The organism is Bacillus sp. NPDC060175 (genome assembly GCF_042728695.1).
Classification (GTDB): domain Bacteria; phylum Bacillota; class Bacilli; order Bacillales; family Bacillaceae_G; genus Bacillus_A.
In genome coordinates, this window is the sequence record NZ_JBHWYR010000015.1 from 1 (window position 1) to 57,671 (window position 57,671).

The 57,671-nt window shown below is 37.3% G+C and carries 56 protein-coding genes (1 of these 56 running past the window's edge); 54 read left to right on the forward strand and 2 right to left on the reverse strand.

Translation table 11 applies throughout. The features are described 5' to 3' along the window. Nucleotides 1–104 precede the first annotated feature (104 nt). On the forward strand, nucleotides 105–1,286 hold the full coding sequence (locus ACFWDE_RS10245) for a lysozyme inhibitor LprI family protein (RefSeq protein ID WP_377892024.1): 1,182 nt from the start codon (nucleotides 105–107) through the stop codon (nucleotides 1,284–1,286). Nucleotides 1,287–1,333: 47 nt separating this feature from the next. Here the strand turns inward: ACFWDE_RS10245 and ACFWDE_RS10250 are convergent, their stop codons facing one another. Continuing rightward, entirely contained in the window at nucleotides 1,334–3,043 is a 1,710-nt protein-coding gene (locus ACFWDE_RS10250; RefSeq protein ID WP_002146064.1) for an Rqc2 family fibronectin-binding protein, read from the reverse strand. A 105-nt stretch (nucleotides 3,044–3,148) separates the two neighbouring features. On the opposite strand from ACFWDE_RS10250, the gene ACFWDE_RS10255 reads away from it, so the two are divergent. The 17 genes from ACFWDE_RS10255 to spoVM all read left to right on the forward strand — a co-directional run bounded on the left by ACFWDE_RS10255 (nucleotide 3,149) and on the right by spoVM (nucleotide 21,167). Further along, nucleotides 3,149–5,872 (forward strand): calcium-translocating P-type ATPase, SERCA-type, encoded by a 2,724-nt coding sequence (locus ACFWDE_RS10255; RefSeq protein ID WP_377892027.1) that lies wholly within the window; start codon nucleotides 3,149–3,151, stop codon nucleotides 5,870–5,872. 99 nt (nucleotides 5,873–5,971) lie between these two features. Beyond that, nucleotides 5,972–6,847, forward strand: a complete 876-nt coding sequence (locus ACFWDE_RS10260) for a YicC/YloC family endoribonuclease (RefSeq protein WP_002146067.1) — start codon at nucleotides 5,972–5,974, stop codon at nucleotides 6,845–6,847. 67 nt (nucleotides 6,848–6,914) lie between these two features. Further along, on the forward strand, nucleotides 6,915–7,178 hold the full coding sequence (gene remA, locus ACFWDE_RS10265; RefSeq protein ID WP_001251456.1) for an extracellular matrix/biofilm regulator RemA: 264 nt from the start codon (nucleotides 6,915–6,917) through the stop codon (nucleotides 7,176–7,178). A gap of 13 nt (nucleotides 7,179–7,191) precedes the next feature. Further along, complete coding sequence (gmk, locus tag ACFWDE_RS10270; protein WP_001257739.1) at nucleotides 7,192–7,809, forward strand: guanylate kinase; 618 nt, start codon at nucleotides 7,192–7,194, stop codon at nucleotides 7,807–7,809. Between the two features lie 2 nt (nucleotides 7,810–7,811). Further along, a complete protein-coding gene (gene rpoZ / locus ACFWDE_RS10275; RefSeq protein ID WP_002146068.1) occupies nucleotides 7,812–8,024 on the forward strand; it encodes a DNA-directed RNA polymerase subunit omega in 213 nt (70 codons plus the stop codon). A gap of 200 nt (nucleotides 8,025–8,224) precedes the next feature. Further along, nucleotides 8,225–9,430 (forward strand): bifunctional phosphopantothenoylcysteine decarboxylase/phosphopantothenate--cysteine ligase CoaBC, encoded by a 1,206-nt coding sequence (coaBC, locus tag ACFWDE_RS10280; RefSeq protein WP_002146069.1) that lies wholly within the window; start codon nucleotides 8,225–8,227, stop codon nucleotides 9,428–9,430. After that, a complete protein-coding gene (gene priA / locus ACFWDE_RS10285) occupies nucleotides 9,427–11,832 on the forward strand; it encodes a primosomal protein N' (RefSeq protein ID WP_377892031.1) in 2,406 nt (801 codons plus the stop codon). Before coaBC ends, priA begins: the two co-directional genes overlap by 4 nt. 11 nt (nucleotides 11,833–11,843) lie before the next feature. Continuing rightward, complete coding sequence (gene def, locus ACFWDE_RS10290; protein WP_002014496.1) at nucleotides 11,844–12,314, forward strand: peptide deformylase; 471 nt, start codon at nucleotides 11,844–11,846, stop codon at nucleotides 12,312–12,314. 22 nt (nucleotides 12,315–12,336) lie between these two features. Further along, the gene (gene fmt, locus ACFWDE_RS10295; protein ID WP_002160723.1) at nucleotides 12,337–13,281 is read left to right on the forward strand and encodes a methionyl-tRNA formyltransferase; all 945 of its coding nucleotides are present in this window, start codon (nucleotides 12,337–12,339) and stop codon (nucleotides 13,279–13,281) included. Then, nucleotides 13,278–14,612, forward strand: a complete 1,335-nt coding sequence (gene rsmB / locus ACFWDE_RS10300; RefSeq protein WP_377892034.1) for a 16S rRNA (cytosine(967)-C(5))-methyltransferase RsmB — start codon at nucleotides 13,278–13,280, stop codon at nucleotides 14,610–14,612. The genes fmt and rsmB overlap by 4 nt, the downstream gene beginning before the upstream one ends. Nucleotides 14,613–14,616: 4 nt before the next feature. Further along, complete coding sequence (rlmN, locus tag ACFWDE_RS10305) at nucleotides 14,617–15,705, forward strand: dual-specificity RNA methyltransferase RlmN (RefSeq protein WP_002146075.1); 1,089 nt, start codon at nucleotides 14,617–14,619, stop codon at nucleotides 15,703–15,705. Nucleotides 15,706–15,709: 4 nt separating this feature from the next. Next, the gene (locus ACFWDE_RS10310) at nucleotides 15,710–16,462 is read left to right on the forward strand and encodes a Stp1/IreP family PP2C-type Ser/Thr phosphatase (RefSeq protein WP_002146076.1); all 753 of its coding nucleotides are present in this window, start codon (nucleotides 15,710–15,712) and stop codon (nucleotides 16,460–16,462) included. A gap of 8 nt (nucleotides 16,463–16,470) precedes the next feature. After that, on the forward strand, nucleotides 16,471–18,444 hold the full coding sequence (gene pknB / locus ACFWDE_RS10315) for a Stk1 family PASTA domain-containing Ser/Thr kinase (protein ID WP_377892038.1): 1,974 nt from the start codon (nucleotides 16,471–16,473) through the stop codon (nucleotides 18,442–18,444). 270 nt (nucleotides 18,445–18,714) lie between these two features. Further along, on the forward strand, nucleotides 18,715–19,596 hold the full coding sequence (gene rsgA, locus ACFWDE_RS10320) for a ribosome small subunit-dependent GTPase A (protein ID WP_002014503.1): 882 nt from the start codon (nucleotides 18,715–18,717) through the stop codon (nucleotides 19,594–19,596). A 2-nt stretch (nucleotides 19,597–19,598) separates the two neighbouring features. After that, nucleotides 19,599–20,243, forward strand: coding sequence for a ribulose-phosphate 3-epimerase (gene rpe, locus ACFWDE_RS10325; protein ID WP_377892041.1), 645 nt, complete (start codon nucleotides 19,599–19,601; stop codon nucleotides 20,241–20,243). Nucleotides 20,244–20,339: 96 nt separating this feature from the next. Beyond that, nucleotides 20,340–21,020, forward strand: coding sequence for a thiamine diphosphokinase (locus ACFWDE_RS10330; protein WP_377892044.1), 681 nt, complete (start codon nucleotides 20,340–20,342; stop codon nucleotides 21,018–21,020). A 66-nt stretch (nucleotides 21,021–21,086) separates the two neighbouring features. After that, the gene (gene spoVM, locus ACFWDE_RS10335) at nucleotides 21,087–21,167 is read left to right on the forward strand and encodes a stage V sporulation protein SpoVM (RefSeq protein WP_001213599.1); all 81 of its coding nucleotides are present in this window, start codon (nucleotides 21,087–21,089) and stop codon (nucleotides 21,165–21,167) included. Nucleotides 21,168–21,240: 73 nt separating this feature from the next. Here the strand turns inward: spoVM and rpmB are convergent, their stop codons facing one another. Continuing rightward, a complete protein-coding gene (gene rpmB / locus ACFWDE_RS10340; protein WP_000124776.1) occupies nucleotides 21,241–21,429 on the reverse strand; it encodes a 50S ribosomal protein L28 in 189 nt (62 codons plus the stop codon). A gap of 378 nt (nucleotides 21,430–21,807) precedes the next feature. On the opposite strand from rpmB, the gene ACFWDE_RS10345 reads away from it, so the two are divergent. The 36 genes from ACFWDE_RS10345 to cdsA form a co-directional block, all read left to right on the forward strand. Next, nucleotides 21,808–22,170: an Asp23/Gls24 family envelope stress response protein gene (locus ACFWDE_RS10345; RefSeq protein ID WP_000021109.1), complete on the forward strand. Its 363-nt coding sequence runs from the start codon at nucleotides 21,808–21,810 to the stop codon at nucleotides 22,168–22,170. A 22-nt stretch (nucleotides 22,171–22,192) separates the two neighbouring features. Further along, the gene (locus ACFWDE_RS10350) at nucleotides 22,193–23,869 is read left to right on the forward strand and encodes a DAK2 domain-containing protein (RefSeq protein ID WP_002160728.1); all 1,677 of its coding nucleotides are present in this window, start codon (nucleotides 22,193–22,195) and stop codon (nucleotides 23,867–23,869) included. Between the two features lie 313 nt (nucleotides 23,870–24,182). Then, nucleotides 24,183–26,231 carry an ATP-dependent DNA helicase RecG gene (gene recG / locus ACFWDE_RS10355; protein ID WP_002146083.1) on the forward strand — a complete coding sequence of 683 codons (2,049 nt, stop codon included), beginning with the start codon at nucleotides 24,183–24,185 and terminating at the stop codon, nucleotides 26,229–26,231. A gap of 89 nt (nucleotides 26,232–26,320) precedes the next feature. Further along, nucleotides 26,321–26,914, forward strand: coding sequence for a transcription factor FapR (fapR, locus tag ACFWDE_RS10360; RefSeq protein ID WP_000747352.1), 594 nt, complete (start codon nucleotides 26,321–26,323; stop codon nucleotides 26,912–26,914). Next, nucleotides 26,911–27,903: a phosphate acyltransferase PlsX gene (plsX, locus tag ACFWDE_RS10365; RefSeq protein ID WP_377892049.1), complete on the forward strand. Its 993-nt coding sequence runs from the start codon at nucleotides 26,911–26,913 to the stop codon at nucleotides 27,901–27,903. Before fapR ends, plsX begins: the two co-directional genes overlap by 4 nt. A 14-nt stretch (nucleotides 27,904–27,917) precedes the next feature. After that, nucleotides 27,918–28,862, forward strand: a complete 945-nt coding sequence (gene fabD / locus ACFWDE_RS10370) for an ACP S-malonyltransferase (RefSeq protein ID WP_002160730.1) — start codon at nucleotides 27,918–27,920, stop codon at nucleotides 28,860–28,862. After that, a complete protein-coding gene (gene fabG, locus ACFWDE_RS10375; protein ID WP_377892052.1) occupies nucleotides 28,862–29,602 on the forward strand; it encodes a 3-oxoacyl-[acyl-carrier-protein] reductase in 741 nt (246 codons plus the stop codon). The genes fabD and fabG overlap by 1 nt, the downstream gene beginning before the upstream one ends. A 69-nt stretch (nucleotides 29,603–29,671) precedes the next feature. Beyond that, complete coding sequence (gene acpP, locus ACFWDE_RS10380) at nucleotides 29,672–29,905, forward strand: acyl carrier protein (protein WP_002014515.1); 234 nt, start codon at nucleotides 29,672–29,674, stop codon at nucleotides 29,903–29,905. 58 nt (nucleotides 29,906–29,963) lie between these two features. Then, a complete protein-coding gene (rncS, locus tag ACFWDE_RS10385; RefSeq protein WP_002146086.1) occupies nucleotides 29,964–30,701 on the forward strand; it encodes a ribonuclease III in 738 nt (245 codons plus the stop codon). A gap of 148 nt (nucleotides 30,702–30,849) precedes the next feature. Next, nucleotides 30,850–34,419: a chromosome segregation protein SMC gene (smc, locus tag ACFWDE_RS10390; RefSeq protein WP_377892055.1), complete on the forward strand. Its 3,570-nt coding sequence runs from the start codon at nucleotides 30,850–30,852 to the stop codon at nucleotides 34,417–34,419. Between the two features lie 14 nt (nucleotides 34,420–34,433). Further along, complete coding sequence (ftsY, locus tag ACFWDE_RS10395) at nucleotides 34,434–35,423, forward strand: signal recognition particle-docking protein FtsY (protein ID WP_002160733.1); 990 nt, start codon at nucleotides 34,434–34,436, stop codon at nucleotides 35,421–35,423. A gap of 132 nt (nucleotides 35,424–35,555) precedes the next feature. Further along, a complete protein-coding gene (locus tag ACFWDE_RS10400) occupies nucleotides 35,556–35,888 on the forward strand; it encodes a putative DNA-binding protein (protein WP_002160734.1) in 333 nt (110 codons plus the stop codon). A 12-nt stretch (nucleotides 35,889–35,900) separates the two neighbouring features. Then, complete coding sequence (ffh, locus tag ACFWDE_RS10405; RefSeq protein WP_002111383.1) at nucleotides 35,901–37,250, forward strand: signal recognition particle protein; 1,350 nt, start codon at nucleotides 35,901–35,903, stop codon at nucleotides 37,248–37,250. Between the two features lie 100 nt (nucleotides 37,251–37,350). Beyond that, a complete protein-coding gene (gene rpsP / locus ACFWDE_RS10410; protein WP_000268750.1) occupies nucleotides 37,351–37,623 on the forward strand; it encodes a 30S ribosomal protein S16 in 273 nt (90 codons plus the stop codon). Between the two features lie 14 nt (nucleotides 37,624–37,637). After that, on the forward strand, nucleotides 37,638–37,865 hold the full coding sequence (locus ACFWDE_RS10415) for a KH domain-containing protein (protein WP_002088196.1): 228 nt from the start codon (nucleotides 37,638–37,640) through the stop codon (nucleotides 37,863–37,865). A gap of 121 nt (nucleotides 37,866–37,986) precedes the next feature. Next, nucleotides 37,987–38,502, forward strand: a complete 516-nt coding sequence (rimM, locus tag ACFWDE_RS10420) for a ribosome maturation factor RimM (RefSeq protein WP_215557379.1) — start codon at nucleotides 37,987–37,989, stop codon at nucleotides 38,500–38,502. Beyond that, complete coding sequence (gene trmD, locus ACFWDE_RS10425) at nucleotides 38,502–39,236, forward strand: tRNA (guanosine(37)-N1)-methyltransferase TrmD (RefSeq protein ID WP_002014522.1); 735 nt, start codon at nucleotides 38,502–38,504, stop codon at nucleotides 39,234–39,236. Before rimM ends, trmD begins: the two co-directional genes overlap by 1 nt. Nucleotides 39,237–39,382: 146 nt before the next feature. Beyond that, the gene (gene rplS, locus ACFWDE_RS10430; RefSeq protein ID WP_002014524.1) at nucleotides 39,383–39,727 is read left to right on the forward strand and encodes a 50S ribosomal protein L19; all 345 of its coding nucleotides are present in this window, start codon (nucleotides 39,383–39,385) and stop codon (nucleotides 39,725–39,727) included. Between the two features lie 100 nt (nucleotides 39,728–39,827). After that, nucleotides 39,828–40,379: a signal peptidase I gene (lepB, locus tag ACFWDE_RS10435; RefSeq protein ID WP_377892062.1), complete on the forward strand. Its 552-nt coding sequence runs from the start codon at nucleotides 39,828–39,830 to the stop codon at nucleotides 40,377–40,379. Between the two features lie 20 nt (nucleotides 40,380–40,399). Beyond that, complete coding sequence (gene ylqF / locus ACFWDE_RS10440) at nucleotides 40,400–41,290, forward strand: ribosome biogenesis GTPase YlqF (protein WP_002066792.1); 891 nt, start codon at nucleotides 40,400–40,402, stop codon at nucleotides 41,288–41,290. 55 nt (nucleotides 41,291–41,345) lie between these two features. Then, on the forward strand, nucleotides 41,346–42,119 hold the full coding sequence (locus tag ACFWDE_RS10445) for a ribonuclease HII (protein WP_377892066.1): 774 nt from the start codon (nucleotides 41,346–41,348) through the stop codon (nucleotides 42,117–42,119). Between the two features lie 193 nt (nucleotides 42,120–42,312). Next, nucleotides 42,313–43,473: an ADP-forming succinate--CoA ligase subunit beta gene (sucC, locus tag ACFWDE_RS10450; protein ID WP_002014529.1), complete on the forward strand. Its 1,161-nt coding sequence runs from the start codon at nucleotides 42,313–42,315 to the stop codon at nucleotides 43,471–43,473. Between the two features lie 19 nt (nucleotides 43,474–43,492). Beyond that, nucleotides 43,493–44,395 carry a succinate--CoA ligase subunit alpha gene (gene sucD / locus ACFWDE_RS10455; RefSeq protein ID WP_000115186.1) on the forward strand — a complete coding sequence of 301 codons (903 nt, stop codon included), beginning with the start codon at nucleotides 43,493–43,495 and terminating at the stop codon, nucleotides 44,393–44,395. Between the two features lie 88 nt (nucleotides 44,396–44,483). Further along, a complete protein-coding gene (gene dprA, locus ACFWDE_RS10460; protein WP_377892070.1) occupies nucleotides 44,484–45,353 on the forward strand; it encodes a DNA-processing protein DprA in 870 nt (289 codons plus the stop codon). Nucleotides 45,354–45,497: 144 nt separating this feature from the next. After that, nucleotides 45,498–47,576 (forward strand): type I DNA topoisomerase, encoded by a 2,079-nt coding sequence (gene topA / locus ACFWDE_RS10465; RefSeq protein WP_377892073.1) that lies wholly within the window; start codon nucleotides 45,498–45,500, stop codon nucleotides 47,574–47,576. A 48-nt stretch (nucleotides 47,577–47,624) separates the two neighbouring features. Further along, on the forward strand, nucleotides 47,625–48,929 hold the full coding sequence (gene trmFO, locus ACFWDE_RS10470) for an FADH(2)-oxidizing methylenetetrahydrofolate--tRNA-(uracil(54)-C(5))-methyltransferase TrmFO (RefSeq protein ID WP_002066796.1): 1,305 nt from the start codon (nucleotides 47,625–47,627) through the stop codon (nucleotides 48,927–48,929). A gap of 71 nt (nucleotides 48,930–49,000) precedes the next feature. After that, nucleotides 49,001–49,900, forward strand: coding sequence for a tyrosine recombinase XerC (gene xerC, locus ACFWDE_RS10475; RefSeq protein ID WP_078172994.1), 900 nt, complete (start codon nucleotides 49,001–49,003; stop codon nucleotides 49,898–49,900). A gap of 42 nt (nucleotides 49,901–49,942) precedes the next feature. Further along, on the forward strand, nucleotides 49,943–50,485 hold the full coding sequence (gene hslV, locus ACFWDE_RS10480; protein ID WP_002014538.1) for an ATP-dependent protease proteolytic subunit HslV: 543 nt from the start codon (nucleotides 49,943–49,945) through the stop codon (nucleotides 50,483–50,485). A gap of 22 nt (nucleotides 50,486–50,507) precedes the next feature. Further along, nucleotides 50,508–51,899, forward strand: a complete 1,392-nt coding sequence (gene hslU, locus ACFWDE_RS10485) for an ATP-dependent protease ATPase subunit HslU (RefSeq protein WP_002111373.1) — start codon at nucleotides 50,508–50,510, stop codon at nucleotides 51,897–51,899. A gap of 77 nt (nucleotides 51,900–51,976) precedes the next feature. Further along, complete coding sequence (gene codY, locus ACFWDE_RS10490; RefSeq protein WP_002014541.1) at nucleotides 51,977–52,756, forward strand: GTP-sensing pleiotropic transcriptional regulator CodY; 780 nt, start codon at nucleotides 51,977–51,979, stop codon at nucleotides 52,754–52,756. 352 nt (nucleotides 52,757–53,108) lie between these two features. Next, nucleotides 53,109–53,810, forward strand: a complete 702-nt coding sequence (rpsB, locus tag ACFWDE_RS10495; RefSeq protein WP_002088178.1) for a 30S ribosomal protein S2 — start codon at nucleotides 53,109–53,111, stop codon at nucleotides 53,808–53,810. 103 nt (nucleotides 53,811–53,913) lie between these two features. After that, the gene (gene tsf / locus ACFWDE_RS10500) at nucleotides 53,914–54,801 is read left to right on the forward strand and encodes a translation elongation factor Ts (RefSeq protein WP_002088177.1); all 888 of its coding nucleotides are present in this window, start codon (nucleotides 53,914–53,916) and stop codon (nucleotides 54,799–54,801) included. Between the two features lie 66 nt (nucleotides 54,802–54,867). After that, nucleotides 54,868–55,590, forward strand: a complete 723-nt coding sequence (gene pyrH, locus ACFWDE_RS10505) for a UMP kinase (RefSeq protein ID WP_002146098.1) — start codon at nucleotides 54,868–54,870, stop codon at nucleotides 55,588–55,590. A 3-nt stretch (nucleotides 55,591–55,593) separates the two neighbouring features. Next, the gene (frr, locus tag ACFWDE_RS10510) at nucleotides 55,594–56,151 is read left to right on the forward strand and encodes a ribosome recycling factor (RefSeq protein ID WP_000531506.1); all 558 of its coding nucleotides are present in this window, start codon (nucleotides 55,594–55,596) and stop codon (nucleotides 56,149–56,151) included. 85 nt (nucleotides 56,152–56,236) lie between these two features. Further along, the gene (locus tag ACFWDE_RS10515) at nucleotides 56,237–57,013 is read left to right on the forward strand and encodes an undecaprenyl pyrophosphate synthase (RefSeq protein WP_377892082.1); all 777 of its coding nucleotides are present in this window, start codon (nucleotides 56,237–56,239) and stop codon (nucleotides 57,011–57,013) included. A gap of 17 nt (nucleotides 57,014–57,030) precedes the next feature. Next, a protein-coding gene (gene cdsA, locus ACFWDE_RS10520) for a phosphatidate cytidylyltransferase (RefSeq protein WP_377892084.1) crosses the window boundary here: on the forward strand, nucleotides 57,031–57,671 show its 5' portion. Its footprint extends 151 nt past the window's final position; only the first 641 of its 792 coding nucleotides appear in the window; its start codon is at nucleotides 57,031–57,033; its stop codon lies off the right edge, out of view.

The window sequence follows — 57,671 nt, forward strand, 5'->3', positions numbered from 1 at the left end:
ATAAATTAACTATTATTATTATTATTGATATAATAGGGAATTGTTGGATTTCTCTCGAAGATAGGGATACGTAACAAATATGAAGGGATAAGGATTGTGAGTATATGAAAAAATTAAGTAAAGTAATGTCATTTTGCTTGGTAGCTAGTATGGTTGTTCTAGCAGGTTGTGAAAAAAGTGAAAACAAAGTTCAAGTAAATAAAACAATTGAACAGCTTGATGAAGCACCAGAAGTGACAGAAAAAGAAGCGAAAAAGATTGTAAGAAAGAGCGTAGATGGAATAGCAAACTCTTTTAGTGAAATGGAAAAAGAGAATGGATGGAGTCGAAATAATCCTGGAGATTTGGGTACAGCTAAAAAAGGCGTTAAGGGTATAGTTTCAGATAAGTTTCTGGAGAAACAGCTTCCAGGTTTGCTTGATACATTTAATAGGTCAAGGGAAACTGATATGTTGCCATTCCCAATTCATATTGAGCCCGACGTGAGGATAACTTATTCACAGAAAAATGATGTTTTAAAGATTGAGACACTTACCCTTGCAAATGACATGGGGAATGAAGTGGAGACGTGGGAATTTATTTTAGTTTATAAAGATGGAAAATGGTTAATGGATAGATGGTCATCAAATACGCTAGCAAATTTAAAGTTAACGAAAGAAGAAGCTAACGAACTTCTTAGAGTTCAAGGTTTCAAGAATGTCTCTTTTGTTAGAGAAGAGAATAGTGGAAATAAGAAATATATTTTTAAAGAAAGTAACGGAGTAGTTGCTGTGGACACCCAAACATCTGTTATTACTCACAATGTAGATGACAAAGAACAAGAAAAGGTAACGAAAGAAGATTTTATTCAAGAGCAAGAAACAGCTAAGGGAAATGATTCCAGTACGTATACTAGTTCGAAAGAAGAGAAGCAGCCTAAAAAAGAATCTTCTTCAGTATTAGGTAAAACTAAGGTTCTAAATGAGTTAGCCGCGCTAGAAAATCAAGAAAAACATACAAATGTTATGACAACAAACGATATAGTTAATGAAATAGAAGGAAATTATCAATTGTGGGATAGTAAATTAAATGAAATTTACAGCGCATTAAAAAATACGATGTCACCTGATGCATTTCAGTCGTTAAAAACGAAACAAATTGCGTGGGTTAAAGAAAAAGAAAGTAAAGTTACAGCAATTGGTACTGATCCAAACAATGGAACGATGAGACGTATAGAAGCTTCAGAAGAGAAATATAAGATGACAAAAGAAAGATGTTATGAATTAGTTAATGGATATATGAACTAAGCTGGAAAAATAAAAAATGCGTTGCTAGCAAGCAACGCATTTTTTATTTACGCTTTTAATTTCATTACGATGTCAGCATCTGGTGTTACATATACTGTTTGTTGGTTATCATACGTAACGAATCCAAGTTTTGCACCACTCGGTTTTTTAACGTGACGTATTTTAGTGAAATCAACAGGTACAGAGCTAGACTCTTTTGCTTTACTGTAATAAGCGGCGATTTTTGCAGCTTCCAGTAAAGTTTCTTCAGCAGGTTCTAAAGAACGAATGACAACATGAGAGCCAGGTATGTCTTTCGTATGTAACCAAATTTCATCACGACGGGCAAATTTCGTTGTTAAATAATCATTTTGCTTATTGTTTTTACCAACGAAAATCTCTGTACCGTCACTAGCTAAATATTTATCCAATACTGGTTTTGTAGGTTTTTTCTTTGCATTTTTCTTCTTACGATTGCGCACATATCCTTCTTCAGCTAGCTCCTCACGAATTTCTTCAATATCTTTTGAAGAAGCAGCTTCCATTTGTTGAAGTAAGCTATCGAAATAAAGAATTTCTTCATTGGTTTTTTCGATTTGTTCTTCTACAATAACAACTGAATTTTTTGCTTTTTGGTACTTTTGGAAATAGCGTTGTGCATTGTCAGATGGTGTTTTTAAAGGATCTAATGTGATTTTTACAGTTCCGCCATTTTCATCGTAATAATTAATGACCTCAATATCTTTATCACCTTTTTTCAAAGTGTACATATTGGCTGTAAGCAGCTCTCCAAATAGTTGATATTTATCTGCTTTTCCAGCATCTTGTAATGTTTTTTCAAGTTTAATAAGTTTTTTCTCATTTTTGTTTTTTTCGTTTTGCATAAAGCGTTCTAAATCGTGAGCTTGTTGTTTTACACGGTCTCGCTCTGCTTTTCCGAAAAAGAAACGGTCTAACAATTCACTAACAGATGAAAATGTTTTTTCGTTTCCTTGTAAGTGAGAAAGAGGGAATAGATAAAAGAACTCTTTTCCATTTGCTGTTATCATTGCTGGCACGTACTGATGTGTTAGCAATGGTTTTTGTAAGCTGAAGAAAGCTTCAGATAATGCTTTTTCATTTGCCATACCTGCTTTTTTTACAACTTCTTTTGCAAATAATGGGGAAATTCCCATGAATGCTCCGACAAGTTGTTTGTCCATGTTGCCAGATAAAAAGTCTAGCGGTTTAATAAAATCATCTTCTGTTTCGATAAGAAGCGGATTAACTTTATGTTGTGCCGGTGGGGCAACATATTCAGCTCCAGCATATACAGTACGATGTCGGTTTACCGCTAAAGAAACGTGTTTTAAGCTATCTAAAATAACATTTGTTTTCGTATCTACTAAGATAATATTACTGTGTCGTCCCATTATTTCGATTACTAATGTTTTTACTGATTCGTCACCGATTTCATTGCGACTGCGGACTGTAATTTGAATAATACGTTCTAAGTCAATTTGTTCAATTTTTTCAATAAATCCACCTTCTAAATGTTTGCGAAGAAGCATACAAAACATCGGCGGTTGCGCTGGTGAATCGTAGTTTTGATTTGTTAAGTGCATACGCGCATATGTAGGGTGAGATGAAAGAATCAGCTTTTGGTTTTTTCCGTTTGCTCGAATATGTAATAAAACTTCATATTTTGAGGGTTGATATATTTTTGAAATTCTTCCTGTTTGAAGAGAATTTGCAATTTCATGTGTAATTGCTCTTGTAAATAATCCATCGAATGCCATGAATGAACACTCCTTTCTAACTAAAAGTTAATTATAGCATTTTTTTGGACGAGGCTGAATAAGCTTTCATTAGAGTATGTCTGGAATCAGGAGGTCGATGGCAGGATGAATTGGTATGAAATGCGAGCACATGAAGTGGAGGAAAGAACGAATACGAATGTGGAGGTAGGTCTTACAGAGCAAGAAGCAGAGGGCCGATTAAAGAAATTTGGTACAAATGAATTGCAAGAAGCAAAGCGGCCTTCTGCGCTTATGGTGTTTTTAGCGCAATTTAAAGATTTTATGGTACTTGTTTTATTTGGTGCTACAATTATTTCAGCTTTTTTAGGAGAGTATATTGATTCGATTGCAATTGTTGCAATTGTTATTATCAATGGTGTCCTCGGTTTCTTTCAAGAGAGGAAAGCTGAAAAATCGTTGGAAGCTTTAAAAGAATTGGCAGCCCCTCAAGTTACTGTACTAAGAAATGGAAAGTGGATAAAAGCGCCGTCAAAAGCACTTGTACTAGGTGATATTATTAAGTTTTCTAGTGGTGACCGTATTGGCGCGGATGTTCGCCTTGTGGAATCTTCAAGTTTATATATTGAAGAATCGGCTCTTACAGGAGAGTCATTGCCTGTACAAAAGAAGGTAGAGGCGTTACAAGGCCAAGATGTTTCAATTGGTGATCAAAAAAACATGGCATTTATGGGGACGATGATAACGAGAGGTTCTGGAACAGGAGTAGTCGTAGCGACTGGAATGAATACAGCTATGGGGCAAATTGCAAATATGTTACAAAATGCTGTGCAAATGGAAACGCCATTACAAAGAAGATTAGAACAGCTTGGGAAAATTTTGATTATTGTTGCTCTTATTTTGACGGCTCTTGTTGTATTAGCTGGTGTATATCAAGGGAATGAAGTGTATCACATGTTTTTGGCTGGGGTTTCGCTTGCTGTTGCAGCTATTCCAGAAGGATTACCAGCTATCGTTACGGTTGCGCTATCACTTGGTGTACAGCGTATGATTAAAAAGAGGGCAATTGTGCGAAAGTTACCAGCTGTAGAAACGTTAGGCTGTGCTTCTGTTATTTGCTCAGATAAAACAGGAACAATGACACAAAATAAAATGATGGTAACGCATATGTGGTCAGGGGGAGAATTGTGGAAAGTAACAGGTCAAGGCTATGAGCCGGCAGGTTCGTTTATGAAAGGTGAAGAAGTAATTGACCCTACTAAGACGAAATCATTGTATCAACTACTTACATTTGGCTGTTTATGTAATAATGCGAATGTTATTCAAAAGAAAAAGACGTATGTGTTAGATGGAGATCCAACAGAGGGAGCTCTCGTTGCGGCTGCAATGAAGGCGGGAATATCACGTGAAGCTCTTAAAGGAAAGTTTGAAGTCATTCGTGAATTTCCTTTTGATTCAACTAGAAAAATGATGAGCGTTATCGTTCGTGATCGTGAAGGTAAAAAATTTGTTATTACAAAAGGAGCACCAGATGTTCTTTTGCAAATGAGTCAAACAATTTTGTGGGGAAATAAGCAGCAGCCTTTAAGTGAAATGTATCGAAAAGAAGTGCAGGCAGCGATTCATAGTTTAGGAAGTCAGGCGTTACGAACGATTGCGGTGGCATTTAAACCGTTAAAAGCTACAGATTCAATTGAACACGAAAGAGAAGTCGAGCAGGATTTTATGCTTGTTGGAATACAAGGAATGATAGATCCGCCAAGACCAGAAGTGGCACAAGCGGTGAAAGAGTGTAAGGAAGCTGGTATTAGAACGGTAATGATTACGGGAGATCATAAAGTGACAGCAATGGCAATTGCGGAACAGTTAGGGGTTTTACCAGCGGGTGGACGCGTTGTTGAAGGTGTAGAACTTGCGAATATGGATGTAGAGGCATTAGAAGATATTGTAGAAGATACGTATGTATTCGCTCGTGTGTCTCCTGAGCATAAATTGAAAATCGTTAAGGCGCTGCAAAATAAGGGGCATATAGTAGCTATGACAGGTGATGGAGTGAACGATGCTCCAGCTATTAAAACAGCTGATATAGGGATTGCGATGGGAATTACAGGGACAGATGTTGCAAAAGAAGCTTCTTCACTTGTGTTGTTAGATGATAACTTTGCTACGATTAAATCGGCGATTAAAGAAGGTAGAAACATATATGAAAATATTCGGAAGTTTATTCGGTATTTGTTAGCATCTAACGTTGGTGAAATTTTAGTTATGTTATTTGCGATGTTACTGGCACTGCCATTGCCGATGGTTCCAATTCAAATTTTATGGGTGAACTTAGTTACTGACGGTTTACCAGCGATGGCATTAGGTTTGGATAAGGCTGAAGGAGATGTGATGAAGAGAACACCACGCCATCCGAAAGAAGGGGTGTTCGCTAGAGGGCTTGCGTGGAAAATCATAAGTCGTGGTTTTTTAATCGGAGCAGTGACATTAGTAGCGTTTATTATTGCATTTAACCAGCATCCAAATGAATTGAAGTATGCACAAACGGTAGCCTTCGCAACATTAGTACTTGCTCAGCTTATTCATGTATTTGATTGTCGTAGTGAACATTCTATATTTCACCGCAACCCGTTTGGAAATATATATTTAGTAGGGGCGGTTATTATTTCTTTATTATTAATGCTTGTAGTTATATATTATCCACCATTACAGCCGATTTTTAGCACAATGCCGATACAAGCACGAGATTGGTTGTTAATTGGGGGATTATCATCTATTCCGACCTTCTTATTAGTAGGATCCTTATTAACAAGAAAAAAGGAGAAAAAGAAAAAGCCACTGTTATATAAGAAGGGATTAAACTTGAAATAGTCAATGATATGAAAATATGATATAATTTACAGAAGGTAGTAGAGCCTTGTCTCTATTACCTTTTTCATTGAGTTATTTCATGGCTTGGATGTGATAAAGATGATTTGTAGTATGACAGGATTTGGAAGGTCGAAAGTAGAAAACGATACTTTTCAAATAACAGTAGAAATGAAGTCGGTGAACCATCGCTTTTTAGAAATGAGTATTCGGCTTCCGAAGCAAATGATGGTGTTTGAAGATAAGATTCGCAAAATAATTGCAAAGCAAGTTCGCCGTGGACGTATTGAAGTGTCTATTAGTATAACAGGTGAAGGGCTTGTTGAAAGAAAATTAACTGTGAATTGGGAACTTCTCAAGCAGTACCAATCCATTATGGAAAATATAAAAGGGAAATTTCAATTACAAGATTCTATTACACTCGGGCAGCTAATGAGAATGCCAGAAGTAACGGCAATTGAAGAAATAGAAAATGTAAATGAACAATTTGAAACCAGTTTATATGAGGCTGTTCGCCAAGCTGCTCATATGTTGAAAACGATGAGAGATGGCGAAGGAGAACGATTACATAAAGATATAGCATATCGTTTGCAAGAGATTCATAATTGTGTAAATGCAATTATTCCACATGCACCAATTGTCACACAAAAATATCGTGAACGATTAGAAAATCGCTTAAAAGAATTACATAATCAAGATTTAGATGAACAGCGATTGTTGACAGAAATAGCAATATTTGCAGAGCGTTCAGATATTCACGAAGAATTAGTTCGATTACAGAGTCATTTAGATCAATTTCGTGAAGCACTGCAAATTACAGAGCCTGTTGGAAGGAAAATGGACTTCATTGTGCAAGAAATGCATAGGGAAGTAAATACGATAGGTTCTAAGGCAAATGACTTAACAATTTCAAAATATGTCGTAGAAATGAAAAATAACCTTGAAAAAATTCGTGAACAAGTACAAAATATTGAGTAGCTTTCAAAAAATATATAAAGTTATACGTGGTGGAGAAATCGGATAGACTTACTAGGAGGCGCAAACTATGGCCATGCGGTTTTTAAATATTGGATACGGAAATATTGTATCTGCTCATCGAATTATTGCTATTGTAAGTCCGGAGTCAGCTCCTATTAAACGAACAGTACAGGAAGCGCGTGAACATAATGCTTTGCTTGATGCTACGTATGGGAGAAAAACAAGGGCGGTTATTGTTATGGATGATGGGCATGTAGTATTAAGTCCAATTCAGCCAGAGACGATTGCACATCGTTTGAATAATAAAGAAGATTTAAGTGAGGAAGGGTAGGTTTTACATATTTATGAGAAGTAGAAGAGGATTGCTCATCGTTCTTTCGGGACCTTCTGGTGTCGGGAAAGGAACGGTTCGAAAAGAGCTGTTTAGCCATGAAGACACACGTTTTCAGTACTCTATTTCAGTAACGACACGTAAACCGCGTGAAGGTGAAGTAGATGGTGTGGATTATTTCTTTAAAGAGAGAGAAGAATTTGAAGAAATGATTCGTAATGAAAAGTTACTTGAATGGGCTGAGTTCGTTGGTAATTATTACGGAACACCGATTGATTATGTTGAAAAAACGTTACAAGAAGGAAAAGATGTGTTCTTAGAAATTGAAGTGCAAGGAGCAATTCAAGTTAAGAAAGCCTTCCCTGAAGGTGTATTTATTTTCTTAGCACCTCCAAGTTTATCTGAACTAAAGAACCGAATTGTCGGCCGTGGTACAGAAACTGAAGATGTTATTGAAAATCGTTTAACTGTAGCGAAAGAAGAAATCGAAATGATGGACGCTTATGACTATGTTGTAGAAAACGATCAAGTTGAATTAGCTTGCGACCGAATTAAAGCAATTGTGGTTGGTGAACATTGCCGCCGCGAAAGAGTGGCAAAATACTATAAAGAAATGACGGAGGGTCTATAATTATGTTAAATCCATCAATTGACTCATTATTAACAAAAATCGATTCTAAATATACACTTGTAACAGTAGCTGCAAAGCGTGCACGTGAAATGCAAATTGCTGACAATTGTGTTATTGAAAATCCTGTTTCTCATAAATGTGTAGGTAAATCATTAGAAGAAATCGATTTAGAAGTATTAAAATATGTACCAAGTGATGACAAAATAATTGATTAAGACATTCTTTTCGACAAATTAAAACATAGACTTTATAATTTTCTATGTAACGGTAACAACCTATTTACAAGTAGGTTGTTATTTTTTTACGACAGAGCTGAAAAGAACTTGGATAAAGATGAAACGAAATGCTAGCACTGACGAGCTGAAAAAATTCCATTTCAGCAGAATAAGTTTGAAAAAGAAAGAGGACGAGTCATATGCTAAAAGGGAAAAAAATACTTCTATGTGTAACAGGAGGCATTGCGGTTTTTAAAGCAGCGGCGTTAACGAGTAAATTGACACAAGCGGGGGCAATTGTAAAAGTAATGATGAGTGGGTCGGCAATGAAATTTGTTACGCCTCTTACATTTCAAGCACTTTCCCGTCATGATGTATATACAGATACGTTTGATGAGAAAGACTCGGCTGTTATCGCTCATATTGATTTAGCGGATTGGGCAGATATTGTACTTGTTGCACCGGCTACAGCTAATTGCATTGGAAAGTTAGCTGGCGGTATTGCTGATGATATGATCACAACTACTTTGTTAGCTACTACAGCTCCAGTGTGGATTGCACCGGCTATGAATGTGCATATGTACGAAAATAAAATTGTTCAAAAAAACATGATGACGTTAAAAACATTAGGATATACATTTATTGAGCCTGGGGAAGGTTTTTTAGCATGTGGTTATGTAGCAAAAGGAAGACTGGAAGAACCTGAAGTGATTATTGGACGATTAGAAGAGGCTTTCTCAGAACAAAAACCATTGCAAGGAAAGCGAATATTAATAACAGCTGGACCGACACGTGAAAAGATTGATCCGGTTCGTTTTATGACGAATTTTTCTTCTGGAAAGATGGGGTATGCAATCGCAGAAGTTGCAGCAAGCTTAGGTGCTGATGTCATACTTGTGTCAGGACCGACAGCATTAGAGTCACCATTACATGTAACAACAATACAAGTAGAATCTGCACAAGATATGTTAGAAGCGGTCCTTCAACATTATCAGAATGTGGATGTTGTCATCAAAACAGCAGCAGTTGCAGATTACCGTCCCAAATATGTTCATGATAATAAAATGAAAAAGAAAAATGGCGATGCTGTAATTGAATTAGAAAGAACAGTGGATATTTTAAAAACGTTAGGTGAGAAGAAGGACCGACAGTTACTTATCGGTTTTGCAGCTGAAACGACAAACATAGAGGAATATGCAACGAGAAAATTACGTGAGAAAAATGCAAATATGATTGTTGCGAATGACGTGAAAGCTCAAGGGGCTGGGTTTGGTACGGATACAAATATTGTGACAATGTATAGAAAAAATGGAGAAATTATTGAGCTGCCACTTTTAACGAAGAAAGAAGTAGCTCGTGAAATATTAAAGCAAATAGAAATGATGTTAGAAGATGATCGTGTATGAAGTTTGCAAGTGTAATTGTTGATGTACCTGCACGTCAAACAGATCGACCGTTTGATTATATTATTCCTGAAAAATGGGAAGATATCGTGCAAACAGGAATGCGTGTAGTAGTCCCATTCGGTCCGAGGAAATTGCAAGGTTTTATTATTGGCATAAAGGATTCGGTTGACCTAGAAAGTAAAAAGTTAAAAGCGTTGTATGAAATATTAGATGTCACTCCGGTTTTAAATGATGAATTATTAAAGCTTGGGTATTGGCTTACAAGTGAAACGTTATGTTATATGATTTCAGCTTTTCAGGTAATGCTTCCGACGGCGATAAAAGCAACATATAAAAAGCGTCTGCAACTTCGTAACCAAGAAGAAGTAGCGCCAGAAATTCTTTCTTTATTTCAAGGGAAGGAAACGATAGATTGGGAAGCTATCGAAGCGCAGCCGCACCTATATCGCACTATTCAACAAGAAATTAAAAATGGTACGACTGAAGTGGTTTATCAAGTAAAGGATAAAGTGCAGAAGAAGAAACAAAGAGTAGTTCAACCGGAGTTGCCGGCAAATAAATTGGAATTAGCAGCATTCGAACTGAAAAGTAAAAAACAACAAGACGTACTCTATTATTTTGTAGAAAACTACAAAAGTGTATCGTTAAAAAATTTAACAGAAGAATTACAAATAACAGATGCTCCAATAAAAGCACTTGTTAAAAAGGGTCTAATCTCAGAAAAGTATGTAGAAGTATACCGGAATCCGTATGACGATGATGATTTTGAACAAACAAAACCATTTCCGCTTACTGAGGAACAAAAACAAGTAATTACACCGATTTTGTCATCAATTACAAATGAAACTTACAATCCATTTTTACTATATGGTGTTACAGGAAGTGGTAAGACTGAAGTGTATCTACAATCTATAGCAGCGGTGCTCGAGAAAGGAAAAGAAGCAATTGTGCTTGTTCCTGAAATTGCGCTAACGCCCCAGATGGTAGATCGCTTTAAAGGTAGGTTCGGTTCGCAAGTTGCAGTTCTTCACAGTGCGCTTTCTGTTGGCGAGAAATATGATGAATGGCGAAAAATATTAAGAAAAGAAGTGAAAGTTGTAGTTGGTGCGCGTTCAGCTATTTTTGCTCCATTTGAAAATTTAGGAATCATTATTATTGATGAAGAGCATGAATCAAGTTATAAGCAAGAGGATAACCCAAAGTATCATGCAAGAGATGTAGCAGTGTGGAGAGGACAATACCATAAGTGTCCAATCGTTCTCGGAAGTGCAACGCCGACGCTTGAATCGTTTGCTAGAGCGAAAAAAGGTGTCTATGGGTTGCTTACAATGGAAAAACGTATGAACAAACAAGCTTTGCCGACTGTAGAAATTGTTGATATGCGTGAAGAGCTTCGTGATGGAAATCGTTCAATGTTTTCAAAGGCACTGCATGAAAAAATAGCAGATCGATTAGAAAAGAAAGAGCAAATGGTTCTCTTTTTAAATAGAAGGGGTCATTCTACGTTTGTGATGTGCCGTGATTGTGGGTATGTCGTACAATGTCCGCATTGTGATATTTCGTTGACATATCACAAAATGAACCATCGTTTAAAATGTCATTATTGTAGTCATGAGGAAAATATGCCAACGGAGTGTCCTGCTTGTAATAGTACGTATATTCGTTTCTTTGGTACAGGGACGCAAAAGGTTGAAGAAGAAATCACAAAACTATTTCCACAGGCGCGGGTCATTCGAATGGATGTGGATACAACAAGCCGTAAAGGAATGCATGAAAAATTATTAAAGGCGTTTGGTGAAGAGAAAGCAGATATATTACTTGGAACACAAATGATTGCAAAAGGGCTTGATTTTCCGAAGGTGACGCTTGTTGGGGTTTTAACGGCGGATACGATGCTTCATCTACCTGATTTTCGGGCGAGTGAAAAGACATATCAGCTATTGACACAAGTGAGTGGACGTGCAGGAAGACATGAATTACCAGGGGAAGTTGTAATTCAAACGTATACGCCGGAACATTACAGTGTAGAATTAGCAAAGAATCAACAATATGATGTATTTTATGAGCAAGAAATGCAAATGAGGCAAATGAGACAATATCCGCCATATTACTACGTTGTACTTGTAACTGTCTCTCATCCGGAATTATTAAAGGCAGTCCAAGTGACGGAAAAAATTGTCGGTCATTTACGAACGCATTGTTCAAGGCAAACAATGGTGTTAGGGCCGGTTGCTTCAGCAATTCCAAGGATAAAAGATAGATATCGTTACCAATGCATGATAAAATACAAACGGGAACCAAACTTAAAGAACGTGCTCAAAATGGTAAATGAACATTATCAAGCAGAAATGCAAAAAGAGCTACAAATCTCAATTGATTTTAATCCAACAATGTTAATGTAGCGGAGGGAAATATGGCAGTTTTAGAAATTGTAAAGCATCCAAATGAAGTGTTAGAAACACCATGCGAAAGAGTAATTAACTTTGATAAAAAGTTAGTGAAATTGTTAAAAGATATGCATGAAACAATGTTAATTGCAGACGGCGTTGGTCTAGCTGCGCCACAAGTAGGTGTAAGCTTACAAGTTGCTGTTGTTGATATAGGTGATGATACGGGGAAAATTGAATTAATTAATCCTGTTATTTTAGAAAAACGTGGTGAACAAGTAGGTCCCGAAGGCTGCTTAAGCTTTCCGGGACTTTATGGCGAAGTGGAGCGTGCAGATTACATTAAAGTACGTGCGCAAAATCGTCGCGGTAAAATATTTTTATTAGAAGCGGATGACTTCTTAGCTCGTGCAATTCAGCATGAAATCGATCATTTACACGGTGTTTTATTTACATCTAAAGTGAAAAGATATTATGAAGCAGGCGAATTAGAATAGGTTTAAAAGGAGCGGTTTTTGAATGATGAAAGTAGTATTTATGGGGACACCGGACTTTTCTGTGCCGGTGCTTCGTCGTCTTATCGAGGACGGATATGACGTAGTTGGTGTTGTAACGCAACCTGATCGTCCAGTTGGTAGAAAAAAAGTTTTAACACCTACTCCTGTTAAAGTAGAAGCGGAGAAACATGGTATTCCAGTATTACAGCCGTTAAAAATTCGTGAAAAAGACGAATATGAAAAAGTATTAGCACTAGAGCCAGACTTAATTGTAACAGCGGCATTTGGACAAATCGTACCGAATGAAATTTTAGAAGCGCCAAAGTATAGATGTATTAATGTCCACGCGTCATTACTTCCAGAACTTCGCGGTGGTGCACCAATTCATTATGCGATCATGGAAGGTAAAGAGAAAACAGGTATTACAATTATGTATATGGTAGAAAAATTAGATGCTGGCGATATATTAACACAGGTAGAAGTAGAAATTGAAGAGCGTGAAACAACAGGTTCATTATTTGATAAGTTAAGCGAAGCAGGAGCACACCTTTTATCTAAAACGGTTCCTTTACTAATTCAGGGTAAACTAGAACCAATTAAACAAAGTGAAGCTGAAGTGACGTTTGCATATAATATTAAACGTGAGCAAGAGATAATTGATTGGACAAAAACAGGTGAAGAAGTATACAATCACATTCGCGGATTGAATCCATGGCCAGTTGCTTATACGACTTTGGCAGGACAAGTTATTAAAGTATGGTGGGGAGAGAAGATCTCTATTACAGAGAAAGCTGAACCAGGTACAATAGTAGCTCTTGAAGAAGATGGATTTGTTGTTGCAACAGGGAATGAGACAGGTGTTAAAATCACTGAATTGCAACCGTCTGGTAAAAAGCGTATGAGTTGTTCACAATTTTTACGTGGAACAAAACCTGAAATTGGTACGAAGTTAGGAGAAAATGCATGAGACAAAATGTTCGTGAGTTAGCTCTGGATGGCTTAATTCAAGTAGAAAAAAGTGGTGCATATAGCAACTTACTTTTAAATAATCTGATTGAAAAAAATACAATTGACAAAAAAGATATTGGTTTATTAACTGAAATGGTATATGGAACAATTCAACGTCGTGACACACTAGATTATTATTTACAACCATTTTTAAGAAAAAAGGTTGAAGCGTGGGTAAGAGTGTTGCTTCGCCTATCTTTATATCAAATGTTATATTTAGACCGAGTTCCCGAAAGAGCGGCTATTCATGAAGCTGTTGAGATTGCAAAGCGTCGTGGGCATAAAGGGATTTCAGGTATGGTGAACGGAGTATTGCGTTCAATTCAGCGAGAAGGTGTACCTTCGTTAGAAGAAATCGAAAATCCAGTAGAACGTCTTGCAATTGCAACGAGTCATCCAATGTGGCTTGTACAAGAATGGGCATCCGAATATGGTTTAGAGACAGCAGAGAAAATGTGTGAAGTAAATATGTTGCCACCTGTACCAACAGCACGTGTAAATGTTGATAAAGTAACGGTAGAAGAAGCGATTGCGTTATTAGCTGATGAGGGTATAGAAGCAAAACGTGGCGAATTGTCAGAGGATGCAATTCAAATTGAAAGAGGAAATGTCGCACATACAGAAGCGTTCAAAAAAGGTTTCCTTTCTATTCAAGATGAAAGCTCAATGCTTGTAGCACGTGCTTTAGAACCGAATAAAGGAGATGCAGTTCTAGATAGTTGTGCTGCTCCTGGCGGGAAAACAACTCATATTGCAGAGCGTTTGGACGGAACTGGTAAGGTAATGTCGCTTGATTTACACGCACATAAAGTACGTTTAATTGAACAACAGGCGAAGAGACTTGGTTTAGAAAATGTAGAAACGATGGCTTTAGATGCTAGAAAAGTTCAAGAGCATTTTGCAAATGAATCTTTTGACAAAATATTAGTAGATGCACCATGTTCTGGATTTGGTGTTATTAGACGTAAACCTGATATTAAGTTAGGTAAAGATAAGGGCGATAGTGAAAGATTATCAACGATTCAACTTGAGATACTAGAAAAAATAGCACCATTGTTAAAACAAGGTGGTCGCCTTGTTTATAGTACGTGCACAATTGAAAAAATAGAAAATGAACAAGTAATAAAGCAATTTTTACAAGAGCATCCTGAATTTGAATGGGATACTACGATAAAAAATCGTATGCCAGAAAAGTTAAATCCGTATATTGATGAAGGTCAAGTACGAATTTTATCGCATTATTTTGCAACAGATGGCTTTTATATTGCTTGTTTAAGAAAGAAGGTGTAGCATCATGGAAACGACTGTAAAAAAACAAAAGAAAAATCTAGAGACAAAGAAACCATCAATTTATTCTTTACAACTTCATGAAATGCAAGATTGGTTAAAGGAACAAGGAGAACCTAAGTTCCGTGCAGGACAAATTTTTGATTGGCTATATAAAAAACGTGTAAAAAATTATGAGGATATGTCAAACCTTGCTAAAGGATTGCGCGATAAATTGTCGAATTCCTTTGATATTACTACTTTAAGCACTTTAGTAAAACAAACGTCTTCGGATGGAACGATTAAATTCCTATTCCAGTTATACGATGGGTACTCTATTGAAACTGTACTAATGCGACATGAGTATGGAAATTCTATTTGTGTAACAACACAGGTGGGTTGCCGCATTGGCTGTACGTTCTGTGCATCTACACTTGGTGGGTTAAAACGAAACTTAGAGGCTGGAGAAATTGTAGCGCAAGTAGTAGAAGTTCAGCGTGCGCTTGATGAAACAGAAGAACGTGTAAGTTCTCTTGTTGTTATGGGAATTGGAGAACCATTTGATAATTATGATAACTTAATGTCATTCTTACGCATTGTAAATCATGAAAAAGGAATTCATATTGGTGCAAGACATATGACAGTTTCAACAAGTGGAATTGTTCCAAAAATTTATAAGTTCGCTGAAGAAGATATGCAAATCAATTTTGCGATTTCATTGCATGCTGCAAATACAGAGATACGTTCAAAATTAATGCCGATTAACCGTGCTTATAAGCTACCTGATTTAATGGAAGCTGTTAAATACTATGTAAATAGAACAGGGCGTCGTATTACATTTGAATATGGCTTATTTGGAGGAGAAAATGACCAAGTTGAGCACGCTGAAGAACTTGCTGCGCTCTTAAAAGGTGTAAAATGTCATGTAAACTTAATTCCGGTAAACTACGTGCCAGAACGTGATTATGTACGTACGCCACGAGAGCAAATTTTCTTATTTGAAAAGACGCTAAAAGATCGTGGAGTGAATGTAACAATTCGCCGTGAACAAGGTCATGATATTGATGCAGCCTGCGGTCAGTTGCGTGCAAAGGAGCGCAAAGAAGAGACGAGGTGACGAGATGAAAGCCGTGTTTCTATCGGATAAAGGGAAAGTTCGTCAACATAATGAAGATAGTGCAGGAGTTTTTCGCAATTTAGATGGAAATATTTTAGCGGTAGTAGCAGATGGAATGGGAGGTCATCGAGCTGGCGATGTAGCTAGCTCGATGGCTATTCAATTATTCCATGATTATTGGAAGCAAACGCATAATATGAATGAACCTAAAAAGGTAGAAAAGTGGTTACATACTAACGTTGGAATTATTAATGAGCGCATATATGCTTACTCCCAGCAGCATGTAGAATGTAATGGCATGGGAACAACGGTTATCGTGGCGATTTGCACACCTAGTTTTGTAACAATAGGTCATATAGGAGATAGTCGTTGTTATATGGTATCAGAGGGAGAAATATCGCTTGTAACGGAAGATCACTCACTTGTAAATGAACTTGTTAGGCACGGTGAAATTTCAAAAGAAGATGCAGAATATCACCCGAAAAAGAATGTTCTGTTAAGAGCGTTAGGAACAGAAGAAAAAGTCGGACTAGATGTTAAAACATTGGTGCTCGAAGAAGACGATCAATTGCTTCTTTGCTCTGATGGATTGTCTAACAAAGTCCCTATGGCTGATATGCAACAAATTTTACAATTGAATGAACAGCTCGAGGCGAAGGGAGAGCATCTCATTCAATTAGCAAATGATCGTGGTGGAGAAGATAATATCACCCTCGTTATTATTGATTATGCGGATTCGACAAACGAAAGTAGGTGAAGTGCAACGTGCTGATTGGAAAACGCTTAAATGACCGTTATAAGCTGCTGAAAATGATTGGCGGTGGAGGAATGGCCAATGTATATTTAGCTCATGATGATATACTTGGCCGAGATGTAGCGGTAAAAATATTAAGACTCGACTATTCAAATAATGAAGAGTTTATTAAACGTTTCCATCGAGAAGCGCAATCTGTTACAACGTTGTCGCATCCAAATATTGTGAATATGTATGATGTTGGGGAAGAGGATGGTATATATTATCTTGTAATGGAATATGTACCTGGACGAACATTGAAGCAATACATAATTGATCGAGGGATGTTACCGATAGGAGAAGCTCTTGATATAATGGAGCAGTTAACGTCCGCTATGGCACACGCCCATCATTTTGAGATTGTACATCGTGATATTAAACCGCACAATATTTTGATTCGAGATGACGGAGTGATAAAAGTAACAGACTTTGGAATTGCGACAGCTACAAGTGCAGCAACGATTACACATACAAATTCGGTGCTTGGTTCGGTGCATTATTTATCACCAGAACAAGCGCGCGGCGGTATAGCGAATAAACAATCAGATATTTATTCACTTGGGATTGTTATGTTTGAATTGTTAACAGGAAGACAACCGTTTTCTGGTGAATCTGCTGTTGCAATTGCGTTAAAACATTTACAAAATGAAATGCCATCTCCAAAAAGATGGAATGAAAATATTCCACAAAGTGTTGAAAATATTATATTAAAGGCGACTGCGAAAGATCCATTCCATCGATATCAATCTGCTAACGCGATGAAACGAGATATTGAAACAGCACTATACCCAGAACGAATAAATGAACAACCATTTTACATACCAGAAGATATGGAAGCAACGAAAGCGATTCCAATTATTCAACAAGAACAACTATTTCAAAATGTAAGTGATGAAACGATTGTATTAAAAGGAAGTAAAGTGGATGAACAAGTAAGAAAAGAAGAGACCAAATCAGGTAAGAAGAAAAAACGAAGTAATAAATGGCTGAAAGTTTTAATTACAACATTTTTACTTTTAGCAATAGGGATAACCTTAGCACTTACTGTTATTCCAGGCTTCTTTATTCCGAAAGATGTGAAGGTTCCTGATGTGGCTGGTATGAAATATACGACAGCTGTAAATACATTAGTTGAAAAAGGGTTTGAAGTTACTGAACCTAATCTTGTATATACAGATGATGTTGAAGCTGGAAAAGTGATAAAAACAGATCCTATAGCAGGAAGAGTAGTGAAAGAAAACTCTAAAATTACTATCTATCAATCAGGTGGGAAAAAGAAAAGTAAGATGCGTGATTTGACAGGAAAAGATTTCGATAGTATAAGAGCTGAGTTAGAAGAAAAATATAAACAAGTTACAATAAATTATATTGAAAATGATAAGCCGAAAGGTGAAATTGTAGAGCAAATACCAACACCTGATCAAATGGTTATAGAAGCTGAACAAGAACTGAAAGTTTGGGTAAGTAAAGGACCTTATCAAATAAGACCAGGTGATTTTTCAGGGTGGACTGAAAATAGTGTAAAAGGTTATTTAAATGAAAGAAAGCTCGTCTCTGATATAAAAAGAGAGTATTCAGATACGGTTGATAAAGGCCTTGTTATTTCACAGTTACCAAAGCCTGGGACACCTTTAAAAGAAGGAGATAAAGTATCGATTGTTATCTCCGATGGTCCGAAGCCTAAAGTGACGAAAACGGTAAAAGTGGATAACATTTCTATCCCATATGAAGCTTCTGCAACAGGTGATAAAAAGCCGCAAACAATAGAAATTTATAAAGAAGATATGCAGCAAAAAATGGATAAACCAGTTGAAACGAGAACAATTACTGAGTCAGCGATTATTTCTTTAGAATTTGTAATTCAAGAAGGTGCAAAGGGACACTATAAGATTGTCCGAGATGGAGTAACGATTATGGACAAGGAAGTACCATATCCAGCTCAATAATAGTGAATTCCATCGTCCTTATATAGAAGATGGAATTCATTACTCTTGCCTGTTATGCTGTCTACATCGTGGACTGTATAACAGGCAAAAATATATGATTCAAAAAGCTGTAAAAGTGATACTGTTGTAAATAATATTTCAAATTTGATGGTAGATTAAATATATGAACCTGGATATATATTTGGTGGGCTTTGAAATAATTGTTTAAAGAACTCTAGTCTATTCATATTTAATTGCAGTGTCATTTTATACAAAATAAAGGAGAATTATATGCCAGAAGGAAAAATTGTAAAAGCTCTAAGTGGGTTTTATTATGTGCAGAATGAGGAAGGGATTACACAATGTCGAGGGCGTGGTGTATTTAGAAAGAATAAAATTACACCACTTGTAGGAGACCAAGTTGTTTTTCAAGCGGATAATCCGAATGAAGGTTATGTGTTAGAAGTATTTGATCGAAAAAATGAACTTGTTAGACCTCCTATTGCTAATGTTGATCAAGCTATTCTTGTTTTCTCTGCAGTAGAACCAGATTTTAATCCAGGACTGTTAGATCGATTTTTAGTATTGATTGAATATCATAACATTAAACCGATTATTTGTATTAGTAAGATGGATTTAGTAGATGAAAAAATGAGAGAAACTGTTGAATCTTATGCAAATGATTATCGTGAAATGGGTTATGATGTGTTGTTTACTTCTATAAATACATCGGAAAGTATTGATATTCTGAAACCATTCTTAGAAGGTTGTATTTCCGTCGTTGCAGGCCAATCTGGTGTTGGGAAATCTTCAATGCTAAACGTATTACGTCCAGATTTAGAATTGAAAACTAATGATATTTCTTCACATTTAGGACGTGGAAAGCATACGACAAGACACGTGGAATTAATTACAGTTGGAAGCGGACTTGTTGCGGATACACCTGGTTTTAGTTCGCTTGATTTCATAGATATAGAGGTAGAAGATCTTACATATTGTTTTCCAGAATTGAAAGAAGCGAGCCAATACTGTAAATTTAGAGGGTGTACACACCTTGCTGAACCGAAATGCGCGGTGAAAGCTGCGGTTGAAGAAGGAAAGATTACCGAATATCGTTATAAGAATTACAAACAATTCGTAGAAGAAATTAGAGAGAGAAAGCCGAGGTATTAGTCATGATTAAAATTGCACCATCGATTTTATCAGCAGATTTTTCAAGATTAGGGGAAGAGATTAAAGATGTAGAAAAAGGTGGAGCTGACTACATTCACGTCGATGTAATGGATGGACATTTCGTACCAAATATTACGATTGGACCATTAATTGTAGAAGCAATCCGTCCGATTACATCATTACCGTTAGATGTACATTTAATGATTGAAAATCCTGATAACTATATCCCAACTTTCGCAAAAGCGGGAGCTGATATTATTACTGTCCATGTAGAAGCTTGTCCACATCTACATCGTACAATTCAGTTAATTAAATCTCATGACATTAAAGCGGGAGTTGTATTAAATCCACATACTCCAGTTTCAACAATTGAGCATGTATTAGAAGATATAGACATGGTATTACTTATGACAGTAAATCCTGGATTTGGCGGACAGAAATTTATTCATTCTGTATTACCGAAAATCAAACAAGTTGCAGAAATGGTTAAAGAGCGAAATCTACAAGTGGAAATTGAAGTTGATGGTGGTGTCAACGTTGAAACGGCAAGACTTTGTATTGAAGCAGGAGCGAATGTTCTTGTAGCTGGATCAGCAGTATACAATCAAAAAGACCGCGGTGAAGCAATTCGTGTAATTCGCGGATAAAGAATGAACCTTTATCCTAGTGGAGCTTCTAGTTCATTAAGACTTCACTATTTATACATGTTAGAGTGGCAAATAAGGAGAAAGGCAATCTACCGAATGGCAGATTGCCTTTTTACAATAGAAGGGGAAAGAAAAATGATTATTCATATTTTAGCGGGAGGACCTGCAGAATACTGCGCAGATTTTTCTCGGTATGAAAATGAAGAAGTAGTTTGGGCGGCCGTTGATAGAGGAGTGTACCGTTTGTTGAAAAGAGGAATCACTCCGGCTGTTGCGTTTGGGGATTATGATTCAGTTACTAATGAGGAATTAGCATGGATGAGGCAGCAAACAAATGAATTACATATTGTCCCACGAGAAAAAGATCAAACAGATTTAGAAATTGCAATTAGCTGGGCTTTAGAACAGAAACCAAAGTTAATTCGTATTTTTGGTGCTACTGGTGGAAGACTTGATCATGGTTTAGCAAATATTCAGATGCTTTTAAAGGGATTAGAAGTAAACATAGAAATGTGTATTGTGGACAATAAAAATGAAATAATGGTGAAAAAGTTTGGTATGTATATAATTGAAGGAAACGAACATTTTCCATACGTATCATTTGTACCAGTTACTGAAAGGGTAGAAGGTATTACACTTCACGGTTTTAAGTACCCTCTTACTAATAAAACAATAGAGTGGGGATCGACACTTTGTATTAGTAATGAACTCATTGAGGAAAAAGGTAATTTTTCATTTACTTCTGGCATATTAATGATGATAAGAAGCACTGATTGAAGAAACAATTTTGCTCCTTGCATCATATAGTGAACAAGTGGAGTAATGGGGATTAGGAGGGAAACCATGAGATTTTATACAATTAAGTTACCTAAATTTCTTGGTGGAATTGTTCGTGCGATGTTAAATACCTTCAAAAAAGACTAAAAAAAGCACCTATTACCGGTGCTTTTTCCATTGGTATAATAAAAAAAGAGCCTAGCGGCTCTTTTTTTTATTATTAAACACGTTCGATTTTGCCAGATTTTAATGCTCTAGCAGAAACGTAAACACGTTGAACTTTTCCGTCGATGCGTACGCGAACTTTTTGAAGGTTAGCGCCCCATTTACGTTTTGTAGCGTTCATTGCGTGAGAACGAGAGTTACCAGAACGAGCTTTTCTTCCAGTGATAGCACAAACACGAGCCATTTATATTTCCCTCCCTTAACTACCGTAACATACGTAATTTTTCAATGTTAGCCTTTTATGCGATGCTAAAAACACTACTATAATTTAACACAACTAAAAAGAGAATGCAACACCGTAGGAAAAAGAAATCAAGAAAAAATACTTGACACTATATGTCAATGAAGAAAAGGTGAAATCAAGAAAAATTGCTTGACATATTATAGTGATACATGTTGTATAATAACAATGGACTATTTTGCTCATCATAAAAAAATGTAATTTAAAACATAAAATATGAGAGTGAAAAAGAAAGAACGATGGAATTTTCTTTAAAAAGATTATATGATAGTAACTAAAGTAGTCTAGCTCACTTTCACCATTTATGAAGGGGGAAACGAGATGTCAATTGAAATTAAAACGAAGTACGGTCAAATTGATATTAGTACAGATGTAATTGCAACAATTGCTGGAGGTGCCGCAGTAGATTGCTACGGTATCGTAGGTATGGCATCAAAAAATCAGTTAAAAGATGGATTAACAGACATTTTACGAAAAGAAAACTTCACTAGAGGCGTTATTGTTCGTAAAGATGAAGATGAAGTACATATTGATATGTATATTATTGTGAGCTATGGTACGAAAATTTCAGAAGTAGCACATAACGTGCAGACTAAAGTGAAATATACATTAGATCAAACTGTAGGACTAGCAGTAGATTCTGTAAACATCTACGTACAAGGAGTTAAAGTAATAAACTTGTAATGTGCATTAAGGAGGAAAATCTGTGTCAATTCAAAAAATTGATGGAAAACGTTTATCACAAATGATCATTCAAGGAGCCAATAATTTAACAAATAATGTTCAGCTTGTTGATGCATTAAACGTATTTCCAGTTCCAGATGGCGATACCGGTACAAACATGAACTTATCAATGACTTCAGGCGCACGTGAAGTGAAAGCAAATCTTTCACAGCATGCTGGTAAAGTCGGCGTAAGTTTAGCCAAAGGATTATTAATGGGGGCTCGTGGTAACTCTGGGGTTATTTTATCTCAGTTATTCCGTGGTTTCTCTAAATCCATTGAACAAAAAGAAGAATTAACGACAGTTGATTTTGCTGCAGCTTTAGAAGCTGGAGTAGAGGCAGCTTACAAAGCGGTTATGAAACCAATTGAAGGAACGATTTTAACGGTTGCAAGAGAAACGGGTAAATATGCAGTGACAGTTGCGAAAAAACAGCGCGACTTTGTTTTGTTTATGGAAGACGTTGTAAAAGAAGCAAACGCATCGTTAAATCGTACGCCAGATTTATTACCTGTATTAAAACAAGTTGGCGTTGTAGATAGCGGTGGTAAAGGTCTTGTTGTTGTGTATGAAGGATTTTTAGCTGACTTAAAAGGAGAAACGATTTCTTCTAATATGCCTGCCCAACCATCTATGAATGACATGGTACGCGCAGAACATCACCGTAGTGTACAAAGCCAATTGAGTACAGAAGATATTAAGTATGGATATTGTACGGAATTCATGGTGAAATTAGAGCCTGAAAAAATGAAGGAACATAATTTCTCTGAACAAAAATTCCGTGAAGATATTAGTGTGTACGGAGATTCACTACTTGTTGTATCGGATGATGAGGTTGTAAAGGTTCATATTCATGCGGAACATCCTGGAGAACCTATGAACTATGGACAACGTTATGGTAGTCTAATTAAGATCAAAGTAGAAAATATGCGTGAACAGCATACTGCTTTATTAGATGAACCTACCATGGTGCCTGAACAAACGAATCAGCCAATAGAGAAACAACCGTATGGTATTGTAACTGTAGCTATGGGATCGGGTATTAAAACTTTATTTGAGAGCATTGGCGCAACGAAAGTTATCGAAGGTGGCCAAACGATGAATCCGAGTACGGAGGATATTGTGAAGGCGATTGAAGAGGCGAATGCTGAAAAAATCATCATCTTACCAAATAACGGGAATATCGTGATGGCAGCAGAACAAGCAGCGTCAGTTGTAGAACAAGAAGTTATTGTTATTCGTTCAAAAACAGTTCCTCAAGGTATGGCTGCAATGTTAGCATTTAATCCAGTTGGAACGCTAGAAGAGAATGAAGAAAACATGAAAGAAGCTTTAGCTCATGTGAAAACAGGTCAGATTACGTATGCTGTTCGTGATACGGAAATTGACGGTGTAGCGATTCAAAAAGATGATTTCATGTGTCTTGCAGATGGGAAAATTGTATCTACAAATGCTGAAAAAGTAGGAGCTGCAAAGCAATTACTAGAAGCGCTAATTGATGAGGATTCTGAAATCGTAACGATCCTACAAGGTGAAGATGCAACAGATGAAGAAGTGGCTGAATTAGTTGCGTTTGTAGAAGAGAACTTTGAAGATGCAGAAGTAGAAGTACATGCAGGGAACCAACCGGTGTATTCTTTCATCTTCTCTGTAGAATAAGAAAAGATTCGATTTGAAAATAAATGGGTTACTTACTTGCTAATGGATAAGAAATAGTGATATGAAATTTATTACTAGTTTTTATTCAAAAGGCTAGCATATTGATGATAGAAAAGAGCCTTGCTGCTAATAGTGAGGCTCTTTTCTTACGTATTGTACAACTTTGTTTTATACAGAGGGATTAGAGTAGTTTCTCTTAGAATGCCTATGATAGAATATATAAGGTGAAAGAGAGCGATTACAGATGTCAATGATATTAATGGATAATCAATAGAATGAATCAAAGAAAATAATGTGACGGAGCGTGAGAATCTTGAATGAAGTTGTACAAGTTCCTGTTACGGATGTAAAGGGAATCGGAGGAGAAACATCTGAATTGTTACACGAGATGGGAATTTATACAGTTTCTCATCTATTAGAACATTTTCCGTACCGCTATGAAGACTATGCGATGAAAGATCTTGCTGAAGTAAAGCATGACGAGCGTGTAACAGTTGAGGGGAAAGTTCATAGTGCTCCTTTACTGCAATATTATGGGAAGAAGAAGTCACGTCTTACAGTTCGTGTTCTCGTCGGTCGTTATTTAATTACAGCTGTATGTTTTAATAGACCATACTATAAACAAAAGTTAAATTTAGATGAAACGGTAACGATTACTGGTAAATGGGATCAGCATCGCCAAACAATTGCTGTATCAGAACTGAATTTTGGACCGGTTGTACGACAACAAGAAGTAGAACCTGTATATTCAGTGAAAGGAAAACTGACAGTAAAACAGATGCGCCGTTTTGTTGCACAAGCATTTAAGGAGTATGGAGATTCTATAGTCGAAGTGTTACCAGATGGTTTGTTAAGTCGATATAAATTATTATCACGCTATGAAGCGCTCAGAGGGTTACATTTTCCAGTGGGACAGGAAGACTTAAAGCAAGCGCGTCGCCGTTTTGTATATGAGGAGTTTTTCTTGTTTCAGTTGAAAATGCAAACATTACGGAAAATGGAAAGGGAAAACTCGAAAGGGACGAAAAAAGAAATTTCATTAGTAGAATTGCAAGAGTTTACTGATGCACTTCCGTTTCCGTTAACTGGTGCACAACGCCGGGTTGTAGATGAAATAATGAAAGATATGACATCTCCGTACCGAATGAATCGATTATTGCAAGGGGATGTAGGTTCTGGGAAAACAGTTGTTGCTGCGATTGCTCTTTATGCGGCGAAATTGGCCCATTATCAAGGTGCTTTGATGGTTCCTACAGAAATTTTAGCCGAACAACATTATCAGTCGCTCGCGGAGACGTTTTCACATTTCGGTATGAAGGTTGAATTGCTAACAAGTTCTGTTAAAGGTGCGAGACGTCGAGAAATTTTGTCGAGATTAGAACAAGGAGAAGTAGACATCCTTGTTGGGACGCACGCTTTAATTCAAGACGAAGTTATATTTCATAGGTTAGGTCTCGTTATTACCGATGAACAGCATCGATTTGGTGTGGCGCAGCGCCGGGTTTTACGTGAGAAAGGTGAAAGTCCAGATGTGTTGTTTATGACGGCGACCCCAATCCCGCGTACGTTAGCTATCACTGCATTTGGAGAGATGGACGTTTCTATTATCGATGAAATGCCAGCTGGTAGAAAGGTAATCGAAACGTACTGGGCAAAACATGATATGTTAGATCGTGTTCTTGGCTTTGTGGAGAAAGAGATAAAAAAAGGAAGACAGGCATATGTTATTTGCCCTCTTATTGAAGAGTCTGAGAAGCTTGATGTACAAAATGCTATCGACTTACATAGTATGCTGACTCATCATTATCAAGGGAAATGCCAAGTTGGATTAATGCATGGGAGACTATCATCCCAAGAAAAAGAAGAAATAATGGGACAGTTTAGTGAAAATAAAGTGCAAATTCTTGTGTCGACAACAGTTGTTGAAGTAGGTGTGAATGTACCAAATGCGACTGTTATGGTTATTTATGATGCGGAACGTTTCGGTTTATCACAGCTCCATCAGCTGAGGGGACGTGTTGGGCGTGGTAGTGAACAATCATATTGTTTATTAATTGCGGACCCCAAATCAGAAACGGGAAAAGAAAGAATGCGCATTATGACTGAAACAAATGATGGATTTGTATTGTCAGAAAAAGATTTAGAGTTACGAGGTCCTGGGGATTTCTTTGGAAGTAAGCAAAGTGGTCTACCAGAATTTAAGGTTGCTGATATGGTGCATGATTATCGGGCGTTAGAAACAGCAAGACAAGATGCGGCGATACTAGTTGATTCAGAAGCATTTTGGCATAATGATCAGTATGCTTCGCTGCGTACTTATCTTGATGGGACAGGTGTGTTTCAGGGAGAGAAGCTCGATTAAAAGTGGTCTGCAAAAGTTTTTGTTGCATTCTACTTTTAATGATTATATACTACTTTTAGTACCTAGTCATAAAAAATGGATGGTGCGGTATGAAAAAAAGAAGAAGTAAAAAAGAAAGACAAGAATTATTACAACAAACAATAGAAACGAATCCTTTTATAACGGATGAAGATTTAGCGGAAAAATTTCAAGTGAGCATACAAACTGTTCGTCTTGATCGTATGGAATTATCTATTCCGGAATTAAGAGAACGAATTAAGCATGTGGCTACAAAACAACATGAAGAAGATGTGAAATCTTTACCGTTAGAAGAGGTTGTCGGAGAAATTATCGATATAGAATTAGATAGACATGCGATTTCTATCTTTGAAGTAAAGGTAGAACATGTATTTAAAAGAAATCAAATTGCTCGTGGGCATCATTTGTTTGCGCAAGCAAACTCACTAGCTGTTGCGGTTATTGATGAAGAATTAGCTTTAACTGCAAAGTCCACCATTCGATATATTCGTCCTGTAAAATTAGGAGAGCGTGTTGTTGCAAAAGCACGTGTTGAAGATGTAGAGAATGATAAAGGACGGACGGTTGTCAAAGTGCGTAGCTTTGTTGGAGAAGAACTTGTTTTTACAGGCACTTTTGAAATGTATCGATCTAGTAATTATAGTGAGGAAGGTAACAACTTATGAAAATCGCAATAGATGCAATGGGCGGCGATCATGCACCAAAGGCTGTAGTATTAGGAGCAATGAAAGCTATTAAGGAATACTCAGATTTACATATTACGTTAGTAGGGAAAGAAGAGGGGATTCGTCAATATTTAACGAGTGAAGAGCGAATTACTATACTTCATACGGACGAAAAAATTGAATCGACAGACGAACCAGTAAGAGCGGTTCGTCGAAAAAAACAAGCTTCAATGGTACTAGCGGCGCAGCAAGTAAAAGACGGTGTAGCGGATGCTTGTATATCAGCAGGTAGTACAGGAGCTTTGATGGCAGCTGGATTGTTTGTTGTTGGTCGTATGGAAGGAATTGAACGACCAGCTTTATCACCTACAATGCCAACTGTTGATGGAGAAGGTTTTGTTATGTTAGATGTTGGAGCCAACGTTGATGCAAAACCAATTCATTTATATCAATATGCAGTAATGGGCTCTGTTTACGCAGAGAAGGTAAGAGGAATTAAAAATCCACGCGTTGGACTTTTAAACGTTGGAACAGAGGATGGTAAAGGAAACGAGCTTTCAAAACAGGTCTTTGCTATGCTCAAGGATGCACCAATTAATTTCGTTGGAAACGTTGAATCAAGAGATTTATTGCAAGGTGTAGCAGACGTTGTTGTATGTGATGGTTTTACGGGTAATGTAGCGCTAAAATCATTAGAAGGAACAGCACTTGCGTTATTCTCTATGTTAAAAGAACAATTAATGAGTTCGTTTACGAGCAAATTAGCAGCAGCGGTATTAAAACCAAAACTTATGATATTGAAAGATAAAATGGATTATTCGGAGTATGGAGGAGCGGCGTTGTTTGGATTGAAAGCTCCTGTCATTAAGGCTCACGGTTCTTCTAATGACCAATCGATATTTAGTGCGATTCGTCAAACGAGAGAAATGGTAGCGAAAGAAGTAATTCCTACAATTTCAAGTGTAATGGAGAAGGAGCCGCTTCAATAAGAGGAGGATTTGAAATGGGAAAAATAGCATTTCTTTTTCCGGGCCAAGGTTCACAGGCAGTTGGAATGGGTAGACAGTTAGCGGAGAATAATAAAGAGGTTGCGAAAGTGTTTGCAAAAGCGGATGAGGTTTTGCATGATTCTCTTTCAGAAGTGATTTTTGAAGGACCGCAGGAGAAGTTGACATTAACGACAAATGCGCAGCCGGCACTATTAACAACGAGCTTTGCAATTTTAACAGCTTTGAAGGAGTATGATATTACACCTGATTTTGTCGCAGGACATAGTTTAGGTGAATATAGCGCTCTTGTAGCTGCTGGTGCATTAACATTCGAAGACGCTGTATATGCTGTAAGGAAACGTGGGGAATATATGGAAGAAGCTGTTCCAGGCGGGGAAGGTGCAATGGCAGCTATTCTAGGTGCAGATCCAGATATGCTGAAACGAGTTACAGAAGAAGTAACAAGTGAAGGATACGCAGTACAAATTGCTAATATGAATAGTACGAAGCAAATTGTTATTTCTGGAACAAAGCAAGGAGTAGAACTTGCTTCTCAAAGAGCGAAAGAAAATGGTGCTAAAAGAGCAATTCCGCTCAAAGTGAGTGGACCGTTTCATTCCTCGCTTATGAAACCAGCTGCTGAGAAATTCCAAAGTGTTTTAAATGAAATTACAATTCAAGACACGAATATTCCTATTATTGCAAATGTTACGGCAGATGTTATTACACGTGGTACAGATATTCAAGAAAAGCTAATTGAACAGCTCTATTCGCCTGTATTATGGTACCCATCTATTGAGTATATGGTGAATCAAGGGGTAGATACATTTATTGAAATCGGACCTGGAAAAGTACTTGCTGGTCTTATGAAGTCGATTGATTCTTCAGTGAAAGCATATGCGATATATGATGAAGAGACATTAAAAGATACCATTTCAAATTTGAGAGGAGAAAGCTGATGTTAAAAGGGAAAGTAGCATTAGTAACTGGTGCTTCACGTGGGATTGGTCGTGCGATTGCCATTGATTTAGCGAAACAAGGGGCAAATGTTGTAGTAAATTATGCCGGTAATGAGCAAAAGGCGAATGAAGTAGTTGATGAAATAAAGAAATTAGGTTCAGATGCCATTGCAGTAAGAGCAGATGTTGCAAATGCTGATGATGTTACTGCAATGGTGAAACAAACTGTAGATACGTTTGGACAAGTTGATATTCTTGTAAATAACGCTGGTGTAACAAAAGATAATTTATTAATGCGTATGAAAGAAGAAGAATGGGATACAGTTATTAATACAAACTTAAAAGGTGTTTTCTTATGTACGAAAGCAGTATCGCGCTATATGATGCGTCAACGTCATGGACGTATTATTAATATCGCTTCTGTTGTTGGTGTAACAGGAAACCCAGGACAAGCAAATTATGTTGCTGCTAAAGCTGGTGTAATTGGATTAACAAAAACATCAGCAAAAGAATTAGCGAGCCGAAATATTACTGTAAATGCAATTGCTCCAGGGTTTATTGCGACTGATATGACGGATGTATTAGATGAAAATATTAAAGCAGAAATGTTAAAATTAATTCCTGTGGCTCAGTTTGGAGAAGCACAAGATATCGCAAATACTGTAACGTTTTTCGCTTCTGATCAAAGTAAATATGTTACAGGTCAAACGTTAAATGTTGACGGCGGTATGGTAATGTAATAAAAGAATCGATTTCACCTAGTTTTTTTGGACAATATTTTATATAATATTTGAGGGGAGGTGAATAAAATGGCAGATGTTTTAGAGCGTGTAACAAAAATTGTCGTTGATCGTTTAGGAGTAGAAGAAACTGAAGTAGTACCAGCTGCAAGCTTCAAAGAAGATTTAGGCGCAGACTCCCTAGATGTAGTAGAACTTGTAATGCAATTAGAAGATGAATTCGAAATGGAAATTTCTGATGAAGATGCTGAAAAGATTGCTACTGTTGGCGATGCTGTGACTTACATAGAGAGTCATCTATAATGCTTAAGTGAAGTCCCGTTTTTTAACGGGGCTTCTCGGCTTATATCTGGAGGGACCTATGCCGTACCGAAAACATAGAGAAAAAAAATACGAAACAAAATATCGTGAAGCTTTTAAAGTATTTCAAGAAAAGATAGGTATTACGTTTACAGATGAAAAATTATTGATTCAAGCATTTACGCATTCATCGTATGTGAATGAGCATCGAAAAAAACCGCATGAGGACAATGAGCGTCTTGAATTTCTTGGCGATGCTGTATTGGAACTCACTGTATCACAGTATCTGTTTCAAAAATATCCGACAATGAGCGAAGGAGAGTTAACAAAACTACGTGCAGCTATTGTATGTGAGCCATCTCTTGTTCGTTTTGCAAACGAAATGTCATTTGGTAGCCTTGTTTTATTAGGAAAAGGTGAGGAAATGACGGGTGGACGTGAACGACCAGCTTTATTAGCGGATGTCTTTGAAGCGTTTATTGGTGCCCTTTATCTTGATCAAGGGCTAGAAACAGTTTGGGGATACTTAAAAGAAGTTGTATATCCAAAAATTAATGAAGGTGCTTTTTCTCATGTGATGGATTATAAGAGTCAATTGCAAGAGTTGATTCAGCGTGATGGTAGTGGCAATATTGAGTATCAAATTTTGCAAGAAAAAGGACCGGCCCACAACCGAGAATTTGTGTCCCGTGTAACTTTAAATAATGAGGCATTAGGTCTTGGGAGTGGTAAGTCAAAAAAAGAGGCAGAGCAACAAGCTGCTGCAGAAGCATTGAAAAAATTAAAAGAACAATCATAAGGAATCCCCCTTTGAATGAGGGGGATTCCTTATGCATAGAATGAAACTTTCCTTTTATTTATAAATAAAAGGAGTGGGAAATCCGTATAGTAGCTTGTTTTCGTACAGACAACGTTTACAACAACGGAGAATAGGAGGAAGGCCTTTCGTGTTTTTAAAAAGATTAGAAATAGCAGGATTTAAATCTTTTGCTGAGCGTGTATCTGTCGATTTTGTTCCAGGTGTAACTTCTGTAGTAGGACCTAACGGGAGCGGGAAAAGTAATATTACTGATGCAATTCGCTGGGTACTTGGTGAACAATCTGCAAAGTCATTACGCGGTGCAAAGATGGAGGATATTATTTTTGCCGGTAGTGATACGAGAAGAGCGGTTAATGTTGCTGAAGTTACATTAACTTTAAATAATGAAGACCAACGCTTACCGATTGAATATAACGAGGTGTGTGTAACGCGTCGTGTATCTCGTTCGGGTGATAGTGATTTTTATATTAATAAACAATCTTGTAGATTGAAAGATATTATTGATTTATTTATGGACTCTGGTATGGGAAGAGAAGCTTTTTCAATTATTAGCCAGGGGAAAGTCGAAGAAATTTTGAGTAGTAAATCAGAAGAACGTCGTGGTGTATTTGAAGAAGCTGCGGGTGTGCTGAAATACAAACTTCGTAAAAAGAAAGCTGAAGGGAAATTGGCGGAAACACAAGAAAATTTAAATCGTGTACAAGATATTATTCACGAATTAAGTAGTCAAGTAGAACCACTAGAAAGACAAGCTTCTATTGCGAAAGATTATCTTGAGAAAAAAGAAGAATTAGAGAAAGTAGAAGCTGCGCTTATTGTACATGAAATTGAAGAATTACATGAAAAGTGGGAAGCGCTTCGAAATCAATTTGGGCATAATAAAGATGAAGAAGCTAAAATGTCGGCGAATTTACAAAAAAGTGAAGAAGAGCTTGAGGAATTACGCGGGCAATTACAAGCTGTTGATGAATCTGTAAATTCCTTACAAGAAGTTCTCCTTCTGTCTAGTAAAGAACTAGAAAAACTAGAAGGGCAACGCGAGCTGTTAAAGGAAAGAAAGCAAAATGCAACGACGCATTGTACGCAGCTTGAAAAGCTAATTGTTGAGTTAACAGAGAAAGCTACAAGTTATGATGACGAAATTGAAACAAGTACAGAAGCGTTAATGCAATTTGTGAATCAAGTAAAAGAATTGGAGAAGAAATTGCATGATAACGAGCAATTACTTGCGACTTTTGCTGAGAATTTAGAGGAACAAATTGAGAATTTAAAAGGTGACTATATTGAACTTTTAAATCAACAAGCAAGTCTTCGTAATGAATTATCTATGATTGAAGAACAATCAAAACAGCAAAACTCTAAAAACGAACGACTTGATGAAGAAAATGAAAAGTATGTACAGATGCGTGTGGGAGTTACAGCGAAAAAGGCGAAACTTGTAGAAAGTTATGAGCAAGCGAGAGAGAAAATAGCTGGCATTATTTCTAACATACAGAAGACAGAAACGGCACTTGGGAAATGTAAGTCACAGTATAGTGAAAATGAAACGAAACTGTATCAAGCGTATCAATTTGTGCAACAGGCGCGCTCTCGGAAAGAAATGTTAGAAGAGATGCAAGAGGACTATTCTGGCTTCTATCAAGGGGTACGTGAAGTATTAAAGGCTAGAGAAGATAGGCTACAAGGTATTGAGGGAGCTGTTGCAGAACTTCTGACTGTGCCGAAAGAATATGAAATCGCAATGGAAATCGCCCTTGGGGCAGCGATGCAACATATCGTAGTACAAACAGAAGAACATGCTCGTAATGCAATTGCATTTTTAAAGCAAAATAAACATGGCCGTGCAACGTTTTTACCTCAAGCTGTTATTAAAAGCCGATCGCTATCATTTGATCAATTACGCATTGTGAACCAGCATCCATCGTTTGTCGGTGTAGCGGCAGAACTTGTGCAGTACAATAATAAATATGAGAATGTAGTTTCCAGTTTATTAGGTACTGTTGTTGTTGCGAAAGATTTACGCGGAGCAAATGAGTTAGCGAAACAACTGCAATACCGCTATCGTATTGTAACACTCGAAGGTGACGTAGTGAATCCGGGTGGTTCTATGACGGGTGGAGCTGTAAAACAGGCGAAATCCTCTTTATTGGGACGTCAACGTGAACTTGAAGAGTGGACTAAAAAACTAACTGACATGGAAGAAAAAACAACGAAGCTAGAAAACTTTGTTAAAGCAGTAAAGCAAGAGATTCAAGAAAAAGAAGTACAAATACGAGAGCTACGCCAAGGTGTAGAGACCGAACGTGTAGATGAACAGAAGCTAAGAGAAGAAATTAATCGTTTAGAATTAGATGAACATCGTATTAATGATCGTTTATCGATTTACGATTTAGAGATTGAAGGATTTTTACAAGATCAAGTAAAAATGCAAGGGCGTAAAGAAGAGTTAGAAAAGATTTTAGCGACTCTTCAAGCGGAGATTGGGGAATTAGATAGCAAAATCGTCGTTTTAACGAAACAAAAAAGTGAACAACATTCTTCAAAAGAAAAAGTTCAGAAGGAAATGACGGAGCTAAAAGTACAAGCTGCTGAACAACAACAACGTTTGTCTAATCACAAAGAAAAAGTCGAACGATTGACGAAGGAAAAAGAAGAGACTGATGCGACGCTTGTAAAAACGAAGGAAGATTTAGCGTTCTTAAAGCAAGAGATGACATCTAATTCAAGTGGCGAAGAACAAATTACGAATATGATTGAGAAGAAAGCGTATGATCGTAATCAAACTTCGGAGTTAATTCGTTCTCGTCGTGACCAACGCGTATCATTGCAAGAAAGAGTAGAGCATTTAGAGCGCGGTGCGAAAGAAACAATAGGTAAACATAAATATATTCTTGAGATGCTGAAAGATCAAGAAGTGAAAATTAACCGACTTGATGTAGAGCTGGAAAATAGATTGCAACATTTACGTGAAACATATACTATTTCATTTGAAGCGGCAAAACTTAAGTATACAATGATGATGCCTGCAGAAGATGCACGTAAAAAGGTGAAACTAATTAAACTATCCATCGAAGAGTTAGGCGCAGTAAATTTAGGGGCAATTGATGAATATGAACGTGTAGCAGAGCGCCATACATTCTTATTAGAGCAAAGAGATGACCTAGAAGAAGCGAAATCGACATTGCATCAACTTATTATGGAAATGGATGAAGAGATGAAAAAACGCTTTTCTACTACGTTCGAAGGGATTCGAACAGAGTTTCAATATGTATTCTCTGAACTATTCGGAGGCGGTAGAGCGGATTTAGTAATGACAAATCCAGAAGATTTACTAAATACTGGTATTGACATTGTAGCGCAACCACCAGGAAAGAAACTACAAAACTTAGGTTTACTTTCAGGGGGAGAGCGTGCTTTAACGGCAATTGCGCTCTTATTTGGTATTTTAAAAGTACGTCCAGTCCCATTCTGTGTACTAGATGAAGTAGAAGCAGCTCTTGATGAGGCAAACGTTGCTCGTTTTGCGCAGTATTTAAAGAAATTTAGTGATGAAACACAGTTTATTGTAATTACACACCGAAAAGGTACAATGGAAGAGTCTGATGTATTGTACGGTGTCACAATGCAAGAATCAGGGGTATCGAAGCTTGTTTCTGTTCGTTTAGATGATGGCGAAGAACTTGTTGCAAGTAGATAGGAAGGATGGGAAGTATGAGTTTTTTAAAAAAATTAAAAGAAAAAATTTCAAAACAAACGGATACGGTAACAGAGAAGTTTAAACAAGGATTAGAAAAAACGAGAAATTCATTTGCTGATAAAGTAAATGACTTAGTGTACCGTTACCGTAAAATAGACGAAGATTTCTTTGAGGAATTAGAAGAAATTTTAATTAGTGCGGATGTCGGAGTTTCGACAGTGATGGAATTAATTGATCAGTTGAAAGAAGAAGTGCAACGTCGCAACATTCAAGATCCGAAAGAAGTACAGGCTGTTATTTCTGAAAAGCTAGTGGGAATTTACAAAGGTGACAGCGACTTTAGTAATGAAGTTAATATACAAGAGGATCAATTAACGGTAGTTTTATTTGTTGGTGTTAATGGTGTGGGGAAAACGACGACGATTGGTAAGCTTGCACATAAATTTAAATCAGAAGGTAAGTCTGTCCTATTGGCGGCAGGAGATACATTCCGTGCTGGGGCGATTGAACAATTAGAAGTATGGGGCGATCGTGTTGGTGTAGAAGTAATTAAACAAGGATCAGGATCTGACCCAGCGGCGGTTATGTATGATGCTGTACAAGCGGCAAAGGCCCGTAAAGTGGATGTATTACTATGTGATACAGCAGGACGCTTACAAAATAAAGTAAACTTAATGAAAGAGTTAGAGAAAGTGAAGCGCGTAATTGAGCGTGAAGTACCAGGGGCTCCTCATGAAGTATTACTAGTTATTGATGCAACAACAGGACAAAATGGCTTAAGCCAAGCGAAAACATTCCGTGAAGCAACAAATGTTACTGGTATTGTTTTAACGAAGTTAGATGGAACTGCTAAAGGTGGTATCGTCTTAGCGATTCGTAACGAAATGGATGTTCCGGTGAAATTTGTTGGGCTAGGAGAGCAAATGGATGATCTGCAGCAGTTTGATCCAGAACAATATGTTTATGGTTTGTTTGCGAACTTAGTAGAAACAGAAGAAGTGTAAGTGAAAGAAGCGGTATTTCCGCTTCTTTTTCTATAAAAATATGTGATGTTAAGAAAAAAACTTGACACTCTTTTGTACTCCATGTAAACTAAATCATGTAAAGGGAAATCACTTAACAAAGGATGATCCAACATGCTCGAGAAAACAACGAGAATGAATTATTTATTTGATTTTTATCAATCGTTGTTAACGCAAAAACAAAGAAGTTATATGTCGCTTTATTATCTAGATGATTTATCTCTTGGTGAAATTGCGGAAGAATTTGATGTAAGTCGCCAAGCCGTGTATGATAACATTAAACGGACTGAAGCGATGCTTGAAGAATATGAAGATAAATTAGTATTACTTCAAAAGTTTCAAGAGCGACAGCGACTTGTTGCAAAGCTAAAACAGCTAATCAGCGAAGAAGAGCATGTGTATGAAGAAATGAAACAAGTTGTTGAAGCTATCGAAAAATTAGATTAGGAGGGCGGCAATATGGCATTTGAAGGATTAGCCGACCGACTTCAACAGACAATGCAAAAAATCCGCGGCAAAGGAAAAGTTTCTGAAGCCGATGTGAAAGAAATGATGAGAGAAGTTCGTCTAGCTCTTTTAGAAGCGGATGTTAACTTTAAAGTAGTAAAAGATTTTATAAAGCGTGTGTCTGAGCGTGCTGTCGGACAAGATGTAATGAAAAGTTTGACACCTGGACAACAAGTAATTAAAATCGTACAGGAAGAACTTACAGAACTTATGGGCGGAGAGCAAAGCAAAATTGCTGTTGCTAATAAGCCACCTACTGTTATAATGATGGTTGGTCTGCAAGGTGCGGGTAAAACAACGACGACAGGTAAGCTTGCGAATTTGCTTCGTAAAAAGCATAATCGTAAACCGATGCTTGTTGCAGCGGATATTTACCGTCCAGCAGCAATTAAACAGCTTGAAACATTAGGGAAGCAATTGGACATGCCTGTTTTCTCCTTAGGAGATCAAGTAAGTCCGGTTGAAATTGCGAAACAAGCGATTGCGAAAGCAAAAGAAGATCATCACGATTATGTTTTAATCGATACAGCGGGTCGCCTGCATATTGATGAAGAACTAATGGATGAATTAGCGAAAGTCAAAGAAGTTGCGAAACCGGATGAAATTTTCCTTGTTGTCGATGCGATGACAGGACAAGACGCGGTAAATGTAGCACAAAGTTTCCATGAACAGTTAGGATTAACAGGTGTTGTATTAACGAAATTAGATGGTGATACGCGCGGTGGTGCGGCATTATCTATTAAGGCTGTAACAAATACACCAATTAAATTTGCTGGTATGGGTGAAAAACTAGATGCAATTGAAGCGTTCCATCCAGAACGTATGGCATCCCGTATTTTAGGGATGGGTGACGTCTTAACATTAATTGAAAAAGCGCAAGCTACAGTTGATGAAGAGAAAGCAAAAGAACTTGAGCAAAAAATGCGTACGCTTTCGTTTACGCTTGACGATTTCCTAGAACAACTTGGACAAGTGCGTCAACTTGGACCGCTTGACGAATTGTTAGGAATGCTTCCCGGTGCAAATAAAATTAAAGGGCTGAAAAATGCACAAGTTGATGAAAAACAAATTGGGCATATTGAGGCAATTATTCGTTCTATGACTAAAGTAGAACGAGAACAACCGGAAATAATCAATGCTAGTCGTAAAAAGCGCATTGCCAAAGGTAGCGGTACAACGGTACAAGAAATCAATCGTCTAATCAAGCAATTTGATGATATGAAAAAAATGATGAAGACGATGACGGGAATGCAAAAAGGTAAGAAAAAAGGACTAGGTGGATTGAAGTTTCCATTCATGTAAGGAAAAAAGATGGCTCTGTTAAGAAAAAATACTTTACAAAGCAATAGTCTTTTTGCTAATATAATTATCTGTGTGAAATAAATTCGGAGGTGCTTTATAAATGGCAGTTAAAATTCGTTTAAAACGTATGGGAGCTAAAAAAACTCCTTTCTATCGTGTAGTTGTTGCAGATTCTCGTTCTCCTCGTGACGGACGTTTCATTGAGGAAATCGGTACTTACAATCCGGTTGCTCAACCAGCGGAAGTTAAGATCAACGAAGAAGCAGCATTAAAATGGTTAGGAAATGGTGCTAAACCATCTGATACAGTTCGTAACCTTTTCTCTAACCAAGGTATCATGGAGAAATTCCACTTATCTAAACAAGGTAAGTAATTGAGGCAATGAAAATGAAAATGTTAGTCGAGACAATTGTTAAACCTCTTGTGGATCATCCTGGAGATGTAAAAGTTACACAGGAACTTTGCAACGGAGAAATAAAGTATCGATTAACTGTACATCCTGAGGATGTTGGAAAAGTCATTGGAAAGCAAGGGAAAGTCGCGAAAGCGATTCGAATGCTCTTGTATTCAGTGGGACATCATAATGATGAGAACGTCACACTGGAAATTCAATAAACGTAAAAAGGGCGAGGAGTTATTTCCTCTCCCTTTTTTAACATTTAAAGAGAAATTGCATGTTCCATATATGAAATGGAAATGCTTAATTTATATAGAAACCAGGGGTGACATACTATTTATGACAAAATGGTTTAACGTAGGGAAAATTGTAAATACTCATGGCGTAAAAGGAGAAATTCGTGTTATTTCTCGTACTGATTTTCCAGAAGAGCGATATAAAGTAGGGAACACGTTATACATATGGGATGAGAAAGGTACAGACTATCTTACAGTGAAGGTAACTGCCCATCGTCAACATAAGACATTTGATTTATTAACATTTGAAGGATACAACAATGTAGATGAAGCAGAGAAGTTTAAAGGTTCTTTAATAAAAGTACCAGAAGAGCAGTTAGGCGAACTAGCTGAAGGTGAATACTACTACCATGAAATTATTGGTTGCAACGTTGTAACGGAAGAAGGAGAAGCGTTAGGGACAATCAAAGAGATTCTATCTCCTGGTGCGAATGACGTTTGGGTGATTAAACGTCCAAAGGGTCAAGATCTGTTAATTCCTTATATTGATGACGTTGTACTTCAAGTTAACATTGAAAAAAAATTAGTAACCATTCATGTAATGGAAGGGCTACTATAATGAAAATTGACATTTTAACATTGTTTCCAGATATGTTTACGGGAGTATTTGGGTCTTCAATTTTAAAGAAAGCACAAGAAAAAGAAGCGGTAGAGCTTCGTGTTGTCAATTTCCGTGAGTATACAACTAGTAAGCATAATAGTGTAGATGATTATCCGTATGGTGGGGGCGCTGGTATGGTATTAACCCCGCAGCCTATCTTTGACGCAGTAGAAGAGTTAACGAAGGAAACAGACCGTAAGCCGAGAATCGTCTTAATGTGTCCACAAGGAGAGCGTTTCACGCAGAAGAAGGCAGAAGAGCTTGCTGGAGAAGAGCATGTTATTTTTGTATGTGGCCATTATGAAGGATACGATGAACGAATTCGTGAGCATCTTGTAACAGATGAGATTTCTATTGGGGATTACGTATTAACGGGTGGAGAATTGGCTTCTATGGTAGTCACTGACAGTGTTGTACGTCTTTTGCCAGGAGTGCTTGGGAATCAAACGTCACAAGTGGAAGACTCTTTTAGCACAGGTTTGTTAGAGCACCCACATTATACACGTCCTGCTGATTTTCGTGGTATGAAGGTACCGGATGTACTAATGTCAGGAAATCATAAAAACATTGATGAATGGCGCCATAAAGAGTCACTACGTCGTACGTACACACGTAGGCCGGATTTACTGGAAGAACGAGAATTATCTAAGCAAGAAGAGAAATGGCTGGAACAGATTAAAGAAGACCGATAAGGGCTTGATATATTTTCTATTGCAACAGTCCTAGCAATATGCTATTATAACATTTGTGCTACTGAAATCAGTAGCCGTATTAACGATGTTCCGCTGTAATTTAATAAGACTTTATAAGAGCATCTGTTTAAAGGAGAGAATTTAATATGCAACAATTAATCACAGAAATCACAAAAGGCCAATTGAAAACTGACCTTCCTTCATTCCGTCCTGGAGACACTTTACGTGTACACGTAAAAGTAGTTGAGGGAACTCGTGAAAGAATTCAGCTTTTCGAAGGTGTTGTAATTAAACGTCGTGGTGGCGGAATCAGTGAAACATTCACAGTTCGTAAGATTTCTTACGGTGTAGGTGTTGAGCGTACATTCCCAGTTCACACGCCAAGAATCGCGAACATCGAAGTACTTCGCCGTGGTAAAGTACGTCGTGCTAAGTTATACTACTTACGTAACCTTCGCGGTAAAAAAGCACGTATTAAAGAAATTCGATAAGACATGTATGGGAGCTTGTAAATACACAAGCTCCCTTTTTCCAATCTATATGAAATTTTGGTATAATACGAGCAGCTTACATAACTGTGGAGGGGAAAGCATGAAGAAAGAGAAGAGCTCACTTTGGGAATGGATCAAAGCAATTTTGATTGCTGTTGTATTAGCGGGCGTAATTAGACAGTTTTTCTTTGCCCCAATTCTCGTAGATGGTGTATCGATGTCGCCGACTTTACATGACCGTGATCGAATGATTGTTAATAAAATTGGCTATCACATAGGTGATCCGAAACGCTTTGATATTATTGTATTCCGAGCGACGGAAGAAAAAGATTACATTAAGCGTATTATTGGCCTGCCAGGCGACGAAATCGAATACCGTAATGATAAACTATATGTTAACGGGAAACCTTATGAGGAGCCGTATTTAGATAAGCAGAAAAAACAACTTGCTGACGGACCGCTTACATATGATTTTACTCTTGAAGAAATGACAGGAAAAAAAACTGTTCCAGAAGGTCAATTATTTGTTTTAGGCGATAATCGTCGTTTTAGTAAAGATAGCCGTTCGATTGGTACAATTTCAATGGAACAAGTGATTGGTAAAGCAAATATGCTATATTGGCCGTTAAAAGATGCACGTATTGTGAAATAAAAGAAAAAGAAGGTGGCAACATGGTAATCCAATGGTTCCCGGGACATATGGCAAAGGCTAGACGCCAAGTAACAGAAAAATTAAAGTTAATTGATGTTGTAATTGAGCTTGTAGATGCTCGATTACCTTTATCTTCTCGTAATCCAATGATTGATGAAATTATTACGCATAAACCAAGGCTTGTTGTTTTAAATAAAGCGGATATGGCGGATGATCGTCTTACAAAACAGTGGATTGCATATTTTGATGAAAGAGGTCAAAAGGCAATTTCAATTAATGCACAAGCTGGACAAGGTATGAAAGAAATTGCAGCAGCTTGTAAAGTGCTTGTCAAAGAAAAATTCGATAAAATGGTTGCTAAAGGCATTAGACCAAGAGCAATTCGTGCTTTAATTGTAGGTATTCCAAACGTTGGTAAATCTACACTGATTAATAAATTAGCGAAGAAAAATATAGCAAAAACAGGAGATCGTCCTGGTGTGACAACGGCTCAGCAGTGGATTAAAGTTGGGAAAGAAATGGAATTATTAGATACACCAGGTATTTTGTGGCCTAAATTTGAAGATGAATTAGTTGGTCTTCGTTTAGCGACGACGGGTGCAATTAAAGATTCTATATTAAATCTACAGGATGTAGCTATTTATGCACTACGTTTTATGGAAAAACATTATCCAGAACGTTTAAAAGAGCGATATAAGTTAAATGACATTCCAGAAGAAATTGTGGAGTTATTTGATGCAATTGGAAAAAACAGAGGTTGCTTAATGGGCGGCGGAATGATTGATTATGATAAAACATCTGAGCTTATACTTCGTGAGCTTCGTGGTGGAAGATTTGGGAAAATGACATTTGAAACACCAGAAGAGTTTGCAGAGCAGGTGGAAGATGTAGAAAAAGTAGAAGAAGTATAAGACGTGCGTTTGTACGTCTTTTCTTTTTGGTTACGTTTAAAAGGAGTGTAAATGAATGCAAAAAATGACTATTCAAGAAGCGGGATGTTTGCTGCAAGAAATTATGAGTGAAGAAGACGAGCGTTTTCAAATGTTAGTGAAAGATGAGAGAAAAGGTGTTCAAAAACTAATTTTGAAGTGGTATAAACAAAAAGAGTTAGCGCAAAAAGAAAGAGAGAAATTTCTAGAAATGTCAAAGTACGAAAATGAGTTACGTGAAAAAGGGCTCACGTACATTGCTGGTATTGATGAAGTGGGCCGTGGGCCGTTAGCAGGACCGGTTGTGACGGCGGCTGTCGTCCTTCCGGAAGATTTTTATATTCCAGGATTAAATGACTCGAAAAAATTAAGTGAAGCGAAACGTGAGCGTTTTTATGATGAAATTAAAGAGCATGCAATTGCGATTGGAGTTGGAATTATATCACCACAAGTTATTGATGAAATAAATATTTATCAAGCGACGAAGCAAGCGATGTTAGATGCCGTTGCTAATTTATCATGTACACCAGAATATTTATTAATCGATGCGATGAAGCTTCCTACATCAATTCCGCAAACATCAATCATTAAAGGTGATGCGAAAAGTGTCTCTATTTCAGCTGCATCTATTATTGCGAAAGTGACGAGAGATCGCATGATGAAAGAGTTAGGAGGAAAGTATCCTGCATATGGATTTGAACAACATATGGGATATGGGACGAAACAGCATTTAGAAGCGATTGAAGTACATGGAGTATTAGAGGAACATCGAAAATCATTTGCGCCAATTAAAGATATGATTCAAAAATAAGCTGTATATTCACAGCTTATTTTTTATTTTGGTATATAAACATTATTATTTTCGAAAAAGAATAAAGCGATTTCAGTTTTCTGACACTTTATTGTAGACAGCGTGCCAATCATCTTATACAATGGCAATGTAATGTTTTTTAAACATTAAAAAACTTTTTGAGTAAAACAGGAAAACAGGGGAGGATGGGACTATGAATATCCATGAGTACCAAGGTAAGGCAGTCCTTAGAAGCTATGGGGTTAGCGTTCCAAACGGGAAGGTTGCATTTACAGTAGAAGAAGCTGTAGAAGCAGCGAAAGAATTAGGAACGGAAGTATGTGTAGTTAAAGCGCAAATTCACGCTGGTGGACGCGGCAAAGCTGGCGGTGTAAAAGTTGCGAAAAATTTAGAAGAAGTTCGTACATATGCAGAAAGCATTTTAGGAACTACACTTGTGACGCATCAAACAGGTCCTGAAGGTAAGGAAGTAAAACGCTTACTTATCGAAGAAGGTTGCGATATTAAAAAAGAATATTATGTAGGTCTTGTATTAGATCGTGCAACTTCTCAAGTTGTTTTAATGGCATCTGAAGAAGGTGGAACAGAAATTGAAGAAGTAGCAGAAAAAACGCCTGAAAAAATCTTTAAAGAATATATTGATCCAGCAGTAGGTTTACAAGGTTTCCAAGCGCGTAGAATCGCGTTTAACATCAATATTCCAAAAGAACTTGTAGGACAAGCTGTGAAGTTTATGATGGGCTTATACAGTGCGTTTATCGAAAAAGATTGCTCTATCGCTGAGATTAATCCACTTGTTACAACAGGTGACGGTAAAGTTATGGCGTTAGATGCAAAATTAAACTTTGATTCTAATGCGTTATATCGCAATAAAGACATTTTAGAACTTCGTGATCTTGAAGAAGAAGATTCAAAAGAAATTGAAGCTTCTAAATATGACTTAAACTACATTCCTTTAGATGGAAATATCGGTTGTATGGTTAATGGTGCAGGTTTAGCAATGGCTACAATGGATATCATTAAACATTACCATGGTGACCCGGCTAACTTCTTAGATGTTGGTGGCGGCGCAACAGCTGAAAAAGTTACAGAAGCATTCAAAATTATCCTTTCTGACAAAAATGTAAAAGGTATCTTCGTTAACATTTTTGGTGGCATTATGAAGTGTGATGTTATCGCAGAAGGTGTTATTGAAGCAACTAAGCAGGTAGGTCTTGAGTTGCCTTTAGTTGTACGTCTTGAAGGTACAAATGTAGAGTTAGGAAAGAAAATTTTAAATGAGTCTGGTTTAAATATTGTTGCAGCAGAATCTATGGCTGACGGTGCACAAAAAATTGTTTCACTAGTGGGCTAATAGAAAGCGGGGGAGAAAAATGAGCGTATTAGTTAATAAAGATACAAAAGTTATTGTTCAAGGTATTACAGGTTCTCAAGGGTTATTTCATACAAAGCAAATGATTGAATACGGTACGAAAATTGTAGGTGGTGTAACACCAGGTAAAGGTGGCACTGATATTGAAGGCGTACCAGTATTTGATACAGTAGAAGATGCTGTGAAAGCAACAGGCGCAAACGCTTCAGTTGTATACGTTCCACCCGCTTTTGCGGCTGATGCAATTATGGAAGCTGTTGATGCAAAGATTGATTTAGTAGTATGTATTACTGAAGGAATCCCTGTATTAGATATGGTAAATGTTAAGAGATATATGGCGGGTAAACATACACGTTTACTTGGACCAAACTGCCCTGGTGTTATTACACCTGACGAATGTAAAATTGGTATTATGCCAGGATATATTCACAAAAAAGGTCATGTTGGTATCGTATCTCGCTCTGGTACATTAACGTATGAAGCTGTACATCAGTTAACACAAGAAGGTATCGGCCAATCTACTGCTGTAGGTATCGGCGGAGACCCTGTTAACGGTACGGACTTTATTGATGCGTTAAAAGCATTTAATGAAGATGAAGAAACGCATGCTGTAATTATGATTGGTGAAATCGGCGGTACGGCAGAAGAAGAGGCAGCTGAGTGGGTACAAGCTAATATGACAAAACCAGTTGTAGGCTTCATTGGCGGTCAAACTGCGCCTGAAGGCAAACGTATGGGTCATGCTGGGGCAATCATTTCTGGCGGCAAAGGAACTGCTGCTGAAAAGATTAAAACAATGGAAGCTTGTGGTATTAAAGTAGCGGAAACACCAGCTGTTATGGGTGAAACATTAATCTCTGTTTTAAAAGAAAAGGGATTATTTGAGACTTGTAAAAACTACTAATCTTTTTGAAAGACACCTTCTTATTAGAGGGTGTCTTTTTACACATTTTTTGTTTACATAATAAAAATTATGGGTAAGGAGAATCAAGATGAAAAGAGAACGTTTATTGCACCTTCATTACATGTTGGCGGATCATTGGAAGGCGATGGAGAGACTACTATATGTTGATCCAGAACTGAAGGGAATATACACTTTTAGTCCGAAACAATTTGAATATTACGCTGGAATATCCCCGAAAAAATCTTCAGAACTAGTAAATTTCCTTCAGACTTCAAATCTAAAGCAATATGTATCCTATTTAGAAAAAAATCGAATATTTTATATAACCATATGGGATGAGGATTATCCGCAACTATTGCAGGAAATACAAGATCCCCCTTTTGTTTTATACGGAAAAGGAGAGAGAGATTTTCTTGGCAAGATAAATAAATTAGCAATTGTTGGAACGAGAGAACCGTCTTTATATGGAAAGGAGAGTATGAAGTTTATTTTACAACCTTTACTTGAAAAAGAATGGCTTATTGTTAGTGGGTTTGCAAGAGGGATAGATACAATTGCTCATGAAGTTACAGTAAGGCAGCATTGCCCGACTATTGCAATATTAGGACACGGATTATCTTATATGTATCCAAAGGAGAATAGAGGTTTATATGACACGTGGAAAGATTATATATTGTTATTGACAGAGTATCCACCGCATTATGTGCCGAAAAAATGGTATTTCCCAAAAAGAAATCGAATTATTAGCGGTATAAGTAAAGGTATTTTAGTTGTAGAAGCAAAAAGGAGAAGTGGATCCCTTATTACTGCAGACCTTGCATTAGAACAAAATAGAGAGGTGTTTGCACTTCCAGGTCCTATATTTATAGAGAGTGCAGCGGGAACGAATCATCTAATTCAACAAGGCGCAAAGCTAGTAAGAAATGCGGAGGATATCCTTGAAGAAATTTTAAATTAACCATATATTTTTATGTTTTTATTAAACAATTATTGACAAATGGTAGATTGTCGCTGTATGGTATATTCATTCTTGATTGACAAAAACAAGAGAAATCAATAAGATTGATGAAGACTTGAATCCACCTCTTAAGGAGGCACTAGCATGTCAGATTACCTCGTAATCGTGGAGTCGCCTTCTAAGGCGAAGACCATTGAAAAATATTTAGGGAAAAAATACAAAGTCGTCGCGTCCATGGGACATGTCCGCGATTTACCTAAAAGCCAAATGGGGATAGAAGTAAAGAATAACTTCACCCCGAAGTATATTACCATTCGTGGTAAGGGTCCCGTTTTAAAAGATTTAAAATCAGCGGCAAAAAAAGCAAAGAAAGTCTATCTCGCGGCCGATCCAGATCGTGAAGGAGAAGCAATTGCTTGGCATTTAGCAAATACGTTAAATGTGGACGTTGAATCAGATTGCCGAGTTGTATTTAATGAGATTACAAAAGATGCAATAAAAGAATCATTTAAATATCCTCGTGCAATTAATATGGATTTAGTAGATGCACAACAGGCAAGGCGTATACTCGATCGTCTTGTTGGCTACAATATTAGTCCTTTATTATGGAAGAAAGTAAAAAAAGGATTAAGTGCAGGACGCGTACAATCTGTAGCAGTTCGTTTAATCATCGAACGTGAAAAAGAAATTCAAAGTTTTGAACCTGAAGAATTCTGGACAATTAAAACAGAATTTGTGAAAGGGAAAGACACATTTGAAGCAAGCTTTTACGGTGTAGATGGTGAAAAAGTTCAATTAACGAACGAAGCACAAGTGAACGAAATAATCGAAAAGATGAAAGACAATGCGTTTTCGGTTGAAAATGTAACGCGAAAAGAGCGAAAGCGTAACCCTGCATTACCGTTTACAACATCTTCCTTGCAACAAGAGGCAGCGCGTAAGTTAAATATGCGAGCAAAGAAAACAATGATGCTTGCACAGCAGCTGTATGAAGGGATGGATCTTGGAAAACAAGGGACTGTAGGTCTTATTACGTATATGAGAACTGATTCAACACGTATCTCAGAAACAGCGCAAACAGAGGCTCGTGATTACATTACTGAGGCGTTTGGTGCGGAATACATAGGAACAGAGAAGAAGAAAGAAACGAAAAAGTCGAAAGCACAAGATGCGCATGAGGCGATTCGTCCTACTTCGGTAATGAGAAAGCCAGAGGAACTAAAAAGTTTCTTAAGTCGTGATCAACTCCGTTTGTATAAACTGATTTGGGAGCGATTTGTTGCAAGTCAAATGGCATCTGCTATAATGGATACTGTTACAGCGAAACTCATTAATAACAATGTTCAGTTCCGTGCAAGTGGATCAGTTGTAAAGTTCCCAGGATTTATGAAAGTGTATGTAGAGTCGAAAGATGATGGTGCGGAAGAAAAGGATAAGATGTTGCCACCGTTAGAAGTAGGTGAAACGGTATTTTCAAAAGATATAGAACCGAAGCAACATTACACACAGCCTCCGCCGCGTTATACAGAGGCTCGTCTAGTAAGAACACTTGAAGAGCTTGGAATTGGGAGACCGTCTACTTATGTACCGACACTTGAAACAATCCAAAAACGAGGATACGTTGCTTTAGATAATAAACGCTTCGTTCCGACTGAGCTTGGTGGAATAGTAATCGAACTTATTTTAGAGTTTTTCCCAGAAATTATTAACATTGAATTTACTGCCAATATGGAGCAAAGCCTTGATGAAGTAGAAGAAGGAAATGCAAATTGGGTGAAAATTGTTGATGATTTCTACGTAGGATTTGAACCGCGCTTAGAAAAAGCGGAAAAAGAAATGCGTGAAGTGGAAATTAAAGATGAACCAGCTGGGGAAGACTGTGAATTATGTAGTCACCCGATGGTCTTTAAAATGGGTAAATATGGGAAGTTTATGGCTTGTTCGAATTTCCCGGAATGTCGTAATACAAAACCGATTGTAAAAGAAATCGGTGTTACTTGTCCGAAGTGTGATAAAGGGCAAATTATTGAACGCCGTAGTAATAAAAAGAAACGTCTTTTCTACGGATGCGGTACGTATCCAGAATGTGACTTTGTATCTTGGGATAAGCCGATTGGTCGTAAATGTCCGAAGTGTGAAAGTATGCTCGTAGAGAAAAAGTTGAAAAAAGGCGTGCAAGTACAATGTATTTCGTGTGATTATGAAGAAGAACAACAAATGTGAGCGTAACTGCTCACATTTTTTTCGGGAAGAAAAGGAAAGGTGATATATATGACAACACAAGTAGTAAACGTCATTGGCGCAGGCCTTGCAGGAAGCGAAGCAGCTTACCAAATTGCAAAGCGTGGTGTCCAAGTAAAATTATATGAAATGAGACCAGTAAGGCAAACACCAGCTCATCATACAGATAAATTTGCTGAATTAGTATGTAGTAACTCACTTCGCGCAAACACATTAACAAATGCTGTCGGTGTTATTAAAGAAGAAATGCGCCTAATGGATTCTGTCATTATTCGTGCAGCTGATGAGTGCTCTGTACCAGCAGGAGGTGCTTTAGCTGTAGATCGTCATGAATTCGCGGCGAAAGTGACTGAATATGTGAAAAATCATCCGAACGTAACTGTAATGAATGAGGAAATCACTGAAATTCCAGAGGGACCAACTGTTATTGCGACAGGTCCACTTACGTCTCCGGATCTTTCTGCACAATTAAAAAAACTAACAGGTGAAGATTATTTTTATTTCTATGATGCTGCAGCGCCAATCGTTGAGAAAGACAGCATTGACATGAATAAAGTATATTTAAAATCTCGTTATGATAAAGGTGAAGCGGCATATTTAAACTGTCCAATGACAGAAGAAGAGTTTGATCGTTTTTATGAGGCTTTAATTGCTGCTGAGACAGTGCCTTTAAAAGAATTTGAAAAAGAAATTTTCTTTGAAGGCTGTATGCCAGTAGAAGTTATGGCAAGTAGAGGAAGACAGACGTTAGTATTTGGACCGATGAAGCCTGTTGGGTTAGAAGATCCGAAAACAGGGAAAACACCGTATGCGGTTGTTCAGTTACGTCAAGATGATGCAGCAGGAACATTATACAATATTGTAGGCTTCCAAACACATTTAAAGTGGGGGCCACAAAAAGAAGTGTTACAGCTAATTCCAGGACTAGAAAACGCAGAGATTGTACGTTATGGTGTAATGCATCGTAATACGTTTATTAATTCGCCTAATTTGCTTCGTCCAACATATCAATATAAACAACGTGATGATTTATTCTTCGCTGGTCAAATGACTGGGGTAGAGGGTTATGTTGAATCAGCAGCATCAGGATTATTAGCGGGTATTAACGCTGCTCGACTTGTACAAGGTGAAGAGCCAGTTGTATTACCACCTGTAACTGCAATGGGAAGTATGGCAAATTATATTACTGCGACAAATGCGAAAAACTTCCAGCCAATGAATGCAAACTTCGGTTTATTTACACCGTTAGAGAAGAAAATTAAAAAGAAACAAGAGCGAAATGAAGCATATGCTACACGCGCTTTGGAAACAATTCAAAATTTTGTAAATATTTAATTAAATTTCTTGCAAAGGCTACTAAGTTGTGATACGATTTAGTAGCCTTTATTGAGGTGAGTTATATGGATGTGAATGTGAAGAATTTGTTACAATTATTCGTTGGATATTTACAAATTGAAAGAAATTATTCAAAATATACAATTGCAAGTTATCAAAATGATTTAGAACATTTTGTGCAATTTATGGAGCGAGAAGGCATATCCTCTTTTTTAGATGTTACATACGCGGATGTTCGTTTATACTTGACGACGTTGCACGATCAGAAGTTAGCCCGTAAATCTGTCGCAAGGAAAGTATCAAGCTTACGAAGTTTATATCGTTTTTTGATGCGTGAAGGTTATCAAAAAGATAATCCGTTTGCACTTGCGTCACTTCCCAAGAAAGAATTGTCAATCCCAAAGTTTTTATATGCTGAAGAGTTAGAAGAATTGTTTGAAGTTTCTGATACAGGGGCGCCATTAGGTCAAAGGAATCAAGCTTTATTAGAGTTGATGTATGCAACTGGGATTCGTGTAAGCGAATGCGTTAATTTGCAACTTACCGACATTGACTTTGCAGTGGGAACAATTTTAGTGATGGGAAAAGGGAAAAAACAAAGATATATTCCGTTCGGAAGCTATGCACAAGATGCTTTAATTACTTATATAGAGAACGGGAGAAAACAGTTAGCTCAAAAGACTGAAGAACAATCTCATATGGTATTTTTAAATGCGAAAGGTAAGCCGTTAACAGATCAGGGTGTACGTTATGTTTTGAACGAACTCATTAAGAAAGCTTCACTTACAATGCGAATAAGTCCCCATATGTTAAGGCATACATTTGCTACACATATGTTGGATGAAGGAGCGGATTTACGTACTGTGCAGGAGTTATTAGGTCATGAGAATTTGTCAACGACACAAATTTATACGCATGTCTCTAAAGAAAGATTGCGTTCTGTGTACATGAAGCATCACCCGCGGGCATAAATTGCTTTTAAGGCTATAAAAACATATAAAGGAGTTTTTTCTATGGGAAATTTCCACGCTACAACGATATTTGCAGTTCATCATAATGGAGAATGTGCAATGGCTGGAGATGGTCAGGTAACGATGGGGAATGCTGTTGTAATGAAACATACAGCTCGCAAAGTTCGCAAACTTTTCCAAGGGAAAGTTTTAGCTGGTTTTGCAGGATCAGTTGCTGATGCATTTACTCTTTTTGAAATGTTTGAAGGGAAGTTAGAAGAGTATAATGGCAACTTGCAGCGCGCTGCAGTTGAGATGGCGAAACAATGGCGTGGTGATAAAATGCTACGTCAGCTAGAAGCAATGCTCATTGTCATGGATAAAACAACGATGCTCCTTGTTTCAGGTACAGGAGAAGTGATTGAACCAGATGATGGTATTTTAGCAATTGGTTCAGGCGGACATTATGCACTTGCTGCTGGTCGTGCTTTAAAGCAACATGCAAGTGAACATTTAACAGCGAAACAAATTGCGAAGGCCAGTTTAGAAATTGCAGGCGATATTTGTGTTTATACGAACCATAACATAATTGTTGAAGAATTGTAGAATCGTAAGGGAGGCATTTTATATGCATTTACATTTTACTCCGCGTCAAATTGTGGAAAAATTAGATCAATACATCATCGGTCAAAAAGATGCAAAGAAAGCGGTTGCTGTAGCTCTACGAAATCGATACCGTCGCAGTAAATTAGTTGAAAATTTACGTGATGAAATTGCACCTAAAAATATTTTAATGATTGGACCGACAGGTGTTGGTAAAACAGAGGTAGCACGGCGAATGGCGAAACTCGTTGGAGCACCTTTTATTAAGGTTGAAGCGACGAAATTTACAGAAGTTGGATATGTGGGTCGAGATGTAGAGTCGATGGTCCGCGATCTTGTTGAAACATCTGTTCGCATTGTGAAAGAGGAAATGGTAGTTAAAGTTCAAGATAAAGCAGAAGAGCAAGCGAATCAACGTCTTGTTGAAATTTTAGTGCCGAGTCCGGAGAAACAATCTGGATTTAAAAATCCATTAGAAATGCTTTTTGGTGGTAATCAAAATTCAAACCAAACATCTGATGTAGAGGAAGATGATGAAATCGAAAAGAAACGTCAAGATGTGGAAAGAAAGCTTGCGGCAGGCCTTCTTGAAGATGAAGTGATATCGATCGAAGTGACGGAACAACAGTCTTCTATGTTTGATATGTTGCAAGGAACTGGCATGGAGCAAATGGGAATGAATTTCCAAGATGCACTAGGAAGTATCATGCCGAAAAAAACGAAAAAACGTAAACTTTCTGTAAAAGAAGCAAGAAAACTCTTGACAAATGAAGAGGCACAGCGCTTAATTGATATGGATGAAGTTACACAAGAGGCTGTTTATCGTGCTGAACAGCTCGGGATTATTTTTATCGATGAAATTGACAAAATTGCTGGTAAGCAGTCGAATAGCGTAGATGTATCGCGTGAAGGTGTGCAACGTGACATTTTACCGATTGTAGAAGGATCGAATGTAGCAACAAAATACGGATCAGTAAAAACGGATTATATTTTATTTGTTGCAGCTGGAGCGTTCCATATGTCTAAACCGTCGGATTTAATTCCGGAATTGCAAGGGAGATTTCCGATTCGAGTAGAATTAACAAAGTTATCGGCGGATGATTTTGTTAAAATATTAATCGAACCTGACAATGCGCTAATTAAACAGTACATGGCGTTATTAGCGACTGAAGGTATAGAAATTGAATTTTCAGACGAAGCTATTCGTAAGATTGCTGAGATTGCTTATCAAGTTAATCAAGATACAGATAATATTGGAGCGAGAAGACTTCATACTGTTATGGAGAAGCTCCTTGAAGATTTATCGTTTGAGGCATCTGAAATTACGTTAGAGAAAATAACGATAACACCTCAATATGTTGAGGAAAAATTAGCGACAATAGCTAAAAATAAAGATGTGAGCCAGTTTATTTTGTAATAGTGTCATCAGGTGACTCGCCCTAGTTTCCAAGTGATGAAAAAATATGTAAGTAACATGTAGGAGGAAATTTTGAAATGGAATTATTAGCAAAAACGAGAAAATTAAATGCGTTATTACAGAGCGCAGCAGGAAAGCCTGTAAACTTTAGAGAGATGTCTGACACAATGTGTGAAGTAATTGAAGCGAACGTGTTCGTTGTAAGTCGTCGCGGTAAATTATTAGGATATGCGATTCACCAACAAATCGAGAACGAACGTATGAAGCACATGCTTGCAGAGCGTCAATTCCCAGAAGAGTATACGCAAAGCTTATTCAATGTTACAGAAACATCTTCAAATTTAGGTGTGGATAGTGACTACACAGCATTCCCAGTAGAAAATAGAGAATTATTCGGTCAAGGTTTAACTACAATCGTACCAATCGTTGGTGGCGGTGAGCGTCTAGGTACACTAGTATTAGCTCGTCTTGGTCAAGAGTTCTTAGACGATGATTTAATTCTTGCTGAATACAGCTCAACTGTTGTAGGTATGGAAATCTTACGTGAAAAAGCAGAAGAAATCGAAGAAGAAGCACGTAGTAAAGCTGTTGTTCAAATGGCGATTAGCTCATTATCTTACAGTGAGTTAGAAGCAATCGAGCATATCTTCGAAGAATTAAACGGAACAGAAGGTTTACTTGTTGCAAGTAAAATTGCTGATCGTGTAGGGATTACTCGTTCTGTAATCGTAAATGCACTACGTAAATTAGAAAGTGCTGGTGTTATTGAGTCTCGCTCTTTAGGTATGAAAGGAACATACATTAAAGTGCTAAACGACAAGTTTCTACAGGAACTTGCTAAATTGAAAACAAACTAATTTATAAAAAAACTCTCCTCGGTTGAGGAGAGTTTTTTGTTTTTTTAAGAGAATGATTTTGCTTACGTAAGGCGTCATGACAACGTTCATTAGAAAACTATTAATTAACCTTCAATTCCTTGCTTAAAGGAATTGAAGGTTGGTAATACTAGAATTTGAGCGTGAAAAAAAGAAAGTTTTACATTGTTCGCATTTTCGACTTGATTGTAATATTTCAGTATGATATAGTAAGCAGTGGTGTCAGTACAAAGTACACACGTTTACTGATTTAAGTGTTGGTGCTACGTTCGTAGTTTCGCTTAGAGGTGAAGTAAACGGAGGATATCAAAAACCATTTAGGAGGAACTAAATTATGTCAGTAATTTCTATGAAACAATTGCTTGAAGCTGGTGTTCATTTCGGACATCAAACTCGTCGTTGGAACCCAAAAATGAAGCGTTACATCTTCACAGAGCGTAACGGTATCTACATCATCGACTTACAAAAAACTGTGAAAAAAGTTGAGGAAGCTTACAGAACGATGCGTGACATCGCTGCTGAAGGTGGAGACATTTTATTCGTAGGTACTAAAAAACAAGCACAAGAAGCTATTAAAGAAGAAGCAACTCGTGCTGGTATGTATTTCGTTAACCAACGTTGGTTAGGTGGAACTTTAACAAACTTCCAAACAATCCAAAAGCGTATCAAGCGTCTTAAAGATATCGAAAGAATGCAAGAAGATGGTACTTTCGAAGTACTTCCTAAGAAAGAAGTTGTTCAACTTAAAAAAGAGTTAGAGCGTCTTGAGAAATTCTTAGGCGGTATTAAAGATATGAAAGGTCTTCCAAGTGCATTATTCATAGTAGACCCTCGTAAAGAGCGTATTGCAGTTGCTGAAGCACGCAAATTACACATTCCAATCATCGGTATCGTTGATACAAACTGTGATCCGGACGAAATCGATCACGTTATTCCAGCAAACGATGATGCAATTCGTGCTGTAAAACTTCTTACATCTAAAATGGCAGACGCGATCCTTGAAACAAAACAAGGTGAAGAAACTGTTACTGCGTAACAAATTTGGAAAGGTGATAAGGGGTTCGGCCTTTTATCACCTTTTTTAAGGTATAAACACCTTTACAAAAGGTATAAATACATATTTTAGGAGGATGAAAAATATGGCAATCACTGCACAAATGGTAAAAGAACTTCGCGAAAAAACTGGCGCAGGTATGATGGACTGCAAAAAAGCTTTAACTGAAACTAATGGCGACATGGAGAAAGCAATTGACTTCTTACGTGAAAAAGGTATTGCGAAAGCTGCTAAAAAAGCAGACCGCATCGCTGCTGAAGGTTTAACTTTCATCGAAACAAACGGTAACGAAGGTTTAATCTTAGAATTAAACTCTGAGACTGATTTCGTTGCGAAAAACGAAGGTTTCCAAGCGTTAATTAAAGAATTAGCTGCTCACTTATTAGCTAACAAACCTGCTAACGTTGAAGAAGCTATGGCTCAAACAATCGAAGGCGGCAAAACAGTAGAAGAGCACATCAACGAAGCAATCGCTAAAATTGGTGAAAAACTTACACTTCGTCGTTTCGAAATCGTATCAAAAACTGATGCTGATGCATTCGGCGCTTACCTACACATGGGTGGACGTATTGGTGTATTAACAGTTCTTGAAGGTTCTACTGATGAAGCAGCTGCTAAAGATGTAGCAATGCACATCGCAGCAGTTAACCCTAAATACATCGACCGCGATGCTGTAACAGCTGAAGAAGTTGAGCATGAGCGTCAAGTATTAACACAACAAGCTTTAAACGAAGGCAAGCCTGAAAAAATCGTTGCGAAAATGGTAGAAGGCCGTCTTGGCAAATTCTTTGAAGAGATTTGCTTACTTGACCAAACATTCGTTAAGAACCCTGATATGAAAGTTCGTCAATTCGTTGAGTCTAAAGGCGGAACATTAAAAGGATTCGTTCGCTACGCTGTTGGTGAAGGTATCGAAAAACGCGAAGACAACTTTGCTGAAGAAGTAATGAACCAAGTAAAAGGTAACAACTAATACAGATTAGGGAACACATTGTGTTCCCTTTTTTAAAATAAAGATGTAAGCAATTGGAGGTTCATTATGAGTAAACCGAAATATGATCGTGTCGTTTTAAAGCTAAGCGGAGAAGCTTTAGCTGGCGAGCAAGGATTTGGAATTAACCCAGCTGTTATTAAGTCAGTTGCGGAACAAGTGAAAGAAATTGCAGAACTTGATGTAGAGGTTGCTGTTGTTGTTGGTGGCGGTAACATTTGGCGTGGGAAAATTGGAAGCGAAATGGGCATGGATCGTGCAGGAGCAGATTACATGGGCATGTTAGCAACAGTTATGAATTCATTAGCTCTTCAAGATAGCTTAGAGAATATTGGAATTCAAACTCGCGTACAAACTTCAATTGAGATGCGTCAAGTGGCAGAGCCTTACATTCGTCGTAAAGCAATTCGTCACTTAGAGAAAAAACGTGTTGTTATCTTTGCTGCAGGTACTGGTAACCCATACTTCTCTACAGATACAACAGCAGCATTACGTGCAGCTGAAATCGAAGCGGACGTTATTTTAATGGCGAAAAATAATGTGGATGGCGTATATAGTGCAGATCCATCTATTGACCCAACAGCTACGAAATACGAAACACTTACTTACTTAGATGTATTAAAAGCAGGTTTAGGTGTAATGGATTCTACAGCTTCTTCTTTATGTATGGATAATGATATTCCATTAATTGTATTCTCGGTTATGGAAAAAGGTAACATTAAACGTGCCGTTTTAGGCGAAAATATTGGAACAGTTGTAAGGGGGAAATAAATTATGGGACAACAAGTATTGAAGTCTTCAAATGAAAAAATGGAAAAAGCAGTTGCTGCTTATTCTCGTGAATTAGCAACAGTTCGCGCTGGTCGTGCAAGCTCGTCTGTATTAGATAAGGTACAAGTTGATTACTATGGTGCACCAACACCAGTTGTGCAATTAGCGAACATTACAGTTCCAGAAGCACGTTTGCTTGTAATTCAACCTTATGATAAAACTTCTATCGGTGATATTGAAAAAGCAATTTTAAAAGCAGATTTAGGCTTAAACCCTTCTAATGATGGAACTGTAATTCGTATTGCATTCCCTGCATTAACAGAAGAGCGTCGTCGTGATCTTGTAAAAGTTGTGAAAAAATATGCTGAGGAAGCAAAAGTTGCTGTTCGTAACGTACGTCGTGACAGTAATGATGACCTTAAGAAGCTTGAAAAAGCTGGCGACATTACAGAAGATGATTTAAGAGGATATACTGAAGATATCCAAAAAGAAACAGATAAATATATTGCAAAAGTTGACGAAATCGCAAAAAATAAAGAAAAAGAAATTATGGAAGTGTAATAGCGATAATTTCGCAAATATGACCCTCTTCTTAAGGGGGTCTTTTTACACTTTTAGGCATACGTCTGCTTGTTGGAGGGTATGAATGATGTTTAAAAAGTTTCCTTTTTTTAAAAGTAAAAAGGTCACATCGTTTGATCATCTCATTGAAAAAGTGAAAAAAGGATATATCCCAGAACATATTGCTATTATTATGGATGGTAATGGAAGATGGGCAAAGAGAAGAGCCATGCCTCGCATTGCTGGTCATCATGAAGGTATGCAAGTTGTGAAGAAAATCACAAAATTTGCAAGTAAGCTTGATGTGAAAGTATTAACTCTTTATGCTTTTTCGACTGAGAACTGGAAAAGACCGAAAAAAGAAGTTGATTATTTGATGAAGCTTCCAGAAGAATTTTTAGGTGCATTTTTACCAGAGTTGATTGAAGAAAATGTACAAGTCCGAGTAATAGGGCAAAAAGATCGTCTTCCTACGCATACGCGCAGAGCGATGGAAAAAGCCATGGAAGATACGAAAGAGAATACGGGATTAATTCTTAATTTCGCGTTAAACTATGGGAGTCGAGATGAAATCGTTTCTGCTGTGCAACATATGATGAAAGATAGTGAGGAAGGAAAAATTCGTTCGGAAGAAATAAGTGAAAAAATGATTTCTTCTTACTTAATGACGAGTTCTTTACCTGATCCAGAGCTGTTAATCCGTACAAGCGGAGAGCTACGTATTAGTAATTTCATGTTATGGCAAATTGCTTATTCGGAATTTTGGTTTACAGATGTGTATTGGCCAGATTTTACCGAGGAACATTTGCTAAATGCGATTACAGACTTTCAACATAGAGGGCGCAGATTCGGAGGCGTGTAGAAAGAGAGGGTTTGGTAGTGAAACAGAGAATTATTACTGGAGTGATTGCTGCCGCGCTATTCATTCCCATCGTAATTTACGGTGGCGTGCCTTTTACAGTTTTAGTGTATGCACTTGCTTCTATAGGTTTATATGAATTAATTCGTATGAACAAGCTTACGCTTATTTCGGTACCAACAGTTTTAGCTGCAGTATTATTGTGGACTATTTTAATTCCGAGTAGTGCATCAGAACTGTTTACGTGGATTGGATTAGGTAAATTAGAAATCACATTTGTGATTGTTTTATTACTTTTATCATATACAGTCCTTTCTAAGAATACATTTACTTTTGACAATGCTTCATTTTTACTTATGGCAACGACATATGTTGGAATGGGATTCTTATATTTAAATGAAACGAGAATATTAGGAATCAAATATGTGTTCTGTGCACTATTTATCATATGGGCAACTGATTCAGGTGCCTATTTCATAGGAAAAGCATTTGGAAAAAGAAAATTGTGGCCAGAAATTAGTCCGAATAAAACGATTGAAGGTTCATTAGGCGGTATTGTTTGTGGAATTGTTGTTGCACTTGTTTATAACATGTTCTTCCCAGTTGAAGCGAATGTAGGAATTTTAATCGTTCTGACGATTATCATTTCTATTTTTGGACA

Excerpts from the sequence above, each read along its gene's own strand:
- ACFWDE_RS10245 (WP_377892024.1), top strand. The coding sequence starts at position 105 with ATGAAAAAATTAAGTAAAGTAATGTCATTTTGCTTGGTAGCTAGTATG.
- ACFWDE_RS10250 (WP_002146064.1), bottom strand. The coding sequence starts at position 3,043 with ATGGCATTCGATGGATTATTTACAAGAGCAATTACACATGAAATTGCA.
- ACFWDE_RS10255 (WP_377892027.1), top strand. The coding sequence starts at position 3,149 with ATGAATTGGTATGAAATGCGAGCACATGAAGTGGAGGAAAGAACGAAT.
- ACFWDE_RS10260 (WP_002146067.1), top strand. The coding sequence starts at position 5,972 with ATGATTTGTAGTATGACAGGATTTGGAAGGTCGAAAGTAGAAAACGAT.
- remA (WP_001251456.1), top strand. The coding sequence starts at position 6,915 with ATGGCCATGCGGTTTTTAAATATTGGATACGGAAATATTGTATCTGCT.
- gmk (WP_001257739.1), top strand. The coding sequence starts at position 7,192 with ATGAGAAGTAGAAGAGGATTGCTCATCGTTCTTTCGGGACCTTCTGGT.
- rpoZ (WP_002146068.1), top strand. The coding sequence starts at position 7,812 with ATGTTAAATCCATCAATTGACTCATTATTAACAAAAATCGATTCTAAA.
- coaBC (WP_002146069.1), top strand. The coding sequence starts at position 8,225 with ATGCTAAAAGGGAAAAAAATACTTCTATGTGTAACAGGAGGCATTGCG.
- priA (WP_377892031.1), top strand. The coding sequence starts at position 9,427 with ATGAAGTTTGCAAGTGTAATTGTTGATGTACCTGCACGTCAAACAGAT.
- def (WP_002014496.1), top strand. The coding sequence starts at position 11,844 with ATGGCAGTTTTAGAAATTGTAAAGCATCCAAATGAAGTGTTAGAAACA.
- fmt (WP_002160723.1), top strand. The coding sequence starts at position 12,337 with ATGATGAAAGTAGTATTTATGGGGACACCGGACTTTTCTGTGCCGGTG.
- rsmB (WP_377892034.1), top strand. The coding sequence starts at position 13,278 with ATGAGACAAAATGTTCGTGAGTTAGCTCTGGATGGCTTAATTCAAGTA.
- rlmN (WP_002146075.1), top strand. The coding sequence starts at position 14,617 with ATGGAAACGACTGTAAAAAAACAAAAGAAAAATCTAGAGACAAAGAAA.
- ACFWDE_RS10310 (WP_002146076.1), top strand. The coding sequence starts at position 15,710 with ATGAAAGCCGTGTTTCTATCGGATAAAGGGAAAGTTCGTCAACATAAT.
- rsgA (WP_002014503.1), top strand. The coding sequence starts at position 18,715 with ATGCCAGAAGGAAAAATTGTAAAAGCTCTAAGTGGGTTTTATTATGTG.
- rpe (WP_377892041.1), top strand. The coding sequence starts at position 19,599 with ATGATTAAAATTGCACCATCGATTTTATCAGCAGATTTTTCAAGATTA.
- ACFWDE_RS10330 (WP_377892044.1), top strand. The coding sequence starts at position 20,340 with ATGGCAGATTGCCTTTTTACAATAGAAGGGGAAAGAAAAATGATTATT.
- spoVM (WP_001213599.1), top strand. The coding sequence starts at position 21,087 with ATGAGATTTTATACAATTAAGTTACCTAAATTTCTTGGTGGAATTGTT.
- rpmB (WP_000124776.1), bottom strand. The coding sequence starts at position 21,429 with ATGGCTCGTGTTTGTGCTATCACTGGAAGAAAAGCTCGTTCTGGTAAC.
- ACFWDE_RS10345 (WP_000021109.1), top strand. The coding sequence starts at position 21,808 with ATGTCAATTGAAATTAAAACGAAGTACGGTCAAATTGATATTAGTACA.
- fapR (WP_000747352.1), top strand. The coding sequence starts at position 26,321 with ATGAAAAAAAGAAGAAGTAAAAAAGAAAGACAAGAATTATTACAACAA.
- plsX (WP_377892049.1), top strand. The coding sequence starts at position 26,911 with ATGAAAATCGCAATAGATGCAATGGGCGGCGATCATGCACCAAAGGCT.
- fabD (WP_002160730.1), top strand. The coding sequence starts at position 27,918 with ATGGGAAAAATAGCATTTCTTTTTCCGGGCCAAGGTTCACAGGCAGTT.
- fabG (WP_377892052.1), top strand. The coding sequence starts at position 28,862 with ATGTTAAAAGGGAAAGTAGCATTAGTAACTGGTGCTTCACGTGGGATT.
- acpP (WP_002014515.1), top strand. The coding sequence starts at position 29,672 with ATGGCAGATGTTTTAGAGCGTGTAACAAAAATTGTCGTTGATCGTTTA.
- rncS (WP_002146086.1), top strand. The coding sequence starts at position 29,964 with ATGCCGTACCGAAAACATAGAGAAAAAAAATACGAAACAAAATATCGT.
- ftsY (WP_002160733.1), top strand. The coding sequence starts at position 34,434 with ATGAGTTTTTTAAAAAAATTAAAAGAAAAAATTTCAAAACAAACGGAT.
- ACFWDE_RS10400 (WP_002160734.1), top strand. The coding sequence starts at position 35,556 with ATGCTCGAGAAAACAACGAGAATGAATTATTTATTTGATTTTTATCAA.
- ffh (WP_002111383.1), top strand. The coding sequence starts at position 35,901 with ATGGCATTTGAAGGATTAGCCGACCGACTTCAACAGACAATGCAAAAA.
- rpsP (WP_000268750.1), top strand. The coding sequence starts at position 37,351 with ATGGCAGTTAAAATTCGTTTAAAACGTATGGGAGCTAAAAAAACTCCT.
- ACFWDE_RS10415 (WP_002088196.1), top strand. The coding sequence starts at position 37,638 with ATGAAAATGTTAGTCGAGACAATTGTTAAACCTCTTGTGGATCATCCT.
- rimM (WP_215557379.1), top strand. The coding sequence starts at position 37,987 with ATGACAAAATGGTTTAACGTAGGGAAAATTGTAAATACTCATGGCGTA.
- trmD (WP_002014522.1), top strand. The coding sequence starts at position 38,502 with ATGAAAATTGACATTTTAACATTGTTTCCAGATATGTTTACGGGAGTA.
- rplS (WP_002014524.1), top strand. The coding sequence starts at position 39,383 with ATGCAACAATTAATCACAGAAATCACAAAAGGCCAATTGAAAACTGAC.
- lepB (WP_377892062.1), top strand. The coding sequence starts at position 39,828 with ATGAAGAAAGAGAAGAGCTCACTTTGGGAATGGATCAAAGCAATTTTG.
- ylqF (WP_002066792.1), top strand. The coding sequence starts at position 40,400 with ATGGTAATCCAATGGTTCCCGGGACATATGGCAAAGGCTAGACGCCAA.
- ACFWDE_RS10445 (WP_377892066.1), top strand. The coding sequence starts at position 41,346 with ATGCAAAAAATGACTATTCAAGAAGCGGGATGTTTGCTGCAAGAAATT.
- sucC (WP_002014529.1), top strand. The coding sequence starts at position 42,313 with ATGAATATCCATGAGTACCAAGGTAAGGCAGTCCTTAGAAGCTATGGG.
- sucD (WP_000115186.1), top strand. The coding sequence starts at position 43,493 with ATGAGCGTATTAGTTAATAAAGATACAAAAGTTATTGTTCAAGGTATT.
- dprA (WP_377892070.1), top strand. The coding sequence starts at position 44,484 with ATGAAAAGAGAACGTTTATTGCACCTTCATTACATGTTGGCGGATCAT.
- topA (WP_377892073.1), top strand. The coding sequence starts at position 45,498 with ATGTCAGATTACCTCGTAATCGTGGAGTCGCCTTCTAAGGCGAAGACC.
- trmFO (WP_002066796.1), top strand. The coding sequence starts at position 47,625 with ATGACAACACAAGTAGTAAACGTCATTGGCGCAGGCCTTGCAGGAAGC.
- hslV (WP_002014538.1), top strand. The coding sequence starts at position 49,943 with ATGGGAAATTTCCACGCTACAACGATATTTGCAGTTCATCATAATGGA.
- hslU (WP_002111373.1), top strand. The coding sequence starts at position 50,508 with ATGCATTTACATTTTACTCCGCGTCAAATTGTGGAAAAATTAGATCAA.
- codY (WP_002014541.1), top strand. The coding sequence starts at position 51,977 with ATGGAATTATTAGCAAAAACGAGAAAATTAAATGCGTTATTACAGAGC.
- rpsB (WP_002088178.1), top strand. The coding sequence starts at position 53,109 with ATGTCAGTAATTTCTATGAAACAATTGCTTGAAGCTGGTGTTCATTTC.
- tsf (WP_002088177.1), top strand. The coding sequence starts at position 53,914 with ATGGCAATCACTGCACAAATGGTAAAAGAACTTCGCGAAAAAACTGGC.
- pyrH (WP_002146098.1), top strand. The coding sequence starts at position 54,868 with ATGAGTAAACCGAAATATGATCGTGTCGTTTTAAAGCTAAGCGGAGAA.
- frr (WP_000531506.1), top strand. The coding sequence starts at position 55,594 with ATGGGACAACAAGTATTGAAGTCTTCAAATGAAAAAATGGAAAAAGCA.
- ACFWDE_RS10515 (WP_377892082.1), top strand. The coding sequence starts at position 56,237 with ATGATGTTTAAAAAGTTTCCTTTTTTTAAAAGTAAAAAGGTCACATCG.